Source organism: Cellulomonas sp. NPDC089187, from assembly GCF_040685135.1.
Classification (GTDB): Bacteria; Actinomycetota; Actinomycetes; order Actinomycetales; family Cellulomonadaceae; genus Cellulomonas.
Genome location: NZ_JBFBHI010000003.1, coordinates 470,737 through 528,407 on the forward strand (window position 1 = coordinate 470,737; position 57,671 = coordinate 528,407).

Genomic DNA, 57,671 nt, shown 5'->3' on the forward strand with positions numbered 1-57,671 from the left:
GGAACGCTCGGCCGCACCCGCGGCCGGACGGTCGGTGGAGGACTGCGGTTCGCCCACCGCGGGGGTGGTGTCACCGGCGTTGACCGGGGCAGCGCCACTGTCCGGGGTTCCGGTCGGGAACTCCGGGGCCGTCCACCCGTGCTCGCGGGCCAGCGCCAGGCCGCGCAGCGTGGGCGTACCGGCGCCGACACCCTCGTTCGCGTGCCCGTCCGGGAATCCGGCCAGCACCCGGGACACCTCCTTGAAGGTGCCCACCCGGTCCGGTCCGCGGGTCGGTGCCACCGGCTCACCGGCGATCAGCTTGCCGACGATCTCCGCGGCCGACTCGGTGGTCTGGTTGTCGAAGAACTCCCAGTTGATCATCATCACCGGTGCGTAGTCGCAGGCGGCGTTGCACTCGATCCGCTCCAGGGTGATCTTCCCGTCCGCGGTGGTCTCGTCATTGCCGATGCCGAGCCGGTCGGTCAGGTCCTCCCAGATCGCGTCGCCGCCCATGATCGCGCACAGGGTGTTGGTGCAGACCCCGACGGTGTACTCGCCGTTCGGGCGACGCTTGTACTGGGTGTAGAACGTCGCCACCGCGGAGACCTGGGCGGTGGTCAGCCCCAGGGTCTCGGCGCAGAACGCGATGCCGGAGGGGCTGACGTAGCCGTCCTCGGACTGCACCAGGTGCAGCAGCGGCAGCAGGGCGGAACGAGCGTCCGGGTAGCGGGCGACCACCTGGGCGGCGTCCGCGGCCAGCCGGGCGTGCGTCTGGTCGTCGTACCGACGGCCCGTGTTGACGACGGTCATCGGTCCACCCCTCCCAGCACCGGGTCGATGGAGGCGACGGCGCAGACCACATCCGCGATCTGCCCGCCCTCGCACAGCATCGAGACGGCTTGAAGATTGTTGAAGGACGGGTCGCGGAAGTGCGCCCGGTAGGGCTTGGTGCCGCCGTCGGAGACCAGGTGCACACCCAGCTCGCCGCGGGGGTGCTCGACGGTCTGCCAGACCTGTCCGGCCGGGACCCGGAAGCCCTCGGTCACCAGCTTGAAGTGGTGGATCAGGGCCTCCATCGAGGTGCCCATGATCTCCCGGATGTGGTCCAGGCTGTTGCCCATCCCATCCGAGCCGATCGCCAGCTGTGCGGGCCAGGCGATCTTCTTGTCCTCGACCATGACCGGCTGACCGGCGGAGGCCGCCAGGCGCTCCAGCACCTGGTCGACGATCTTCATCGACTGGTAGCACTCCTCGATCCGCAGGACCATCCGGTCCCAGCAGTCCGCGCCCTCCAGCACCGGCACATCAAAGTCGTAGGTCTCGTAGCCGCAGTACGGCGCGGCCTTGCGCACGTCGTAGGGCAGACCGGTGGAGCGCAGCATCGGGCCGGTGATGCCCAGCGCCATGCAGCTGGCCAGGTTGAGCACGCCGACGTTCTGCAACCGGCCCTTGAGGATCGGCTGGCCGAGCATCAGGTCCTCGAGCTGGCGCAGGTACTTCTTCACGCCGACCAGTGCCTCGCGGATCTGGTCCAGCGCACCCGGGGGGATGTCCTGGGCGACGCCGCCGGGCCGGATGTACGCGTGGTTCATCCGCAGGCCGGTGATCAGCTCGAACACCCGCAGGATCTCCTCGCGGGCGGTGAAGCCGATGGTCATGATCGTGGTGGCACCCAGCTCGTTGCCGCCGGTGGCCAGGGCGACCAGGTGGGAGCCGACCCGGTTCAGCTCCATCATCAGCACCCGGATCTGGCTGGCCCGCTCCGGGATGTCGTCGGTGATGCCCAGCAGCCGCTCGGTGCCCAGGCAGTAGGCGGCCTCCTGGAACAGCGGCGCCAGATAGTCCATCCGAGTGCAGAAGGTCACGCCCTGGGTCCAGGTGCGGAACTCCATGTTCTTCTCGATGCCGGTGTGCAGGTAGCCGATGCCCGCCCGGGCCTCGGTCACCGTCTCACCGTCGATCTCCAGCATGAGCCGGAGCACGCCGTGGGTGGACGGGTGCTGCGGGCCCATGTTGACCACGATCCGCTGCTCGGCGAGCCGGGCCGCCTCCTCCGCGATGTCGGACCAGTCGCCGCCCACCGCCTCAAAGGTGCGGATGCCGTCGGTCTCGGAGTCGACCAGGTGCGGGGTCGCGTGGGTCGCGTTCGTCTGGGTACTCACTTGTACTGCCTCCGCTGGTCGGCCGGGGGCACGGTGGCGCCCTTGTACTCCACCGGGATGCCACCGAGCGGGTAGTCCTTGCGCTGCGGGTGACCCGGCCAGTCGTCCGGCATCTCGATCCGGGCCAGGTCGTCGCGCCCGGTGAAGACGATGCCGAAGAAGTCCCAGGTCTCCCGCTCGTGCCAGTCGTTGGCCGGGTAGACGCCGACGGTGCTGGGGATGGTCGGGTCACCGTCCGGCACCGCCACCTCCAGCCGCAGTCGACGACCGTGGGTGATCGAGGTCAGGTGGTAGACCGCGTGCAGCTCCCGGCCGGTGTCCTGCGGGTAGTGCACCCCGGAGACGCCCAGCGACAGCTCGAACCGCAGGTCCTGGTCGTCGCGCAGATGCTGGCAGACCTCGACCAAGTGGTCGCGGACGATGTTGAGGGTCAGCTCGCCACGGTCGACGACCACCGACTCCACCGCGTTGTCGTAGCCGGTGCCAGAGGCGTCCAGCAGCTCGGCCAGCACGTCGACGACCTCGTCGAACCAGCCGCCGTAGGGCCGCTCGCTCGCACCGGGCATCGCCACGGTGCTGACCAGCCCGCCGAAGCCGGAGGTGTCGCCGGAGCCGTGCACACCGAACATGCCCTCGCGCACGGCGACAACGTCCAGCGGTGTGCGCTTGCCCTGGGACGCGGCCTCCAGCGCGGTCTCGGAGGTGGACTGCACGTCGGTGTTCACGGACTCCGCCGCGTCCTTCTTCTCCTCGCTCATCGCAGCAGTCCCGTCATGTGCGAGGTGGGCTCGGCGCGCAGTGCGGCCGCCTCCACCGCCTCGGCGATCTCCCGGCGGTCCTTCCCCAACGGCTCGTTCCGGATCTGCTCGTGCAGCTCGAGGATCGCGTTGATCAGCATCTCCGGACGTGGCGGGCAGCCCGGCAGGTAGATGTCCACCGGCACGATGTGGTCGACGCCCTGGACGATGGCGTAGTTGTTGAACATGCCGCCGGAGCTGGCGCACACGCCCATCGACAGCACCCACTTGGGCCCGGCCATCTGGTCGTAGACCTGGCGGACCACCGGGGCCATCTTCTGGCTCACCCGGCCGGCGACGATCATCAGGTCGGACTGGCGCGGCGAGGCGCGGAAGACCTCCATGCCGAACCGGGAGATGTCGAAGCGGGAACCACCGGTGGCCATCATCTCGATCGCGCAGCAGGCCAGACCGAAGGTGACCGGCCAGACCGATGCTTTACGGGCCAGCCCGGCGAACTTCTCCACCGAGGTCAGGACGAATCCCGAGGGTGCTTCTTCGATACCCATGTCAGTCCTCGTCCCATTCCAGGCCGCCGCGGCGCCACTCGTACATGAACGGCACCGTGATCAGCGCCAGGAACCCGAGCATGGCGATCAGGCCGAACAGGGCCAGCTCGGAGAAGCTGACCGCCCAGGGGTAGAGGAAGACCACCTCGATGTCGAAGACGATGAAGGTCATCGCCACCAGGTAGTACTTCACCGGGAACCGGCCGCCGCCGACCGCGTGCGGGGTCGGCTGGATGCCGCACTCGTAGGCCTCGAGCTTGGCGCGGTTGTAGCGCTTCGGGCCGATGATCGCGCTCGCGCCCAGCCCGCCGAGGGCGAGCAGCGCGGCCACGCCCATCATCACGAGCAGCGGAATGTACGGGTTGTTCATCGGGGCTCTCCCAGTGGGGGGTGGAGTGCTTCCGGGGGCGTCACGGGTGTCATCTCAGGCTCTTCCGGCTCCTGGTGGGGGGGAGGGGAACCGGCGCCGATGCGGTGTCTGGTGGTCTCATGCCGCGGGTGCCATCCGTGCGAGTCCGGCGATCACGCGGTCGGCCCAGTCGCCGCCGTGCGGTTCGTAGCAGTCGGCCAGCAGCTTGTGCACGAACTTCATGAGCAGCGGGCGAGGCAACCCATAACGCGTGCACAGGTGCATGACCTGCGGGTGTTCGATCAGCTTCACGAAGACCCGGCCGAGCGTGTAGTACCCGCCCAGGTCGTCCTTCATCCGCGTGCCGTAGGTGGCCAGCGCGCGTTCACGTCCGGCGGCGGTGCCGCGGGCGAGGGATTGGGTGATGGCGTCGGCGGCGACCCGCCCGGCCTGCAGGGCGTAGGCGATGCCCTCGCCGTTGAAGGGGCTGACCATGCCGGCCGCGTCGCCGACCAGCATCAGGCCCTTGCCGTAGAGCGGGCCGCGGTTGAAGCCCATCGGCAGGGCGGCACCGCGGACCGGGCCGACCTGGTGCTCGGGGGTGAACTCCCACTCGGCGGGGGCATTGGCCATCCACTTGGTGAAGAGGTCCTTGTAGTCGACCTTGGTGGCGGCGGCGGTGGAGCTGACCGAGCCGAGACCGACATTCGCGGTGCCGTCGCCGAGGGAGAAGATCCAGCCGTAGCCGGGCATCAGGTCCGACTCGCCGGGCTTGCCGTCCCAGAGCTCGAGGTGGCTCTCCATCATCGGGTCGTCGTGCCGCGGGGTGTGGAAGTAGGTGCGCACGGCCACGCCCATCGGACGGTCCTGGCGCTTCTCCAGACCCATCCCGGTGGCCAGACGGGCGGAGACGCCGTCGGCGGCGATCACCACCGGTGCGCGGTAGGTGACCGGACCGTCCTCACCGGCGACCTTCGCCTGGACCCCGATCACCCGGCCGGTCCGCTCGTCCAGCAGCGGGCCGGTGACGGTCGTCCGCTCCTGGAACTTCGCACCGGCGGAGCGCGCGTGGTCGACCAGCAGGTGGTCCAACGACATCCGGGCCCGGGCGAGGCCGAAGGAGGGATAGCTGGACAGTTCGGGCCAGGGCAGTTCGATCACGTGACCGCCGCCGAGCACCCGCAGTCCGGTGTTCCGGATCCAGCCGTCCTGCTCGCGGATCGGCACACCCATCCGGACCATCTCGGCCACCGCGCGTGGGGTCAGTCCGTCGCCGCAGATCTTGTCCCGGGGGAAGGAGGCCTTGTCGAGCAGCAGCACCTGAAGCCCCGCGGCGGCACAGTGATAGGCGGCACTGGAGCCACCGGGCCCCGCACCGACGACGATGACATCCGCGTCATCGCTCACTGCACTGGTCACAGAATCCTCACCTATGTGAATGCCGTCACACTCGCCTGCGCCGAGTCTAGCCCGGACCTAGGTCCCGCGTGCGAGATCGGGCCTGATCAGCCTCATGCTGACACCCTGTCTGCCATCGGGACCTACGTCCCGAACCAGGTCAGATCGCCTCGATCACGCCGGGGTGACGCCGGTCACTGTCCAGGGTTGGTCGCCCGGTGCAGCGCCACGATTCCGCCGGTGAGATTCCGATACGCCACCGACCCCCACCCGGCCTGCTTCATCAGACCGGCAAGCGCCAGCTGGTCCGGCCAGTCCTGGATCGACTCCGCCAGGTAGCTGTATGCCGCGGACTGCTTGGCGACCACCCGGGCCACCGCGGGCAACGCGGCCAAGTACCCGTCGTAGACCGCGCGGAACGGCCGCCACGACGGGGTGGAGAACTCGCAGATCACCAGACGCCCGCCGGGTCGGACCACCCGGCGCATCTCCTCCAGGGCGCGCACCGTGTCCACCACGTTCCGCAGACCGAAGGAGATCGTCACCGCGTCGAAGGAGTCGTCGGCGAAGGGCAGCGCAGTCGCATCCCCGGCGGTGAACGGCAGATCCGGACGGCGCTGCTTACCCACCGCCAGCATCCCGGTGGACAGGTCGCAGGGCACCACGCGCACCCCCGCGTCGGCCAGCGGCTCACTCGACGTGCCGGTGCCCGCGGCCAGATCCAGGACCTTCTCCCCCGGCACCGCCTGCAATGCGGTGAGGGTGGCCCGGCGCCAGGCGCGGTCCTGCCCCAGGGAGAGCACATCGTTGGTCAGGTCGTACCGCCGGGCGACGCCGTCGAACATCGCGGCGACGTCGTGCGGGTCCTTGTCGAGGGAGGCGCGAGACATGGGGCCCATCGTGTCAGGTCGTCGCGAGTGTTGCGTCACTCCCAGGCGATGACGGCGATCCTCGGACGTACCCTGGTCCGCGATGACCACGCCTCTCGGCGACCCCGCGTCGCCTGCCGCCGCGCCCCACGCCACTCCGCTGGTGGTGCGCACCGTTCCGCTCGACGCCCCTGATGATCTGCTGACGCTGCTACCCGCCGATGCCCCACTGGCGTGGGTGCGGCGCGGCGACGGGCTGGTCGGCTGGGGTGAGGCGGTCCGGATCGACGTCACCGGGGAGCAGCGGTTCGCGGATGCCGAGCGCGCCTGGCAGGGGCTGATCGCGCATGCGGTGGTCCGGGACGAGGTGCAGCTGCCTGGCACCGGGCCGGTCGCTTTCGGGTCCTTCGCCTTCGACGATCGCTCCGCCGCGGGTGGTGCGCTGGTGGTGCCGCGGGTGGTGGTCGGACGGCGTGATGGGCATGCGTGGTTGACCGTGATCGAGACCGCCGGGAACCTCGGGGCGGCCCCGGATGCGACCTTGCTCGCCACCCACCGCGCCGCGCTGACCCCCGTGCGCGCGCCCGGGAAGGTCGAATACGGCCCGGGCGCGGTGCGCGCCGACGACTGGACCGAGGTGGTCGCCCGTGGCGTCGCCGCGATCAAGGCCGGTGAGGTCGACAAGGTGGTGCTGGCCCGCGACGAGGTGGCCCGCACCGCCGAACCCTTCGACATCCGGCACGCCCTGAGTCGACTGTCCGAGCGTTACCCGACCTGCTGGACCTTCAGCGTCGACGGGCTGATCGGTGCCACCCCGGAACTGCTGGTCCGCGCGGAGAAGGGCCTGGTGACCTCCCGGGTGCTGGCCGGCACCATCCGCCGCACCGGGGACGACGACGCCGACCTGGCCCGGGCCGCGATCCTGGCGCACTCGTCCAAGGACTTGGAGGAGCACGAGTACGCGGTGTCCTCGGTCGCCGAGGCGCTGGCCCCGTTCTGCTCGTCCACCAACGTGCCGGATGTGCCCTTCGTGCTGCACCTGCCGAATGTGCTGCACCTGGCCTCGGATGTCACCGGCGTGCTGGCACCGGACTCGGGAAGCACCTCACTGAGTCTGGCCGCTGCCCTGCACCCGACCGCCGCGGTCTGCGGCACCCCCACCCGGGCCGCCCGCGATCTGATCCGCCGGATCGAGGGCATGGACCGGGCGCGCTACGCCGGGCCAGTGGGCTGGCTGGGCGCGGACGGCGACGGGGAGTGGGGCATCGGACTGCGCTCGGCGGAGTTGGACCCGACTGACCCGCACCGGCTGCGACTGTTCGCCGGGTGCGGAATCGTCGCAGCCTCCGACCCGGAGTCCGAGCTGGCCGAGTCCCGGGCGAAGCTGGTGCCGATGCGGGACGCGCTCGGCTCGGACTGAACCGGTCGCACCACCGACGCACGACGGCCCCCGCACCAACGAGAGGTGCGGGGGCCGTCGTCGGTCCGGGCGGGGCAGGGGGAACACCGCCCGGACCGCGCAGCCGGCAAGGAGCGGGACTCAGCCCTGCCCGCCACCCTGCTGCTGCTGGAACCACTCCCAGAGCTGCTCGGGAGTCATGTTCTCCAGTCCGTCGCCGGAGCCGTCAGAACCATCCGATCCGTCACCGGAACCACCCTGGCCCTGGCCGCCCTGACCCGATCCGCCCTGGCCGGAGCCACCGGAACCGGAACCGGCGGTGCCCTCCTCCTCGCGGACCGCCAGCGTCACGTCCACGCTCATCGATTGCCCGTTGCGGACCACCGTGAGCGTGACCTCGTCACCGGAGGAATGCGTGCGCACATAGCCGGTCAGCGACTCAGCACCCGCCACGACCTTGTCGTCGATGGCCACGATCACGTCGCCGTTCTGCAGCCCCGCCGCGGACGCCGGGGAACCACCGGAGACGGACTGCACCTGCGCACCGGCCCGCGTCACCCCATCAGCAGTCGCCGTGCCATTGGTGAGCCCGACGCCGAGGTATGCGTGCTCAGCCACGCCGTCCTGCACCAGCTGACCGGCGACCATCTGCGCCAGGCTGATCGGGATCGCGAAGCCCAGGCCGATCGACCCGGACGCACTGGAGGTGGTGGCGATGGAGGACGTGATCCCGATGACCTGACCCTGCGCGTTGAACAGTGGACCACCGGAGTTGCCCGGGTTCACCGCGGCGTCGATCTGGATCGCGTTGGTCACCACGGTCTCCGAGGAGCCGGTCTCGGTGGTGGACACCGGACGGTCCAACGCGGAGACGATGCCGGTGGTCACCGTGTTGGCCAGACCCAGCGGGTTACCGACCGCCATCACCGGGTCACCCACGGTGGGCGAGTCCTCGGCCATCGCCGCCGGTGACAGGTCCTCCGGCGGGTCCTGCAGACGAATCACTGCCAGGTCCGTGGTGGAGTCGGTGCCCACCACGTCGGCGGTGTAGATCCGTCCGTCGGACAGCGTGACCTGCACCTGGTCGTCCTGAGCGCCGCTGACCACGTGGTTGTTGGTGATGATGTTGCCGTCGGCGTCGGCGATCACACCGGAGCCCTCGGCCTCACCCGCGTTGGTCACGACCTGGATCGCCACCACGGAGTTCTTCACTGCCGAGGCCACGGCCTGCCAGTCGGGGTTCTCCACCGTCGATCCGGAGACCGGCACACCCGCGGCATTGGACTGCCCGAGGGTGGCGATGTTCGCGCTGCCCGAGCTGCCGCCGTCATCCAGCGCGGTCACCAGAACGGCCGTGCCACCGCTGGCCAGTACTGCGGCGGCCACCGCCACGGCCACCATCGGGAGCAGGGTGCGGCCGCGCTGCTTCTTCTCAACCGGGGGCTGCTGGTCCTCGGGCGCGGGGGCACCGAAGGCGGCGGGGTACTCCGGGCCGCCATTCGCCGGATCGGACTCCGTGGCGGTGCCGTACGGGCCGGCGTAGGGGCCGGGCTGCTCCGGGGTGGATGCGACCGGGGTCGGCTGCTGCGGCGGCGGGGTGGGGGCACCCCAGGACACAGTGGGCCGCGCGGAGGGCTGCGGGGCTGGGTGGCCGGGTGCAGCGGCCGAGCCGGGGATGGCCTGTCCGGGTACCGGGGAGCCAGGAACCGCGAACGGGTCCGTGGGCTGCGCGACGACGCGGCGGGGCTCGGGGGTCTGCCCCGCGGAGGAGGACGACGCTCTCTCCGGCGAGGCCGAGCCGGAGGCGGCAGTGCCCGGAGCGGCAGTCGGCCCGCCGGTGGTCGCAGAGGAAGCCGCGGGGGCGCTCTGGGCGGGCGCGTGACCGGCCCAGCGCGGATCACTCGGCCGAGCCCACGAGTCGTGGGCCGGGGAACCGGGAGCAGTTGCACCGGTCGGGGCGGGGCCGGTCGCAGCGGCTGCGCTCGGCGTGAAGCCGGTCGCAGCGGGGCCGGTCGGCGTGGGGCTGGTCGCTGCGGCACCGGCCGGGGCAGATCCAGTCGGAGCGGGGCCGGTCAGCGGGGCGTGCAGCGGCTGGGTCGGCGCGGCATCCGAGCGCGGGGCCTGCGGGAACGACTGGGTGGGCGCGGGCGGCGCGATCCGCTGGGTCGGGGACTCCTGCGGGTGCTGCTGCGCCAGCGGCTCAGTCGCGGGCTGCTGCGCGTGCTGCGGCAGCGCCTCGGTCGCCGACTGCTCGGGGTGCTGCACCGGCGGCTCGGTGGGGGTCGGCGACTGCGCGGCGACCGGCTCGGTGGCCGGGCTGCCCGGCACCTGCTGCCCAGACGCCTGGTCACGTGATGCAGCGGGGACCTGCTCGCCCTCGTGGGGGGTGCCGTCGGGGCGGTCCTCGGGTGTGGTGCTCATGGGGTCTACCTCCTCGTGGGGATCATTGGACCCCAGTGATCTGGAGCGTGCCTCGGGGAATCCTGGGAGTCTGCTGCGAATCCGTTGGCGCTCAGGAGGATTGTCCCCCGACAGCGACCTGCACAGCGCGGGAAAGCCGCTGCGTGAGTGCGCGACGGTCGGCACGGTCGACCACCACCTCGACAACGGTGGTGCCGCGGGGCGGATCGGTGAGTGCGGCGGCCAGCTCCTGGGTAGTGCGGACTCGGCGGTGGGGGACGCCGTAGCCTGCGCACAGTCCGGCCAGGTCGGCCCGATGGGCGGTGCCGAAGATCCGCTCGAAGACACCCGCCCGCTCCGGCGCGCCGTGTTCCAGTGTGGCGAAGATCGAGCCCCCGGCGTCGTTCATCACGATCACCTGCAGGTCCGGGCGGCGCTCGGCCTCCAGATGCAGCAGTCCGCCCACGTCGTGCAGGAAGGTCAGGTCACCCATCAGCGCGCGCACCTGCCGACCGGGCAGGCCGAGGGCGACTCCGGCGGCGGTCGAGATGGTGCCGTCGATCCCGGCCAGACCACGATTGGCGATCACGGTGACCGGCTCGGGCCAGCGGGCCATCAGATCGACATCGCGGATCGGATTGGAGGAGCCGAGGACCAGGACATCCTCCGGGCCGATGGCGGCGGACACGACGGCGGCGACGGTCGGGCCCGACAGAGCTCCGGGCAAGGCAGCGCCCCGGCCCCGGTCCCGGTCAACGACGTCACCGGCATCGACGGCATCGACGGCATCGACGGCATCGACGGCATCGACGGCATCGACGGCATCGACGGCACTGTCACCCAGCACGTCGGCGATCGCGGCGGCGGCCCGGGCGTCGGCGTCCTGCCACGCGCGCAGCCAGCCGGGGTCGGCATCCGACTCGGACCAACTCGACGGCACACCGGGCAGCACCCGGTCCGCTGCGCGTCCGGCATCGGGCCAGTCCGCTCCGAAGGGGGCGATCACGGTCAGGTCCACCTCGTCCCGGGCCAGCAGGGCCGACACCGGGCGGGAGAGCGTGGGACGACCGAGCAGCACCACCGAGCGAATCCGGCCACCGAGTTCAGGCTCGCCGAGGAGCAGGCGGTAGGCAGCGACGGCATGCGCCCCCGAGCGTGCGCCCGAGGACGGTTCGGCCAGCAGCGGCCACCCGGCAGCCTCGGCCAGATCGCGGGCCGCAGCCCCCGCACCGTCACCGGCCACCACGACGGTCGGTCCGGTCGGGCGCGGGGCCTCGGGAACCGCAGCCGCAGCGGGGCGCACCGTCGTCAGCCCGGCCATCACGGGCTCGGGCCAGACCGCGTCGTCGGGGGTCAGCGGCTCACGGTAGGCCAGGTCCAGCTGCACCGGTCCGGGGTCGGCGGTCCGCGTGCCGAGGGCGGCCGTGACCGCGCGGGTGGCCAGATGGCGCAGATCGCGGTCCTCGCCGGGGCGTCCGGTCGGCGCGGGCACGTCAAGGGACAGCCGCACCGCGGAACCGAACATCCCGATCTGCACGGTGGTCTGGTTGGCACCGGTTCCCCGCAGCTCATGCGGACGGTCGGCGGTCAGCAGCAGCAGGGGCAGACCGGCGTGATGAGCCTCCAGCACCGCGGGATGCAGGTTGGCCACGGCCGTCCCGGAGGTGGTGACCACGGCCACCGGTCGCAGATCGCCCTGCTCACGGGCGGCACGGGCCAGACCCAGCGCGAGGAACCCGGCGACCCGCTCGTCCACCCGCACATGCATTCGGAGTTCAGGGGCATGCGGTGGGCGCGGGTCGGCTGCCGCATCCGCGAGGGCATAGGCCAGCGGCGCGGAGCGCGAGCCGGGGGCCAGCACCACATCCCGCACACCGAGCGCGGCCAACGCCTGGAGCAGCACCCGGGCACTGTGCGGCGCGGGGGCGGTCATCGCGTCACCGCCAGCACCTGGTCCAGCCGCTCCTGCCAGCGTGCGGCGGTCGAGTCGTCGGCGGCGGTGACATCGAGCCGTTCCGCGGTGGGGCGCATCGCGGCAGCAGCGGCCACGTCCAACGCGCCCGCCACCGGCAGCAGCGGGTGATCGGTGACGTCGTCGGTGAGGAGCTGGGCGGTGGCCAGACCACAGGCGTAGGGCAGGTCGGGCAGGGCAGCGGCCAGGGCGACACCGGCGGCGAGCCCGACCGACGTCTCGATGGCGGAGGACACCACCACCGGCAGTCCGATCCGCTCCGCGAGCTCCAGGCAGGCTCGCACTCCACCGATCGGCTGGACCTTCAGCACCACGATGTCGGCGGCGTCGGCCCGCACGACCGCGTCGGGGTCCGCGGCGCGCCGAATCGACTCGTCGGCGGCGATGGGCACAGTCACCGCGCGGCGCACCTGCGCCAGCTCAGGGACGGTCGCCACCGGCTGCTCGACGTACTCCAGCCCGCCCGCAGCCCGGTTGAGCCGGTGGATGCGCTCCACCGCGGTATCCACATCCCAGCCACCGTTGGCGTCGATCCGGATCGCGCCGTCCGCACCCAGGGCATCGCGCACCGCTGCGAGCCGGTCGGCCTCCTGCTCGACGGTCTGCCCGGGTTCGGCGACCTTGACCTTGGCGGTGCGACAACCGCCGGAGTCGCGGACGATCCGAGTGGCGACCTCGGGGTCCACGGCGGGGACGGTGACGTTCACGGGCACGCGCTCGCGGACCGGCGCAGGGAAGCCCCGTTCGGTCGCTTCGCGCGTGGCACGCCACCAGGCGGCGGATTCGGTGGGGTCGTAGTCCCAGAACGGACTGAACTCGCCCCACCCGGCCGGACCCTCGACCAGCACGCCCTCACGGACGGTGATCCGCCGGAACCGGGTCCGCAGGCCGATCGCGTAGACATGCACCCGGCCAGGGTAGAGGGTGCGCCTGCGCCGGGCCGCGCGGTCAGGTCAGGGCGCTGATCAGGATCGTCAACAGCAGCCGGGCGTGGGGGCGGATGGCACGCGCCTCACTCGCTGCGGACACCACCGCACCGTCGACCACCGCCAGCACCAGGGCCGGGTCGACCGGCCGCGCGCTCAGGCCGTCGAACACCGCAGCGGTCAGCGCGACCAACACCTCGTCCAGGCGTTGCCGGGCCTCCCCCACTGCGGCGGCCAGTGCGGGGTGCCGGGCGAGGGCGAGCAGGTGCTCGTGGTGGGCACGGATCGCGGCGTCGTCACCCGGCGGGAGCAGGGCGTCCGCGAGCACCGCGGCCGGATCGTCCATCCCGACCGGGCCACCCACCCCGACCTGGGCGTCCATCGAGACCGGGCCGTCCATCGAGCCGGGGTCGCCCATCGAGCCGGGGTCGCCCGTCGAACCGGGGTCGCCCATCGAGCCGGGGTCGCCCATCGCGGTCGGCGCCCGGTCGCCGTGGCGAGGCTCCGTCCGCCCAGCGTCAGCAGACCTCGCGGACCCGACAGTGCGGCCCTCGGCAGCCTGAGCGGTGGCGAATCCCGCGCCCCGTCCCGCCCCGGGCCCACCCCCGTCGCGCAACCGATCCAAGGCCTGCTGCGCATGCGCCGCCCAGCCGTCCACCAGCGCAGCTCCGGCGACAGCCGCCAGCTCGTCCAGATCGCGGAAGTAGTACGTGGTGGCCGCCAGCGGCACCCCGGCCCGGGCAGCGACCGCGCGGTGGCTCAGCGCCGCGGGACCGTCGGACAGCACCAGTGCGGCGGCGGCAGCGGCGATGGCGGTCCGTCGCCGGGCCCCCTTCGCGGTGCCGCCGCCGACGGTCATCGTCAGTGCCCGCCGCCGGAGCTGAGGTTCAGGCCGACCACGCCGGCGACGATCAGCACCAGGGAGACGATCTTGCCGACCGACACCCCCTCGCCCAGCCAGACGATCGCGAGGATCGCCGTGGTCGCCGCACCGATACCGACCCACACCGCGTAGGCCAGGCCCACCGGCAGGGTCCGCAGCGCCCAGCTCAGCCCGAACATCGACAGGGCCAGCAGCGCCACGAAGGACACGCTCGGCCACAGTTTGGTGAAGCCTTCGGAGGCCTTGAGGCTCAGCGCCCAGCCGGCCTCCAACAGTCCAGACAGGATCAAGACGACCCAGGCCATGTCATGTCTCCCCGACGGGACGCCCCGCCCTTCGAGGTGCCGGGTGGGTTCTCCGCCGTCGCACCTCGCGTAAGTGGCACAACCGTACCACTTTTGCCGCTGGCCTACCCTGGCCGATGTGACCTCGACGCTCCCCGCCTCTGTCTCCGACACCTTCGATCCGAGCCGCTGGCGGCTGGTGTCCGGATTCGAGGACCTGACCGACCTGACCTATCACCGGGGGGTCGACCGCACCGGCCCGGAGCCCCGCGACCTCCCCGTCGTCCGTGTCGCCTTCGACCGGCCCGAGGTCCGCAATGCCTTCCGGCCACACACCGTGGACGAGCTCTACCGGGTGCTCGACCACGCGCGGATGAGCTCGGATGTCGGCACCGTGATCCTCACCGGCAACGGCCCCTCCCCCAAGGACGGCGGCTACGCGTTCTGCTCCGGCGGCGACCAGCGCATCCGCGGCCGGGACGGGTACAAGTACACCGAGTCGACCGAGGGCCAGACCGCTGATCAGATCGACCCGGCCCGCGCCGGACGGCTGCACATCCTGGAGGTGCAGCGCCTGATCCGGACCATGCCGAAGGTCGTGGTCGCCGTGGTGAACGGCTGGGCTGCCGGCGGCGGGCACTCGCTGCACGTGGTGGCGGATCTGACCATCGCGTCCCGACAGCACGCCCGGTTCATGCAGACCGACGCGAATGTCGGCTCCTTCGACGGCGGTTACGGCTCGGCGTTGCTGGCCCGCCAGGTCGGACAGAAGCGGGCGCGGGAGATCTTCTTCCTAGCGCGCGAGTACTCCGCGCAGGACGCCTACGACTGGGGCGCGATCAACGACGTGGTCGACCACGAGCAGATCGAAGATGCGGCGCTGGAATACGCCCGGATCATCGCCACCAAGTCCCCGCAGGCGATCCGGATGCTGAAGTTCGCGTTCAACCTCGCGGACGACGGACTGGCTGGGCAGCAGGTCTTCGCCGGGGAGGCCACCCGGTTGGCGTACATGACCGACGAGGCAGTCGAGGGTCGGGACGCGTTCCTGGAACGGCGCGACCCGGACTGGGGCAAGTTCGGCTACATGTACTGAGCCAGCCCCTGCGCCCACCCGTCACCTCGTGCACGCTCGCGATGCGCCGATGGGTCAATTTCTGAGGTGATACGGGCGATATGCCCCTCAGAAAGTGGCGCATCGGCGGCCCGGGGCGCGCAGGGGAACGAGCGATGAACCCGGGGTCGCATGGCGGGCGATCGGTGGACCCGGGTCGCTCGTGGGTGAAGTGGCCGCGGATCAGGAGATCGTCATCGTCCCGGTCTCGGCGGGCACCAGCTCCACCCAGGTGTTCCCCGGGGCCAGCTGCGCCTCGGTGCCGTCGGGCAGCAGCAGGCGCAGCGGTGCGGTCTCGGAGTCCTTCTGCCAGGTGACGTCGACGGTCTTCCCGCCGGTGGCCAGCGTCCCGGTGCCGGTACCGACCAGCGTGTAGGTCGGCACCGGGGCGCCACCCTGCGCGGCGAATCCGGTGTTCGGATGCGCGGCGACGATCGCCACCACGTTGTCCGCGTGCACCTGGGTGTTGTCCGCGGCATCCATCGCCTCGGAGCTGCCCTCCCAGCGCTGCCAGACCTCACCGTTCCACACCCAGGACGGCTTCGACTGCCCGGACAGGTCAAAGTCCATCCGGGTGGCCGGCGCACCGATCTGCGTCGCGGTGGCAGCCTCGGCGGTCCGGGCGACGGCGAACTGACGCTCCGGACTGCTCTGGTGCTCTGGGTCTGCCTGAGACCACAGCGCGGTCGGGGTGGCGTAGACGTTGTGCGGGGCGGAGCGGCCCTTCTTGCGGTACATCCCGTCGATGCCCGCGTCGTGGCTGAGCGCCTGCACCGGGGAGGCCTCGACCATCTGCAGGATGCCGGCCTGCCCGCCGGAGAACGCCAGCAGCCCGTTCAGCGGCGAGGTGATCGCGGTGTCCATCGGTCGCACGGAGCGGATCGGGCCGATCTCCTCCGGAACCTGCGAGTGGTAGACCGCCACCAGTCGGGAGACCTCGAACTCGACGATGGTCTCCCAGACCACATCCGCCTGGTTCAGCCCGCTCTGCGGCCGGGCGACGGCGGTGTTCTCGATCTTCACCGCGAGCGCCGCACGGTCCTCGATGGTCCCCTGCTCACCGGTCAGCGGCCAGACCGCCGGAAGGTCGGGGTCGGGCACCGCACCCTTATTCGGCTCGATGGTCGCCGGGGCGGTGCTGACCGCGGGGTCGGGGCTGCCGGTGGCGCAGGCCGCGAGCAGCAGAGCCACACAGGTGCCCAGGACGACTCCGGCGCTGCGACGGGGACGCATGGTTTTCGACATCGGAAGCCTTCAGGTTGGTCCGCGAGGGCGCTGACTGCGCACGCCCTCACCGGTGGGAGCGCCGACCACTGTACGGGCGGATCTACCCTGATCCGGTGAGCCGCCCCGTCCGAGTCGTCCCCTCTGCCCCGGTATCGGCGCTCAGTCACGCGCTGCGGGCGGCACTGGACGGTGACGGGCCAGCGGTGCTGCCGGTGGCTGTCGACGGAGACCGGCCCGGGGCGACTGATCAGATCGAGCCCGGCTCGGATGTCCCGGACGAGGTCGCGCTGCTGGTCCGCACCTCTGGCTCCACCGGTGCACCCCGGGACGTGCTGCTATCCGCGGATGCCCTGCGCGCCTCGGCGGCGGCCACCCATCGCCGCCTCTCTGGGGCCGGGCACTGGCTGCTGGCCCTGCCCACCGCGCACATCGCCGGACTGCAAGTCGTCCTCCGCTCGGTGGCCGCCGGCACCGAGCCGGTGCAGCTGTCCGGGCCGTTCCGCGCCGAGAGCTTCCGGGCCGCCGCTGCCCGGGTGCCGGATGACGGTCCGCGCTATGTGTCCCTGGTGCCGACCCAACTGCTCCGCGTGCTGGCCGACGCTGCCGCCACCGAGTCCCTGGCCGGATTCGACGCCGTGTTGCTCGGTGGTGCCGCGGCGCCGGGGTCGCTGGTCGAGGACGCTCGGGCGCGGGGCATCCGGATCGTCACCACCTACGGCATGTCCGAGACCTGCGGCGGCTGCGTCTACGACGGGGTGCCCCTGGACGGTGTCCGGATCGAGCTGGTCGACGACGGGAGGATCGCTCTGTCCGGGCCCATGCTGGCCACCGGCTACCGCGACCGCCCGGAGCTGACCGCCGACACCTTCCGCACCCGTACCGATGGCACGCGCTGGTTGCACACCAGTGACCTGGGCTCCTGGGTGGACGATCGGTTGGTCGTGCTTGGCCGGGCCGATGACGTGCTCATCACCGGCGGGGAGAAGGTGCCGCCCGCCGCGGTGGAGCGGGTGATCGCTGCCCTGCCGGGGATCGCTGAGGTCTGCGTGGTCGGGGTGCCCGATCCGCAGTGGGGGCAGGCGGTCACTGCGGCACTGGTGCTGCATCCGGGCGCGATGGAACCCGACCTCGCCGCGGTCCGTTCCACCGTCGCTGCCGCGCTCGGCCCGGCAGCCGCCCCCCGACACCAACTCGTGCTGGATGCGCTTCCGTTGCGCGGACCGGGCAAGATCGACCGCCGGGGGGTGGCCGCACTGGCCGCCGACCGCCTCACCGCCTGAATCAGGAGTCTCATGGCCACGCTGTCCGAGTGGATCGCCGGTGCACGTCCGCGCACCCTGCCCGCCGCCGCTGCACCCGTGCTGGTCGGCACCGGGGCCGCGGCCCAGGTCGACGCCGCGCACCCGGGACGGGCCCTGCTGGCCGCGGGGGTCGCCCTGGCGTTGCAGGTCGGGGTGAACTACGCGAACGACTACTCCGACGGCATTCGGGGCACCGATACCGAGCGGGTCGGCCCGATGCGACTGACCGCGTCGGCCGCCGCCAGCCCGCGCGCGGTCAAGGGTGCCGCGTTCGCGAGCTTCGGGGTGGCCGGACTGTTCGGGCTCGGGTTGGTCGCGCTGAGCGGGCAGTGGTGGCTGCTGGCGATCGGCGTGCTGTGCGTGCTGGCGGCGTGGTTCTACACCGGCGGTAAGAAGCCCTACGGCTACCTCGGACTGGGCGAGGTCGGGGTGTTCGTGTTCTTCGGGCTGGTCGCCGTGCTCGGCACCACGTACACCCAGGCGGACCGGGTCACCTGGCCCGCCGTTGTCGGTGCGGTCGCGGTGGGGCTGATCGCCTGCGCCCTGCTGATGGTGAACAACCTGCGCGATGTGCCCACTGACTCGCTGGTGGGCAAACGAACGCTGGCGGTCCGGCTCGGTGAGCGTCGGGCCCGTCGGGCCTATGTGCTGATGGTGACCGTGCCGGTGCTGCTGGGTCTGGTCTGCGCCGTCGCGAACCCGTGGGCGTTGATCGTCATGCTGCTGGCACTGCCCGCGGTGTTGCTGTCCTCCACCGTGCTGCTCGGCGCGAAGGGCCGGGCGCTGATCCCGGTGTTGGCCGGGACCGGGATGTTCGAGCTGGGTTACGGCGTGCTGTTGGGGCTCGGGCTCGCGCTCTGATCCAGCCCGTCGGCGGCGGCGTCCTCGACGTCCGCGTCCTCCTGCGCCCGACGGGAGAGCTTCGGTCGGTCGCCGCGCTTCTGTGAGCGTGCCTGCATCCACAGTGCGGCGGAGTCCCGTGGACCCTTGAGAAGCAGGTAGGACAGCAGCCCCGCCAGGATCGCGCCCAGGATCACCGCGAACAGCCAGCCCATCCCGGCGAAGGCCAGGGCGACGGTGCAGACCGCGAACAGGGCCAACCGGAGCAGGGAGTAGATCACCACAGGCACTCACCCAGCGTAACCGCGCCCGACGTCTACGCTGGGGCGTATGGCCCGCGTCCTGTTGTTCCTGCTGATCATCGCGCTCGCCGTCTACGCGGCGGTGGACGTGACCAACAGCGAGGAGCACGACCGTCGCGGGCTGCCCGCCGGGCTGTGGCTGGTGATCGTGGTGGTCTTCCCGGTCATCGGGCCGATCCTGTGGTTCATGGTCAGCCGCTCGCAGCGCGCGGCCCGGGCTGGTGGCCCGTCATCCGGTGGCGGTGCGGGCCGACCGTCAGCCGGTCCGACCCGACCGCAGCGCGGCCCGGTGGCCCCGGATGACGACCCGGACTTCCTGTGGCGGTTGGAGCAGGAGCAACGCCGCCGCAAGCGGGAGCAGGAGGGCGGCTCAGCTCCGAGCGGGGATCAGAGCCCCGAGTAAGAGTGCTTCCCGGTGACGAACAGGTTCACCACGGTGAAGTTGGCCAGCACCACCGCGTAGCCGACAAAGACGAAGTACGCCGCCCGGCGACCGGCCCAGCCGCGGGTGGTGCGTGCGTGCAGGTATGCGGCGTAGACCACCCAGGCGATGAAGGTGCCGACCTCCTTGGGGTCCCAGCCCCAGTACCGGCCCCAAGCCTGCTCGGCCCAGATCGCGCCGCCGATCAGGGTCAGGGTCCACAGCACGAAGCCGATGGCGTTCAGCCGGAAGGACAGCGCCTCCAACTGCCGGGCGGAGGGCACGGTGCGCAACCACGCCCAGGCCGGCCCGGTGACCCGCCAGCGCGCCAGACCCTTGTTGCCGGCCACATGCGAGCGGTCGTTCTCCCGACCGTCCTGGAGGAGCTGGAGCACCGACGTGGCGAAGGCGACGGTGAAGACGCCGGTCGCCGCGATGGCGACGCCGACGTGGATCACCAGCCAGTAGTTCTGCAGGGCGGGCTGCACCTCATCGGCCTGGACGTAGAAGGCGTTCAGGCCGAGCACCAGCGCGAGCACCGCGATGCCCATCACCAGCACCCCGACAAAGGGGATGGTCCGACGGCGCTGCACCAGCACCAGGACGACGGCGGCCACAAAGGTGCCGACCAGCGTGAACTCGTACATGTTGGCGGTGGGCCAGCGTCCGGCGGCGATCCCGCGCAACACGATGCCGACGCCGAGCAGCAGCAGACCCAGCCAGGAGGTACTGCGGGCGATGCCGTTGGCGGCGCGCGAGGGCCCGATGACGTCGACCGGATCGGGGCCGGGGTCCTCGGTGGGATCGTCCTCGACCGGCAGTATCAGTCCCCCGCTGGCGCCGACGGCGGCCTTCTCCGCCTTGGCCTCCGTGATCTTGCGGGCCCGCTCCCGGCGGTGTTCGGCGGTCGCCGCATCGGCCACCCGGGCCAGTGCCACGGAGTACGCGATCAGCGCGATGGTGAACGCGGTCGCCGCACCCCAAACCAGCAGGGTGCTGATATCGCCGATTGCCATGTTCTGCCGTCCTCGTCCGGGCTCAGCCCGCGCGTCGTTCGCTGGGGTCGCGACCGAGGAGTCGGTCCATCGCCCGGTCCAGCTCCGCCTGCAACCCCACGTCGTCGCCGCGCGCCAGAGCCGCGGCGGTGACCACTGTACGGCCAACCACAGGACCTTCGTCCTGGGAATCGGTGGGGTCTGCGTCACGGAAGCGGAGCCAGATCCGCCGTCGAGGGACGAACAACGAGGCGGCCAGTCCAGCGAAGGCCAGCAGCGCGAAAGTCAGCACCCAGCCCAGCGACGGGTCGTGCCGCAGATCCAGTGCCACGAACCGGGGCAGCGACTCGAAGCTGATCGTGCCGAGCCCCTCCGGCAGGTCCACAGTCTCACCCGGACGCAGGTACAGAGTGAGGGGGGTGCCGTCGTCCTCGGTGATCTGGGTCAGCCCGGTCTCGTCCAGTTGGTAGACGTTCTGCGGGATGCCGTCGTCCAACCCCAGGTCACCGGTCCAGACCGCGAGCGCCAGCAGCGGATCGTTCGGCTGCGGGTCGATGGAACGGTAGAGGTCCGCGCCGATGTTCTCCGCGGTGGGTAGCAGCACACCCTGGAGGCCGATCTGCGGCCCGGAGGTGACGTCAGGGACCTTGATCACGCCCTGCGAGGTGTACACCGTGTCCTGCGGGAGGAAGGGCACCGCGCCGGAGAAGGTCACCTCCCCGTCGGCGTTCCGGACGGTGACTTGGGGGGCGTAGCCATTGCCCTGGAGGTAGATCTTGGCGCCGCCGGTCTCCAGCGGGTGATTCACCTTGATCGTCTCCGCGGTGGGCTGCCCGTCGGGTTCGGTGAGGGTCACATCGGCGGTGAAGTCGCGGGATTGCAGGGTGTCCGGATCGAATCGGCTCTCGAAGGAGTCCAGACGCAGGCTGAACGGTGACAGCGAGGACGCCCGGAACGCGGTGCCGGACTCGAAGGTGTCGTAGTCGCTCTGGGTGTTCGCGAACGCCCGGCCCTCGACGATGATCGCCTGCCCGCGGTAGTGCAGCATCTGCCCGGCGGCGATGGACACCAGCAGGCCGACCAGCGCCAGGTGGAACACCAGGTTGCCGGTCTCGCGCAGATACCCGCGCTCGGCGGCGACACTCCACACGCCCGTGCCCTCGTCCCGGATGTCGACCCGGAACCGTCGTCCGGCGCTCAGCACCCCGGCGGCCCGGCGCGCGGCCTGCTCGGGGCTGGCGTCCAGCGTGCCGTCGGCCTTGGCGGGGAACCGGTCGAAGCGTCGCGGTGCCCTCGGCGGACGGCCGCGCATCGCACGCCAATGCTGCCTGGAGCGCGGCAGGATGCAGCCCACCAGGGAGATGAACAGCAGCAGGTAGATCGCGGAGAACCAGACCGACGAGTACACGTCGAAGAACTGCAACCGGTCCAGGAGCGGCCCGAGTGTGGGGTGGTCGGCCAGATAGGTGGCGACCTTGTCGGCGTCCTGGGCGCGCTGTGGCCACACCGTGCCGGGCACCGCCGCCACTGCCAGCAGCATGAGGAGCAGCAGCGCCACCCGCATGCTGGTCAGCTGCCGCCACATCCAGCGCAGCCAACCGACGACGCCCAGGCTGGGCAGCACCGGCGCTGTCGGCCCCGTGGGGGTCGACCCGGAGTCGGCGAAGGCGTCCTCCAGGCCCTCCGGGCGGTAGCTCTGCTGGGTCATGTCACACCGCCGGGATGAAGGGCTGGGAGTCGGTCAGGATGCCCTGCAACCAGGACGCGAGGTGGCCCCACAGGCCGGTGACCATCGCCAGGCCGAGTGCGATCAGCAGTCCGCCGCCAACCCGCATCACCGCGAGCCGGTGCCGCCCGAGCCAGTCGAGCACCCGTCGACTGCGCTGCACCCCGAAGGACACCAGCACGAAGGGCACCCCGAGCCCCACGCAGAACGCCAGGGCGAGCAGCGCGCCACGACCGGCGGAGCCGCCGTCCAGGGACATCGCGAGGATCGCAGCCAGGGTGGGTCCGATGCAGGGGGTCCAGCCGATGCCGAAGGTCACGCCGAGCACCGGGGCACCCCAGAGCCCGGCGCGGGGGGCGATCAGTCGTCGCCGGTCCTGCTGCCAGAACGGGAGCAGGCCGCAGAACGCCAGGCCCATCACGAGGGTGATCACGCCCAGCACCCGGGTCACCGGGTCCTGCCATTGCAGGAGCAATCGGCCGAGCGAGCCCGCCAGCGACCCGTAGGCCAGAAACACCGCGGTGAATCCGGCGACGAACAGCAGCACACCGAGCACCAGTCGTCCGCGGGCCGGGGCAGGGGCGGCCGTCTGGGTGCCGAGCCGTCCGGGTTGAGCGGGCAAGGCTCCGGTCGGGGCGACCGCCGCCGACATCCCGCCCAGGTAACCCAGGTACCCGGGCACCAGCGGCAGCACACAGGGTGAGGCGAAGGAGACCAGTCCAGCGAGCACCGCCACCGGCACGGCGACCAGCAGCGACCCGGTGGCGGCGGTCTGCGCGAAGCTGTCGCCGACGGAGGCCGGGATCACGCCGGGTCCTCGGCCAGGGCCTCCTCGACCAGTGCGCGCAGGGTGGAGCCCTCGGCCATCCCCACGATCCGGGCGAAGACCTTGCCCTCGCGATCGAGGACGACGGTGGTGGGGGTGGCCTGGATCGGCACGACGCCCTGCAAGGAGGCCACCGCAGCCTTGTCCCGGTCGTCGATGCTCGGGTAGGGCACGTCGAAGGTGCGCTGGAAGGACTCGGCGGCACCCGCGTCGTCCACCCCGTTGATTCCGAGCACATGCAGGCCTTGGTCGGCGTACTCGTTCGCGATGTCCACCAGGTCCGGGGCTTCCTCCCGGCAGGGCGGGCAGGCGGCGTACCAGGTGTTGAGGATCACCACGTCGCCGAGCCAGTCCGCGGTGTCCTGGGTGGTGCCGGCATAGTCGGTGCCCGCGACCTCGACCGGTCCCTGGCGCTCGTCCACCGACCAGGAGGTGAAGGAGCCGTCCTGGGACTGGTAGCCCGCGTCGGTGGTCGACTCCCCGGAGGTGGTGCCACCGGAGCAGGCGGTGAGGGCGAGGAGTCCGGCGGCGAGTGCGCTGGCGACAGCCCGGCGGCTGATCCGGGGGGTCATGCGCCGGCCACCGCCGAGGCACCGGGCAGCAGGTCGGCGGCGGGCTCGGAGTACCCGATGCCGACCAGCCGGTCGTCCTCGTAGGTGATGCTGGTCAGGGAGGCGAGCGAGCACTGGCGACGACGCGGGTCGTGCCACAGCCGCCGGTTCTCCAACGCCAGGCGGGTGATCCACACCGGCAGCTGGTGGCTGACCAGGACGGCCTCGTGCCCGCGCGCCTCGTCCCGGGCCTGCTCGACGACGGCGACCATCCGGGCGACCTGTTCGGTGTAGGGCTCACCCCAGGAGGGCCGGAACGGGTTGATCAGCTTCGGCCAGTGCCGGGGATGACGCAGCGAGCCGTCGCCGACCCCAAAGGTCATGCCCTCAAAGTGGTTCGCTGCCTCGATCAGGCGCTCGTCGGTGCGGATCTCCAACCCGAGGGCGCTGGCGATCGGCGCGGCGGTCTCCTGCGCGCGTTGCAGCGGTGAGGCGTAGAGCACCGTGATCCCGCCCTTGGCGGCCAGGTGGTCGGCCACCATCTGCGCCATCGCCACACCGCGCTCGGAGAGGTGGTAGCCGGGCAGGCGGCCGTAGAGCAGACCCTCCGGGTTGTGCACTTCTCCGTGCCGCATCAGATGGACGGTGGTGGTGACCATGGCGTCAGTCTCGCAAACCGTTCTGGGTGCTCGCGCCTACTCGTCCGCCGCGGACTCGTTCAGCGCGGCTCCGACGGCGGCCATCGCCTCGCCCAGCGCGCGCATCTGCTCGGTCGTCAGCGCGTCGACCAGGTAGGTGCGCACGGAGGTCACATGCGAGGGTGCGGCCGCCACCAGGCGCTGGTGACCGGCGGGGGTCATCGTGCAGTTCACCCCGCGGGCGTCCTGTGCGCAGGGGGTGCGTTCGACCAGTCCGGCGTTCTCCATCCGGCGGATCGTGTGGGTCAGGCGGCTGCGCGAGTGAGCCAGCTCACCGGCCAGCTCGGACATCCGCAGCGTGCGCTCGGGCGCCTCGGACAGCCGCACCAGCACCTCGTACTCGCCCAGCGACAGGCCGGTGTCCCGCTCCAGCTCGTGCCCGAGGACGTCCAGCAGACGCGCGGTGCCGTCGCGATAAGCGCGCCACCAGCCCTGCTCGTCGTCACTGAGCCACTTCACGTCGGTCACCGGACCATCCTCTCGCACGTCCTCTTGCATCCTCGCGTCCACTGTAGTAGAAATCTCAACTATCAGCGATTGACGCTTCAACTAACGAGGATGGACATCATGACCGCTCTGCCCACCGGCCTGGTCGCCGGCACCTGGAACATCGACCCGTCGCACACCGAGGCCTCCTTCACCGTGCGCCACGCCGGCATCTCCAAGGTGCGGGGCACCGTCGCCGTGACCGGTGGCGCGATCACCGTCGGCGAGGACCTCGAGGTCTCCGCCGTCACCGCCACCCTGGACCCGTCCACCATCACCACCGGTGACGCGGGCCGCGACGGCCACCTCAAGAGCGGCGACTTCTTCGATGTGGAGAAGTTCGGCGAGTGGACCTTCACCTCCACCGCGGTCAAGGCGGACGGCGAGGACTACATCGTCACCGGCGACCTGACCATCCACGGCGTGACCAAGTCCGTCGACCTGGCCGTCGAGTTCGGCGGTGCCGCCACCGACCCGTTCGGCAACCAGCGCGCCGGCTTCTCCGCCACCCTGCCGATCTCCCGCAAGGACTTCGACCTGACCTGGAACGCGGCCCTCGAGACCGGCGGCGTGCTGGTCTCCGACAAGGTGAACATCGCGCTCGAGGTCTCCGCCATCAAGGGCTGACCCTTCCCGGGAGTGGGTGCTGGCGAGCCCAGCCGCCGCCGGCACCCACCCCGCACGGACCCGCGAGGGCCCGGCCACGCACATCCCCTGCCGTGGCCGGGCCCTCGCGCTGTCCCAGGCGTCAGCTCTCGGCGCTGAGCCGCCGCGCGTGGAAGGCCACGATCTGCAACTCCGAGCCCAGATCCACCTCGCGCACCTCGACGTCATCGGGCACCCGGACCGTGCGCGGGGCGAAGTTCAAAATGCCGGACACACCGGCAGCGACCAGGCGGTCCGCGGTCTGCTGCGCGGCCGACGCGGGCGTGGCCAGGATCGCGATGGTGGCCTGCCCGTCGGCGACGACCTTCTCCAGCTCCGTCGCATGCCGCACCACGTGACCGGCGACGGTGGTGCCCACCACAGCCGGGTCGGTGTCGACCAACCCGACCAGCTCGAAGCTACGGTCGGCGAACCCGGAGTAGGTGGCCAGCGCGTGCCCGAGGTTACCGATGCCGACGATGACCAGTCGGCGCTCCTCGGTCATCCCGAGCACCTGGGCGATCTGACGGCGCAGACTGTCGACCTCGTACCCCACGCCTCGACGCCCACCGGCACCCAGGTAGGACAGGTCCTTGCGCAGTTGGGCCGGGGACGCTCCCACCAGGTCGGCGAGCTGGTCGGAGGACACCGTGTGTGCCCCCTCCGACGCGAGACCGCCGAGCGAGCGCAGGTATCCCGGCAGTCGGGCGACAGTGGTCGACGGCAGCGGGCGCACGGTCCCAGGTTAGGGCTTCGACGACCGTTGCAGGGCTGCGACGAGCAGATCTGTGTCGATCTGCCAGTACCCGGCCCGCCGACCGTCCACCTCCAGCACCGGCAGCAGCTCCCCGTAGGCCGATCCCGCCGGTCGACCGTCACCGGTCAGGGCATCGGGCAGGTCGACGTCGACCTCGTGCCAGTCGTCACCGCAGACCTCCCGGAGCACGGCACGGGCGGACTCGCACAGGTGGCACCCCTGACGGGTGAAGAGCGTGACGCGACTGTCGGCGGTGGGCACAGGACGAGCCTAGGCCGCATGGCTACAGTGGCCGGGTGCCCGAGCCCACCGAGCCCCGACCCGTCGATGCCACGACGGCCAAGGGGCGAGCATCCGGGCAGGTCGCGGCAGATCTGGCTGCACAGCACGGACCAGACGCCCGGGTCGCGGCGTTCTTTGACGTCGACAACACGATCATCCGGGGCGCGAGCGCGTTCCACCTGGGGGTCGGTCTCTACCGGCGCGGGTTCTTCAAGACCAGCGACATCGTGCGGTTCGCGCTGCACCAGATGCGCTACCTCGCCTTCGGTGAGAACAAGGCGCAGATCGCTGAGGTGCGCGACCGGGCGCTGAGCATCATGCGCGGACGTTCGGTGGCCGAGGTACTCACCATCGCCGAGGACATCTACGACGAGGTGCTCGCCCTGCGGATCTTCCCGGGCACCCAGCGATTGTTGGACCAGCACCTGAGCGCCGGACACCAGGTCTGGCTGGTCACCGCCACCCCGGTCGAGATCGGCGACCTGATCGCCCGTCGGCTGGGGGCCACCGGCGCGCTGGGGACCGTCGCCGAGCACACCGACGGGTTCTACACCGGACGGCTGGTCGGCGACATGATGCACGGCCAGGCCAAGGCTGAGGGCGTCCGGACGCTCGCCGAGCGCGAGGGACTGGATCTGAGCCAGTCCTTCGCCTACGGCGACTCGGCGAATGACGTGCCCGTGCTGTCCGAGGTCGGATTCCCCTGCGCGATCAACCCGGACGCCCGGCTGCGACGGCACGCGGCAGAGGTCGGCTGGCCGATGCGCGAGTTCCGCAACCGTCGGGCCCGGACCCGACGCGGGGTGGACGCGGCGACCGCAGCGGGCTCGATCTGGGCACTGGCGCTGATCGCGCGGACCCTGCGCCGGACCATCCGCAGCCGGTGGGGACGATGACGGACAGGGGTGGTCCAGTGCCGGTCCAGGCCGACTCCCCGGCGACCGGGTCCACGCAGACGATCCGACCGGGCCAGCTGGTCATCCGGCCAGCGCTGACCGCTGAGGCGCACGCGGTGGCAGAGCTCGCGGCCGCCACCTTCCCGCTGGCGTGCCCGCCGGACATGCCGAACGCCGACCAGCAGACCTTCATCGCCGGACATCTCACCGCGGCGCACTTCGCCGAGCATCTGCGCACCCCGGGGCATCTGGTCCTGGTCGCGGAGCACGAGGGGGCGCTGATCGGCTACACACTGACCCTGATCGGCGAGCCGCTGGATCAGGATCTGGGTGCGGTGCCGGGCACCGCCTACCTGTCCAAGTGCTACCTGATACCCGCCGCTCAGGGCACCGGGGTCGCCGGCCGACTGATGACCGCCACCCTGGACGCCGCCCGCGCGAGCGGTGCGCCCGCGGTCGTGCTCGGGGTGAACGGCCAAAATGCGCGCGCCCAGGCGTTCTACCGGCGGCACGGGTTCGAGGTCGCCGGTGAGCGCACCTTCACCGTCGGTGCCCGCACCGAGCGCGACCTGGTCCTGACCCGGACACTCTGACCCCGCGCCCGGTCCGCCTCGCACCGCGCCGAGTTCGGTGGTGCGGTCGCGAGGTCGTCTGCGCCGCAACCGAACTCGGCTCGGATCCACCGAACTCGGCGGTCCGGTGCGGTCCGGCGGTGCGGCTGGGGGCGGGTGGGTCAGGGTGGGTCGGGGTGGGTCAGGCACTAGTGGACTGGCGCGGAACCAGGGCGAAGTCCGTCACCACCTGGCGTGGACCGTCGGGGGCGCTGCCCTCGATCCGTTCCAGCAGGTACCGCACCGCGGTCCGGGCGATCTGCTCCAGACCTGGTGCGACCGAGGTGAGCGTCGGCGCGGAGTAGGACGCCTCCTCGATGTCGTCGAACCCGATCACCAGCACGTCCTCCGGCACCGAGCGGCCACGCAGGCGCAGGGCGTGCATCGCACCGAGGGCCACCGCGTCGTTCAGACCGAAGACGGCATCGAACTCCACCCCGTCGTCCAACAGCCGAGTCATCGCCGCGTCCCCGGTGGAGCGGTGCCAGGCCCCGGCCTCCGCGACCAGACGCTCGTCCACGGGCAGCCCAGCGGCGGTCAGCGCCTCGCGGTAGCCCTGCATGCGCAGCGCCGCAGTGCCGACCTTCTCCCCCGGGTGCGCGCCGATCACCGCAATCCGACGTCGGCCGAGGGACAGCAGGTGCTCGGTGGCGGCGCGGGCGGCAGCGACGTTGTCCATGGTGACGTGGTCGGTGGGCCCGCCGAACACCCGCTCACCGAGCAGCACCATCGGGAAGTCCACATCGAACAGGTCGACGTCCTCCTGCCCGAGCGCCAGCGGGGAGAAGATCAGCCCGTCGGTCAGGTGCCGCACCCGCGAGCCCAGCGCCTCGATCTCCCGCCCGCGATTCGCGTTGGTCTGCTCGATCAGCACCAGGGTGCCGGACTCCTCCGCCACCCGGATGATCGCCTCCGCCAACTCCGCGAAGTACGGCAGCCCCAGCTCGGGCAGGGCCAGACCGATCATGCCGGTCCGACCCTGCCGCAGGCTCCGGGCGGTGATGTTCACCCGGTAGCCGAGCTGGTCGATGGCCTGTTCCACCCGCTGTTTGGTGGCCGGGCGGATGTGCGGGTAGCCGTTGATCACATTGGAGACCGTCTTCACGGACACCTGGGCCAGCTGCGCGACGTCGTGCATCGTCGCACCGCTCGACCGTCGGGCTGCGCTCACTGTGGCCTCCTCGCTCTGCCCCCCGTGGTTCTAGCACATGGTCATCGTCCGCCGAGTCCGGTCGTCGCCACGGCCTTGACGATCTGCCGCTGGAACAGCATGAACAGGATGATCAGCGGAGCGGCGGCAATCATCGCGGAAGCCATCGTCTGGGCGTAGATCGTGCCGTAGGCGTTCTTCACCGTGGACAGTCCGACCGGCAGGGTCATCAGGTCCGGGTTGTTGGTGACGATGAACGGCCACAGGAAGTTGTTCCACGCCCCGATGAACACGAAGATCCCCACCGCGGAGACGATCGGTCGGGAGATCGGCAGCACGATGGACCAGAACGTCCGCCAGTGCCCGGCACCGTCCACCCGGGCGGCGTCCTCCAGCTCCTGCGGGATCTCGGAGAAGAATTTGGCGAAGATGTAGACCATGACCGGTGCCACCAGCTGGGGCAGGATCACGCCTTGGTAGGTGTCGACGGCGCCGATGGCCTGCATCTGGCGGAACAGCGGCACGATCAGGATCTGTCCGGGGATGGCGATCAGCGCGATGGTCCCGGCGAACAGCAGCCGTCGACCGCGGAACCGGGTGCGGGAGAAGCCGTACCCGGCCAACGCGCACAGCACCACGGTCAGGATGGTCACCGCCCCGGCGATCAGCAGGGTGTTGCCCATCCAGCGCATCACCTCGCCGCGGGAGAACACGGCGGTGTAGTTCTCCAGCGTGAACCCGCCGTCCGGGATCCACTGCAGCGGCACCGACTGGGCCTGCGCCTCGGTCTTGAAGCTGGTGCTGATCGCCCAGAGCATCGGTAGCAGCCAGCTGACCGCGAGCACGACCAGGATCACCACGGCCAGCACAGTCGCGACCGTGGACCGGCCGAGCACCAGCGCCCGGGTCCGACGGTTGTCATCGCGGCGTTCGGTCCACGCACTGCGCAGCCGGCTCACGTTCACGGTCTCAACGGCCACGGTTGGCCTCCCGACGACGGGTGGTGAACAGCTGGAACACCACGGTGACGACGATGATCAGCGCGAAGAAGATGTACGACATCGCCGAGGCGTAGCCCATCCGGTAGCCGGTGAAGCCGGTGTCGTAGATGTATTGCAGGATCGGCCGGGTCACGCCGCCCGGGCCGGAGCCGCCGTTGAAGGCGATGAACATCTGGTCGAAGACCTTGAGGGACGCGAGCACCTGGAGCACCGTGATCAGGACCGTGGTGCCCTTGAGCTGCGGCAGGGTGATCGAGAACAGTCGTCGCCAGGACCCGGCCCCGTCCAGTGCGGCGGCCTCGTACATCTGGTCGGGGATCGCCTGCAATGCGGACAGGTACAGCAGGAAGTTGAAGCCCACTGTCCACCACAGGGTCAGCAGCACCATCGACCACATCGCGACATTGGTGTCGGTCAGCCAGCCGACCTTGTCCAGCCCGAACCGGTCCAGCCAGTAGTTGAGGAACCCGATCTCCGGCTGGAACAGCCAGACCCAGATCTGCACGACGACGGCGACGGGCAGCATGTACGGGGCGAAGAACGCCAGCCGCCACAACCACTGACCCGGCAGCCCGGTGTAGACGAGCAATGCCATCGCCAACGCGACCGCCACCAGCGGGATCGTGCTCAACACGGTGAAAGCGACGGTGTGACCGAGGGTCGACCACATGGTGGCGTCGCCCAGCGCCTCGGCGTAGTTGTCCAGGCCGACCCAGCCGCCGTTACCCATCAGCGACTGCTCGGTGAAGCTCATGCCCAGCCCGTAGAGCGTGGGCACGATCAGGAACAGCGTGGCGACGATCAGGAACGGCAGCACGAAGGGCCAGCCACGCCCCTCGCGTCCGCGACGGTTCTTGGCCGGTCGCGACTCAGTGAGGGCGACGGTCGCCGCACCGGTCCGGGTGGGATTGATCTGCGTGGTCATCACGGTCTCCTCACGCCGGCGGCTTGGTCTGGAGGGCGGAGTTCAGCCGGTCGATCAGGCCGTCCACCGCGGACTCGGGCGATCCCTTGTCCAGCCACGCGGTCTGGAGCACCTCGCCGACCCGGGCCTGGAAGTCCGATCCGGAGCCGGTGAACCAGGCCTGCGGGTCGAAGATGGCGTTCTCGCTGGCGGAGGCGTAGTGCGCCTGCGGTAGCTCCGCGCGGTACTCGGCGGACTCGGTCACCGTGCGGTTGGCCGGGATATGCCCGCCCTGGCTCCACAGCAGCGACTTCTTCAGCATCGCGGCCACGGTGCGGTAGGCCGCCTCGCGGCGTTCGGGGTCGACGTTCACCTGGTGCGGCAGCACGAAGCAGTGCGAGTCGCCGTAGGTGCCCGGGGTGCCGAAGAGGGTCGGCATCGGCATCGCGTCGATGTCCGCCCCGGCATTCACGAAGGTGGGCAGCTCCCAGTTGCCGTTGAAGCACATCCCCACCCGGCCGGTGCTGAACGACGCCACGGCGGCGTTGTAGTCGCTGTTGGCGATGGCGACGGTGTCGTCCAGCATCGACTGCACGTAGGCGGTGACCTCGATCAGCGCGTCCCGGTCGACCTGCGCACGTTCACCCGGCACCAGGGCGATCTCCGCGCCGGTCTGGCCGTACAGCCCCCAGAGCATGCGGGACATCTGGGCACCGTCGCCGGTGTAGCCGTAGCCGATCCCGGCGTATCCGGTGACCTCGGCCATGGCTCGACCGGCGTCCAGGAACCCCTGCGGGGAGTCGACGCCGACCAGTCCGTCCGGCCCGAGGATGCCCGCCTGGTCCGCGAGCGTCCGGTCGTAGAACAGCAGGAAGGCGTGGAAGTCCAGCGGCACCGCCCACAGCTGCCCGTCGATCACCGCGCGGTCCCAGAGCGCCGGCGGGAAGTTCTCCTGGCTGACGCCGTGCCTGGCCAGCTCGTCCAAGTCCCACGGGTCGAGCACGCCGCCCGGCACCCAGCCGGCCACCCGGGTCAGGTGCATCACCGCCAGATCCGGCGACCGTCCACCCACCGAGGCCATGATCAGCTTCGTGTAATACGGGGCACCCCAGGTGAGCACCACCGGGTCGATGGCCAGCGCGGGGTCCTCGTTCTGCACCTCGGAGAGCATCTGTTGGAAGATGCCGCCGTCACCGCCGGTGAACAGGTGCCACATCTGGATCCGGGTCGCCCCCGCGGCCGCGGCGGTGCCGCCACATCCGCTGAGTGCCCACGAGCCGGCCAGAGCACCGGCTCCGAGCATCGCGCCGCGGATCAGTGCCCGCCTGCTGATGCCCTGACTGTTCGGTGAGATCACCGTTGACCTCCTCACACCCGGGCTGGCGCCACGAAGCGCCTGGCTCTTCAACGTTGAAGAGCCGCCGGGTGCGAGTGAAGCAGTGGGGCGATTTGCCGTCAAGAGGGACGAAAGGTTCGACTACATCGTTGTAGAACGGTGACCGTCGTCACACACGCGAAGGCGCCCGCGCCGACCGGGGTCGACGGGGCGCCTCTCGCTACCGAAGCCGTCCGAGGACGGCCGCGATCACTTCTTGTTGCGACGCTGGTGACGCGTCTTGCGCAGCAGCTTGCGGTGCTTCTTCTTCGCCATGCGCTTGCGGCGCTTCTTGATGACGGAGCCCATGGGTCCTCACTCGCTTCCGGTGGCGAGCGCGTCAGGCGTCCGCCGGTTGTGGTCGTTCGTCGCGCAGCGTGTCCCCTCCGACCAGCACACGGGGGCTCTCACCCCCGGTCACCGGGCCGGGCAGGACACCCACGCACGGGAAAGTCCGCCCCTACCTTAGTCGATCCGCCGCGATGACCGCGCCAGGATCGGCGTGAACGGTCTCAGGAGGACATCCGGCGCGGACCCGCCGCACCGCTGCCACCCTCGTCCTCGGCCAGATCCACGTCAAAGTGCGCCGTCGCCAGGTACTGGTCCAGCGCATCCTGCGGAACCCGGAACGAGCGCCCCACCCGCACCGCCGGCATCTCACCGGAGTGCAGCAGGCGGTAGACGGTCATCTTCGACACCCGCATCGCCTCGGCGACCTCGGCCACAGTGAGGAACCGGACGCGCCGGGACTGCTCGCTCATGCTGGCCGCTCTTTCGTCGTCGCACGTCGGGTGCGGTGGATGGTCCGGCGCAACTGTAGTGGGTGGTGAGGTCCCTGTGAAAGGTGAGACGCGTGTGATGCGCAATCAATCCAGAAGCGGGTCGATCCCCACCGCGGGAAACGCCGCCCGACGGGTCGCCATAATCGCCCGATCCACTCCGTCATCCGGGTCGAATCCCGCTGCCCAGGGCCGCCAGCGCAGATCCGCGCCATCCGTCATCGACCCCGGCGCCTCCCGGCCGTAGAGCGCCACCACCTGATCCAGCCACCCCCGCGGCACCCGGGCGCTCGGCTCCACCGGACGGTGCGTCGCCTCGGCCAACAGATGGGTCCACGCCCGCGGCACGACGTCCACCACGGCGTAGCCCCCGCCACCCAGCGCCAGCCACCGGCCCCCCGCGACCTCATGGGCCAGCTCGTGCAGCCAGTGCGAGACCAGCCGCTCCGCGTCGATGCTGACGTCCAGATTCGCGATCGGATCCTCGACATGGGCGTCGCAGCCATGCTGGGTGACCAGGAACTCCGGCTGGAAGGCCCGCAGCACCTCCGGCACCACGGCGTCCACCGCCCGCAACCAGCCCGCATCGCCGGTGTGCGCGGGCAGTGCCAGATTCACCGCACCGCCCACCGCCTCCGGCCCCCCGATGTCCACCGGATCACCGGTGCCCGGGAACAGTGTGTGACCGCTCTCGTGCACCGAGACGGTCAACACCCGCGGGTCGTCCCAGAACGCCGCCTGCACCCCGTCCCCGTGATGGGCGTCGATGTCCACATAGGCCACCCGCCGCGCCCCGGCGTCGAGCAGTCCACGGATCGCCACCGCCGCGTCGTTGTACACGCAGAAGCCGCTGGCCGCGCCGTACATCGCGTGATGCATCCCGCCGGTGAGGTTCACCGCGTGCGCGACCTCCCCACGCCAGACCGCCAGCGCCGCATCCCGACTACCGGCCACCACCCGAGCAGCGGCCTCGTGCATGCCGGGGAACACCGGGTCGTCCTCGGTGCCGATCCCCCACGCCGGGTCGACCGCTCCCCCGTCGGAGGCCCGCCGCACCGCCGCCACATAGTCCGGATCGTGTGCGGTCAATAGCACCTCATCCGGGGCGGGCTGCGCGCCGACCACCTCCACATCGGGATGGTCGAGCAGGCCGAGCGACCGGGCCAGCCGGATCGTGAGGTCCAACCGGAGCGGTGACATGGGGTGCCCGGGGCCGAAGTCGTAATCCAGCAGCTCGGGGGTCCACACCACGCGCACCCGCTGCGACATGCCCACACCGTAGCCGTGCCCTGGCCCACCCCGCGCGCACCCACGTGGGAGAGTGGGCTCCGCTCGGCGGCAACCGCCCCGGGCTGACGACGGGCAGCGAGCGGAGGGCTGATGGCACGGGGTCTGCCCGGTGTGCTGTGGACCGGTCGCGAACTGGTCGACCGCCTGGCCCGTCAGTCACCGGCCCGGCTGGCCATCGGCGTGTTCGCCGCGGTGATCGCGCTGATCACCGGACTGCTGTCCATGCCCTGGGCCACCGCGTCCGGCCAGCGAGCACCCTTTGTCGACGCGCTGTTCACCGCCACGTCCTCGGTCTGCGTCACCGGGCTGGTCACAGTCGACACCGGCACCTACTGGTCCACCGCCGGGCATGCGGTGATCCTGATCGGGATCAAGATCGGCGGTCTGGGGGTGATGACCCTGGCCTCGATCCTCGGGTTGGCGGTCTCCCGACGGATCGGCCTGACCCAGCGGCTGCTCGTGACCTCCGAGACCAAGACCACCCGGCTGGGCGAGGTCGGCTCCCTGCTGCGGACCGTCATCGTGACCTCCACTCTGCTGGAGGTGATGATCGCGCTGATCCTGGTGCCCCGGCTGCGGATTGTCGGCGATTCCTGGGGCGAGGCGGTCTGGCATGGGTTCTTCTACGCCGTCTCCGCGTTCAACAACGCCGGGTTCGTGCCCACCGCCGAGGGGCTGCTGCCATTCTCCGGCGACTGGTGGATGCTGCTGCCGATCATCATCGGGGTGTTCATCGGCTCGCTCGGCTTCCCGGTGATCCTCAATGTCGCCAAGCACCTGCGCCGTCCGCGCCGGTGGAGCCTGCACGCCAAGCTCACCATCACCACCAGCATCGGCCTGGTGCTGTTCGGCACCGTCATGGTCGCCGCCTTCGAGTGGACCAACCCCGGCACCCTGCGCGGGATGGACTGGAACGAGACCCTGCTCGCCTCACTGTTCGCCGGGGTGATGCCGCGCTCGGGCGGGTTCGCCACCGTCGACATCACGCAGATGCATGAGAGCACCTGGTTGCTGAACGACGCGCTGATGTTCGTCGGCGGCGGGTCGGCATCCACCGCGGGTGGGATCAAGGTGACGACGCTGGCGGTGATGCTGCTGGCGATCCGCGCCGAGGCCCGCGGTGACAAGGACGTCGAGGCCCACGGTCGGCGCATCCCGCGCGAGGCGTTGCAGGTGGCCATCGCGGTGTCCCTGGTGTCCGCGACCATCGTGTTGACCGCCTCGCTGCTGCTGCTCGCGATCGTCCCGAACGAGACGCTGGATGTGGTGCTGTTCGAGGTGATCTCGGCCTTCGCCACCTGCGGACTGTCCACCGGGCTGACCCCGACCCTGCCTGACGCGGGCAAATACGTGCTCACCGTTCTGATGTTCATCGGCCGGACCGGCACGATGACGCTGGCCGCCGCGCTCGCGCTGCGCAGTCGTCGTCGGGTCATCCGGCTGCCGGAGGAAAGGCCGATCATTGGATGACACCACGCGGGGCGGGATGCCCCCGATCGCGGACCCGCGCCAGCCCCGGTCGGGCGACGGGGGCGGTCCTGGCCGTGAGCCACGCGACGCCCGCGGACCGTTCGGGGGCCGCGGGCCCTTCGGTGAGCGCTCCGAGTCGCCTCACACCGAGTCCGGCCCGCTCGGCGGTCATGGCCCCGCGGAGGAGGAGGCCGCGCACCAGCGCACCTTCGGCCGTCCGCTGGACCGGCAGGAGCGCAAGCGCAAGGAGTCTCGGCGTGACTCCGGTGTGCTGGTGATCGGCCTGGGCCGGTTCGGCAGCGCCATCGCCGCGACCCTCGACCGCCTCGGACAGGATGTGCTGGCGGTCGAGCGCGACCCCGAGCTCGTGGCGCAGTGGTCCGGACGCATTCCGCTGGTCGAGGCGGATGCCGCCAACCCGGAGGCGCTGGAACAGCTCGGCGCACGGGACTTCTCAGTGGCGGTGGTCGGGGTCGGGTCGTACCTGGAGGCGTCGGTGCTGATCACCGGGAACCTGGTCGACATCGGCACCCCGCAGATCTGGTCCAAGGCGATCAGCGCCGAACACGCCCGCATCCTGCAACGGATCGGCGCCCACCACGTGGTGCTGCCCGAGGCCGACGCGGGCTCGCGGGTCGCGCACCTGGTGTCCGGGAAGATGCTCGACTACATCGAGGTCGAGGACGGGTTCACCGTGGTCAAGATGCGCCCGCCGCGCGAGACGCAGGGCTTCACCATCGCCCAGTCCCGGATCCGTGAGCGCTACGGCGTCACCGTGATCGGCGTGAAGAGCCCCGGGATCGACTTCGTGTACGCCACCCCGGAGACGCGGATCTCTGCGAATGACCTGCTGGTGGTCTCCGGGCACGCGGACCTGCTGGAGAGGTTCGCGGCCCGGCCGTGAGCGCACCTGCCCCGCGCAGTCGGGTGTCCGTGCTGACCGCCCTCCGGCACGCCGGTGAGCTGACCCAGGTGGAGATCGCCGCGACCACCGGGCTGACCGCGGGCACCGTGTCCACCGTGGTCGCCGGACTGCTCGACGACGGGCTGGTCCGGGTGCGGGATGTGGTGCGCACCGGTCGACGGGCCCGCGCGGTGACCCTGATCGGGCCCGGCGGGCCACTGGTCGGCATCCACTGCTACCTGGACGAGGCTCGGGTGCTGCTGGACCCCGGGGATGGCCGCGCGGTGATCGAGGCGCAGGCACCCCTGCCGGACGGTCGCCATGCTGAGCGCGCCGTCACCGCCGCCCGGGACCTGCTCGCCGGGCTGCTCGACGCCGCGGGCGTGACACCGGAGGATCTGCTCACCGTCGCCGTCGGGGTGCCAGCACCGGTGGAGGTCCGCACTGGCCGGGTCGGTGGGGCCGGTGTGCGCGACGGCTGGGGTGAGGTGGTTGCGCAGCCCGATCTGATTGCACCCGGGACGGTGATCTTCGACAACGAGGGCAACCTGTCGGCGCTGGCGGAGGCGCGCCTCGGTGCCGGGCGCGGACGGGGCACCGTCGTGCAGGTGTCGCTGTCCCAGGGAGTCTCCGGCGGCATCGTCCACGACGGGGAACTGGTGCACGGCCGCACCGGCACAGCCGGGGAACTCGGGCATCTGACCATCGACCCGCTCGGACCGGTGTGCTCCTGCGGCAACCGCGGCTGCCTCCAGGTCTACGCCGGATCGGATGCGGTCACCGGACTGCTCACCGCCAGCCACGGTCCGCTGAGTATCGATGAGGTGCTGGACCGGGCGGTGCTCGGCGACCCGGGCTGCCGCCGGGTGCTCTCCGATGTGGGACGGCACCTCGGCACCGCGATGGCCTCGGTTTGCGCGGTGCTCGACCCGGATGTGCTGGTGGTCGGCGGCACCCTGTCCCGGGCAGGCGACCTGCTGCTCGATCCCCTGCGCGAAGTGTTGGCCGAGCGCACCGCCGTCACCTCCGGCGCGGTCGTGGACGTGGTCGCGGGCGAGCTGGGACCTGCCGCCCCCGCGCGCGGTGCCCTGCTGCTCGCCCGGGACTGGGCACTGGCAGACCTGCTCGCCCGCTGAGCCCGCTGCGGCGGTCGCGCAACCCTGCGGCTCTCGCCCCCCAGCTGTCCGGCCCGTATCCGAGCGAACCCAGCCCGCGCCTGCACGCCGATGGGTCACCTTCTGAGGCGATTCAGGCAATATCGGGCTCAGAAAGTGACCCATCGGCGCAGACCGGACGGCCCGGGCCCAGCGGGTGCGAGTGCATGTGCGGACGTGGACGTGGAGGCGCGGGCGAGCACAGGCTCGGGGCGCGGACGGCGCGGACGCTTCGAGTGCGGGCAGAAGCGCAATTCGCGGGCCGGGAAGAGCGCGGCACCCCGGCACTCGGTGCGGGCACAGACGCGCGCAGGCCCGGACCCTGTGCGGGAGGGCCCGGGCCTGCGTGGCGGGAGGCGTCAGCGGGTGCCTGCGCGGCGCTTGTTGTAGATGTCGAAGGCCACGGCCAGCAGCAGCACCAGACCCTTGACAATCTGCTGCGTCGACTGCGGGACACCCATCAGCTGCATGCCGTTGGACATCACGGCCATGATCAGACCACCGACCATCGCACCGGTGACCCGGCCGACACCGCCGGTGGTCGACGCGCCACCGATGAAGCAGGCGGCGATGGCGTCGAGCTCGAACATGTTGCCCGCACCGGGCTGGGCACCGTTGGACCGCGAGGAGTAGATGACACCCGCGACCGAGGCGAGGAAGCCCATGTTGACGAAGATCCAGAAGTTGACCTGCTTGACCTTCACACCGGACAGCTGCGCGGCGTTGAGGTTGCCGCCGATGGCGTACACGTGCCGACCGAAGACCGTCCGGTTGGTGACCAGGTTGTAGGCCAGGATCAGCACCGCGAGGATGATCAGCACGATCGGCAGGCCGCGCGAGTGCGCCAGCTGCCAGGCGAAGAGCATCACGACGACGGCCACCGCGACGATCTTGGCGATGAACAGTGGCATTGCCTCGACGGACTGCTGGTAGCGCACCCGGCCCATCCGCGAGCGGTAGGACGCCACCGCGTAGCCCACCACCGCGACGGCGGCGATCACCAGCGTGAAAACGTCATACCCGTCGCCGCCGAACAGCCCGTTCAGGAATCCACCGGCCACCTTCTGGTACGTGCCGGGGAACGGCGACAGCGAGATGTTGTCCAACACCTCATAGGTGAGGCCGCGGAACAGCAGCATGCCGGCCAGGGTGACGATGAACGCCGGGATCCCGACGTAGGCCACCCAGAACCCCTGCCAGGCGCCGACCAGCAGACCGACCGCCAGTGCGGCGAGGATGCCGACCCACCACGGGTTGCCGTTCTTGATCACCAGCACCGCGGAGACCGCGCCGGTCAGTGCGACCACCGATCCCACGGACAGGTCGATGTGCCCGCCGATGATCACGATGACCATGCCGATGGCGAGGATCAGGATGTAGGAGTACTGCAGGACGATGTTGGTGATGTTGCCCGGCTGCAACAGGGTGCCGCCGGTCAGGATCGCGAACAGGACGATGATCGCGACGAACGCGATGTAGATGCCGCTCTGGCGCAGGTTCTTGGTGAAGATGTCCCGCAGCCCGGTCACTGCCGTCACTGGACAGCCCCCTTCGAGTGGTCGCGTTCGAGCGTCATGAGCTCCATCAGCCCTTCCTGTGTCGCCTCGTGCCGGTCCTTCATTCCGGTGATCCGGCCGAATGCGAGGGTGTAGATGCGGTCGCAGATGCCGAGCAGTTCAGGCAGCTCGGATGAAATGACCACGACGGCCTTTCCGGCATCCGCGAGCTTGTTGATGATCGTGTAGATCTCGTACTTGGCACCGACGTCGATGCCGCGGGTCGGCTCGTCCAGGATCAGCACCTCGGGATCGGTGTAGATCCACTTGGACAGCACGACCTTCTGCTGGTTGCCGCCGGAGAGTTTGCCGGTCAGCGCCATGACGGTCGGGGCCTTGATGTTCATCGACCGCCGGTAGTCCTCGGCAACCTTGATCTCCTCGTTGCCGTTCACCCAGCCACCGCGCGACATCTTCTTCAGTGCGGCGGCGGAGATGTTGCGGCGAATGTCCTCGATGAGGTTGAGGCCGTAGGTCTTGCGGTCCTCCGTGGCGTAGGCGATGCCGTGGGAGATGGCCTCGGTGACGGTCCGGGTGTTGATCTCCTTGCCGTGCAGGAAGACCTTGCCGGAGACGTTGCGACCGTAGGAGCGCCCGAAGACGCTCATCGCCAGCTCGGTGCGCCCGGCACCCATCAGCCCGGCGATGCCGACGATCTCCCCGGCTCGGACCGCGAAGTTCGCCCCGTCGACCACGACCCGGCCCGGCTGAGTGGGGTGTTCGACGTGCCAGTCCTCGACCCGGAACACCTCCTCGCCGATGGTGGGCGTGTGGTCCGGGAACCGGCTGTCCAGGTCACGTCCGACCATCCCGCGGATGATCCGCTCCTGGGTGACCTGGTCGGCCTGCATGTCCAGGGTCTCGATGGTGCGACCGTCGCGGATGATCGTGGTGGAGTCCGCGATGTCGGCGATCTCGTTCAGCTTGTGCGAGATCATGATCGAGGTGATGCCCTGCCCGCGCAGGTGCCGCAGCAGGTCGAGCAGATGCTCGGAGTCGGAGTCGTTCAACGCCGAGGTCGGCTCGTCCAGGATCAGCAGCTTGACCTTCTTGGACAGCGCCTTGGCGATCTCCACCAGTTGCTGCTTACCAACGCCAAGCTGGCCGATGGGAGTCGTCGGGTTCTCGTCCAGACCGACCCGGGCCAGCAGCTGGGCGGCCTCCGAGTTGGCCTTGTTCCAGTCGATGATCCCGCCGGCCTGGCGCTCATTGCCCAGGAAGATGTTCTCGGCCACCGACAGGTAGGGCACCAGGGCGAGCTCCTGGTGGATGATCACGATGCCCTTGTCCTCGGAGTCGTTGATCGAGCCGAACTCGACCTTCTCTCCGTCGAAGACGATGTCGCCGTCGTAGGTGCCGTGCGGGTACACCCCGGAGAGCACCTTCATCAGGGTCGACTTCCCGGCACCGTTCTCACCGCAGATCGCGTGGATCTCGCCGCGGCGGACGTTCAGGTTCACGTCCTGCAGGGCCTTGACGCCCGGGAAGGTCTTGGTGATGGACTGCATCTGAAGGATGTGGTCGCTCATGCAGCCGTCCTCGTTCCTCATGCGTGGGGGACGCCCCCGGGGCCGGTTCGCACCGACCCCGGGAGCAGGGTGTTCAGATGGATCAGGCCTGGCCGCTGGCGACCTGGTCCTCGGTCCAGTACCCCGAGTCGATGAGCAGCGACTGGATGTTGTCCTGGTAGACGATGTCCGACTCGAGCAGGTACGACGGGACGACCTTCACGCCGTTGTCGTAGGTCTCGGTGTCGTTCGCCTCGGGCTCCTCACCGGCCAGGTACGCCTTGGCGGTGGTGACGGCCTGCTCGGCGAGCTTGCGGGTGTCCTTGAAGATGGTGGAGAACTGCACGCCATCGTTGATCAGCTTCACCGAGGCGATCTCGGCGTCCTGACCGGTGACGATGGGCAGACCGGCCTCAATGGAGTCGCCGTAACCGGCGTTCTGCAGCGCGGTGATGATGCCGCGGGAGATGCCGTCGTAGGGCGACAGCACGCCGTCGACCTTGGTGCCGTCGGAGTAGGTGGAGGTCAGCAGGTCCTCCATGCGCTTCTGAGCGGTCTCCTGCAACCAGCGCAGGGTGGCGACCTGCTCGATGTCCGTCTGACCGGACTTGATCACGATGGTCCCGTCGTCGATGAACGGCTGGAGGGTGTCCATCGCGCCCTGGAAGAAGAAGTGCGCGTTGTTGTCGTCCAGCGACCCGGCAAACAGCTCGACGTTGAACGGACCGGTGGCGGTGCCCTCGGAGCCGTCCGCGTTGAGCAGGCCCAGGCCGACCAGCAGCGAGGTGGCCTGCTGCACGCCGACGTTGTAGTTGTCGAAGGTGACGTAGAAGTCGACGTTCTCGGTGCCGTTGATCAGGCGGTCGTAGGCAATCACCGGGATGTTGGCGTCGGCGGCGGCCTGCAACTGGTTGGCCAGTGCGGTGCCGTCGATGGACGCGACGATCAGCAGGTCGACGCCCTTGGTGATCATCTGGTCGATCTGCTGGGACTGGGTCGGGATGTCATCCGCCGCGTACTGCAGGTCGACGTTGTAGCCCGCGTCCTCGAGCTGGCTCTTCACGGCATTGCCGTCGGCGATCCACCGCTCGGAGGTCTCGGTGGGCATCGCCACACCGATGGTCTGCTCGCTCGGGTCGGCGCTCTCGCCACCGCCGGAGCCGCTGTCACTGCCGGCGCCGCCGCCGGAGCATGCGGCCAGGCCGAGGGCGAGAACCCCCGCCACAGCCGCGAACCTGATGCTCTTCATGTCCTTCTCCTCCTTGAGAGGGGTGCTGACCTCGTCGTCATCGCTCATTCCCCCTGAGCCGGGGCGGACCGTCGTCGGGCCGTCTCCGGTGCACCTCCAGGCGTCGGTGCCGGGCACGCAGAAACTCTCGGGGCTTGACTTCAAGAAGTCAAGCCAAAGCCGAGGGGGCAGAGGTTGCAGATGGGTAACAAGCCACTTAATCGTGCGGAAGGGTGCATCACTGCAGATCAGAGCAGGTGTCTCGGTTCACGGACCCGTGGCCGGATCGGGCGACTTGTGCACTCCGGTCGGGTGATTGTGTTTGGCTTCGAAACTCAAACCCCGGGGTGTGCGCACAACAAGAACGGGCCGGGACTCCGTAGGGAGTCCCGGCCCGTTCGTCGGGTCAGCGGTCAGACCGCCATGTCACTCAGTCGCGCGCGGTCCCCCGCCGACGCAGCGCGACCAGCACCGCACCCACCAGACCGGCGGCCAGCGCCAGCAGCACCGTGATACCGGCAGGCGAGCCGGTCACAGCCAGCACACGGCTGCCCGCACCGTTGCCGGTGTCGCCGGGTGCCGCCGCCGGGTCACCCACGGTCATCGTGATGGTCACGACCGTGCGGGTGCCGTCCGCGTTGATCACGGTGACGGTGAAGGTGTCCGTCCCGGAGAAGCCCGGGTTCGGGGTGTAGACGACCTTGCCGTCCACAATGGTCACAGTCCCGTTCTGACCCTGCGTCACCGACGAGATCGACTCCGCACCGGTCTCACCGAGAATGTCGATGGTCTTCGACGTCTCGAACGGGGTCTCCGACGCCAGGTCCACCCGGGCCGGGTCACCCACGGTCACCGTCACGACGACCTCGCGCTCGGTGCCGAACTCGTCGACCACGGTCACCGTAAAGGAGTCCTCACCGGAGAACCCGGGGTTCGGGGTGTACGTCACGGTGCCATCGGGGTTGAGGGTGACCGTGCCGTTGTTGCCATTGGTGACATCGGTGGCGCCGTCCGGCACCTCGATCACCTTCGGGGTCTCGTACCCGGTGGAGTCGGCGATCTCGATGGCCGGCGGACCATCCACCGTGACGGTGACGGTGACGTCGTGCTCGTTGCCGAACTCGTCGGTGACCGTCACGGTGAACTCGTCATCGCCCACGAACCCGGGGTTCGGGGTGTAGGTCACGGTGCCGTCGGGGTTGACCGTGACGGTGCCGTTGTCACCATCGGTCGCACCGGTCACGGTGTCGCCGTCGTTCTCGGTGACGTCGACCTCGACCGGGGTGTTGTAGTCCGTGCCCGCGTCCACCGTGGTGTCCTCGGGCCCGCCGACGGTGACATCCACGACCACGGCAGTGGAGTCGCCGTTCTCATCGGTCACGATCACCGTGAACTGGTCCTCGCCGACAAAGCCCGGGTTGGGGGTGTAGGTCACGGTGCCGTCATCGTTGATCGTGACGGTGCCGTTGTCACCATCAGTCACCTCGGAGACGGTGCCACCATCGGTCTCAGCGACCGGGTCCACGATCACCGGGGTGTTGTAGTCGGTCTCGGTGGCGAGCTTGACGACGTCGCCCACGGTCACCTCAATGGTGACCTGCACGTCGTTGCCGTACTCGTCGGTCACCGTCACGGTGACCTCATCGACGCCGACAAACCCGGGGTTCGGGGTGTAGACGACCTCACCGTCCACGATCTCGGCCGTGCCGTTCTCCGGCTGGCCGACCGAGGTGATGGACTCCGCGCCGGTCTCACCCAGCACATCCACACTCACCGGGGTCTCGAACGGGGTCGAGGTGGCCACGTCAACCGGCTCCGGGCCGGCGACCGTCACGGTCACGATGACCGTCGCAGGGTTGCCGTCCTCGTCGATGACGCTCACCGGGTAGGAGTCCTCACCGACGAAGCCGGGGTTCGGGGTGTAGGTCACCGTGCCGTCCGGGTTCACCGTCACTGTGCCGTTGTCGGCCTGGCCGGCACCGGTGATCTCCGTGCCACCGGACTCGCCGAGCACATCGACGTCGACCGGGGTGTTGTAGTCGGTGTCGGTGGCGACCTCGAACGGAGCACCCACCGTGACCGAGACCACGACCTCAACCGGGGTGCCGAACTCGTCCAGCCCGGTCACCGTGAACTCGTCCTCGCCGAAGAAGCCCGGGTTCGGGGTATAGACGACCTCGCCGTCGACGATCGCGACGGTACCGTTCGCGCCCTGACCCACCGAGTTCACGGACTCTACGCCGGCGTCCGTGACGACATCGACCGCGACCGGGGTCTCGAACGGGGTGGCAGCGGCCAGCTCGATCGAGTCCGGAGCACCCACCGTGATCGTGACGATCACGGGGACGATGGCCCCATCGGCGTCCAGGCCCATCACGGTGACGGTGTCCTCACCGACGAAGCCGGGGTTCGGGGTGTAGACGACCTTGCCGTCCACGATCTCAGCCGTGCCGTTCACAGTCGCGGCAATGCTGGACAACGACTCCAGACCCGTGCTGGCGAGGACATCGACCGTCTTGGCGGTGTTGTACGCGGTCTGGTCGGAGGTGAGCATCGGCTCCTTGACGGTGACGGTGACGACGACGTCGAGGGGCTGGGTGTAGTCGGAGAACTCACCATCGGTCAGCAGCCGAACCGTGAAGGTGTCCACACCCACGAATCCAGGCTCCGGGGTGTAGACAGCCTCGCCCGACGGGCCTTCCTCCAGCACGACGCTGCCGTGGCTGGGCGCTGCCTGAAGGCTGTCGATCCACCCCTCGGTATCGAGCTCGTCGAGCACCGGAACACGAACCGGAGTGCCGAACGTGGTGACGGCAGTAGCAGTCGCCCGCGGGGGGACGACGTGCAGGGTCACCGTGCCGACCGACGTCTCCCCAGTCGACACGACCTGGTACTGGAGCGTGACCGTCCCGTACCAACCCGGGGCACCGGCGAAGACCAGGGACTTGCCTTCAAGATTGGAGTCGGCGGTCACAGCGACGACGCCGAAGTCCCCAACGAGGCTGGATGTCGGGGAGCCCTGATCGTTCTGCCACCAGAGGACCGGAGAGTCCGCGAGCAGGCCCTCCGCCGCCAGTTCCGACCACTCGGGAGTCTCGATGAGCGCCTGCGTCCAGGTATACATCCCGTCGGGGGGAGTGCCATTCCACGGAGTCATCTCGACAGTGGCCTCGAGGTCAGGCGCCGGGGCTGGGGGTCGGTTCAGCACCCGGAGACGTCCAGTGGCAGTCTGCCCGCCGCTGTCCTGCACGGTGTAGATGAACTCGTCGACGCCGACGAATCCCTCCACTCCCACGTAGCTGATCCACGAGCCCTGGATCGACACGCTGCCCTTCTCGGCTCCCGTCGCTCCGACCACACTGACGAGGCTCAGCGATGCACCGGTGTCATTGTCCAGCACCCTGATGATTTGCGAACCCGTGCTGGACGCCTTCCGGATCACCGTGTCGTCAACGGTCGTGATGCCGCCAACCGTTTCCCCTGCGGGGACCACCGGAGACTGAGCCATCACTGCCGAGCGACCCGCGCCGGCGACGGCTGAGGCGGCACCACCGCCCAGCACGGTCAGGGCCAGCGTCGCGGCGACGGCTGTGGACCGCCCCACGAGCCGACCGGCTCGACGATTCATGAACGACATGACGTACTCCTCAACGGTGGATCCCCCAGATGGGCTGCCGCGGCAGGGCGCGCGGACTGCGTGGCCCGGCGCGGACGCATGCCCCGAGCCCCGTCGGTGGTGTGATCACGCGCGACGGGCGGTTCAATCGTTGAGCGCACACCGAGAAGTTGCGGGCGAACAGCGTGCGGCTTGAGTGCAAATGAGTGGATGTTGAGTGCAAACGATCCATCATCGGGGGCGCGTCCAGGCCCATCACCTTCTCTATGCGTAGAGACGACACCGGGCCGGGACCCCACCGCAGTGGGGTCCCGGCCCGGTTGAGGAGTCGAGAATCAGTCCTGGACCGACCCCCGACGGCGACGGGTCGCCATCGTCAACGCGACACCCAACGCCGCGACACCCGCGCCGATCAGCCCGAGCAAGCCCGCGTCGGAACCGGTGATCGCCAGCACGCCGGTCCGGACGCCCTGACCACCGTTACCGGTGTCGCCGGGGGCCACGGCCGGGTCACCGACAGTCATCGTGATGGTCACGACCGTCCGGGTGCCGTCCGCGTTGATCACCGTGACCGTGAACGTGTCCGTCCCCGAGAAGCCCGGGTTCGGGGTGTAGACGACCTTGCCGTCCACGATGGTCACAGTCCCGTTCTGACCCTGCGTCACCGACGAAATCGACTCCGCACCGGTCTCACCGAGGACGTCGATCGACTTCGAGGTCTCGAACGGGGTCTCCGACGCCAGGTCCACCCGGGCCGGGTCACTCACGGTCACCGTGACGATGACCTTGCGCTCGGTGCCGAACTCGTCGACCACGGTCACGGTGAAGGAGTCCTCACCGGAGAAGCCGAGGTTCGGGGTGTAGGTCACCGTGCCATCGGGGTTGATCGTGACCGACCCGTTCTCGCCCTGACCTGTGCCCGAGATGGTGTCACCGGAGTCACCGATCACGTCGATGTCCTTCGGCGTCTCGTACCCGGTGGAGTCAGTGACCTCCGTGGCGGGCGGACCGTCCACCGTCACGGTGACGGTGACGTCGTGCTCGTTGCCGAACTCGTCGGTGATGGTCACGGTGAACTCGTCCTCACCGACGAACCCGGGGTTCGGGGTGTAGGTGACAGTGCCGTCGGGGTTGGTCGTGACGGTGCCGTTGTCACCATCGGTCGCACCGGTCACGGTGTCGCCGTCGTTCTCGGTGACGTCGACCTCGACCGGGGTGTTGTAGTCGGTGCCCGCCTCAGCGGTCCCATCCTCGGGGCCGGCGACGGTGACATCCACGATCACCGCGGTCGAGTTGCCCTCGTCATCGGTCACGATCACCGTGTAGTGGTCCTCGCCCACAAAACCGGGGTTCGGGGTGTAGGTAACGGTGCCGTCGTCGTTGACCGTGACGGTGCCGTTGTCACCATCGGTCACTTCGGAGACGGTGCCGCCATCGGTCTCGGCGACCGGATCGCTGATCACCGGGGTGTTGTAGTCAGTGTCCTCCGCCAGGTGCACCACATCGCCCACCGTGACATCCACGGTGACCTCGATGTCGTTGCCGTACTCGTCGGTCACCGTCACGGTGAAGGAGTCCTCACCGATGAAGCCCGGGTTCGGCGTGTAGACGACCTCGCCGTCCACAATCTCCACCGTGCCGTTCTCACCCTGACCCACCGAGGCGATGGTCTCCGCGCCGGTCTCGTCCAGGACGTCAACGGTCTTCGGGGTCTCGAACGGAGTCGTCGTGGAAATCTCCACCGGGTCCGGACCGGCGACCGTGACGGTGACAATCACCGTGTCGGGCTCGCCGTCCTCACCGATCACCGTCACCGGGAAGGTGTCTTCACCGATGAACCCCGGGTTCGGGGTGTAGATGACATTCCCGCCCTCATCGATGGTGACGGTGCCGTTCGCGCCGTCCTCCACACCGGTGACACTCTCACCCGGCACGTCGATGGTCTTGGGGGTGTTGTAGTCCACCGTGTCCTCAGCGGTCAGCGGCTCGTCGACGGTCACCGTGACGATGACCTCGACCGGGGTGCCGTGCTCATCCAGCACGGTCGCAGTGAAGGAGTCCTCACCGGAGAAACCCGGGGTCGGCGTGTAGACGACCACGCCGTCCACGATCTCCACCGTGCCGTTACCCGCCGTGCCCACCGAATCGATGGACTCCGCGCCGGACTCACCCAGCACGTCCACCGTCTTCGGGGTCTGGTACGGGGTACTGGTGTTCAGCTCGACGGCCTCCGGACCGGCGACCGTGATGGTCACCGGGACCTCGACGGTCTCACCGTTCTCGTCCACAACGGTCACCATCACGGTGTCCTCGCCGACAAAGCCAGGGTTCGGGGTGTACACCAACTGACCGTCAACGATCTCAGCGGTGCCGTTTTCGCCCTGGCCGGTGCCGGTCAGCTCGGTGGCGCTGGTCTGGTCCAGCACATCGACGGTCACCGGGGTCTCGTACGGAGTCTGCGCCGAGGCCGCGATCTCCTCACCGACCGTCACGTCGACCACGACGGTGTGCGGGGTGCCGTACTCGTCCAGCACCGCGACGGTGAAGGAGTCCGCACCGGAGAAGCCAGGGTTCGGGGTGTAGACGACCTCTCCGTCCACGATGGTCACAGTCCCGTTGCTGCCCTGGCCGACCGACCCGACCGAGGTGCCACCGGTCTCACCGACGACATCGATGGTCTTCGGGGTCTCGAACGGGGTGCTGGTCGACAGTTGCTGGTCCGCCGGCGGGGCGACGGTGAGCTCGACGGTGACCGAGGTGAGCTGTCCATCCGCGTCCAGCCCGGAGACGGCGAAGGAGTCCTCGCCGACATACCCGGGGGTGGGCGTGTAGACCAGCTCACCGTTCACCATCTCGACCGTGCCGTGCTCGGCCTGGCCGAAGCTGGTGATGTCGGTGGTGCCAGTGGAGGCCAGGTCAATGGACTTGGGGGTGTTGTAGTCCACCAGATCGGTGATGACCTGGGGCTCCAGGACCGTGACCTTCACGACGACGTCGAGGACGCTGATGTAGTCCACACCGTCGAACTGGACCTTGATGCGAGCGGTGTAGGTGTCGACACCGTAGAAGCCCGGCTGCGGGGTATAGACCGTCTCGCCGTCGATGATCTCGACTGCGCCATTCTCGGGGTCCGACACGATGCTGTCGATCCAGCCCAGACCGGTCTCGTCCTTCTCCAATACCGGCACTTTGATCGGCGTGCCAAAAGTGGTCACGGCAATCATCTCAAGGCTCGGCGGAAGCAAATGCACAGTGATCGTGCCGACATTGCTCACAACGTTGGAGAAAAGCGTATCTGTGATCTGGTAGGTAAACGTGTAATCCCCGTAGACGCCCTGGCCCGCCAGGAACACCCAGCCATCTGGGTAATATCCCGTGAAACTGCCCACAGCCATATCCAGATCCAGCGCCTGGTACAAATAGCTGCGCGGGGCGGGGATACTCGCTTGCCCGGCTTCAGCTAGGGCGACATAGCGCGGATTCTCGGCGAGGTACTCGACCCAGGTCGCCTCCTCGGAGTTGCTCTGGTCCCACAGTCGCATCGGAAGCGTGATCTCGTGATCCAGCGCCACGGGCATATCGCGGACCGAGAAATGGACCACACCAGTGGCAGTGGTGCCACTGGAATCTTGCACCGTGTAGATGAAGTCCTCGTGGTGAGCCGCAGTGGAGTCGGCGGGGGTCCACGAGATGGATGCTCCACCCACAACGGTCGCGGTCCCCGACTCCTGCCCGGTGGCCCCGACGACGCTGAGCACCGTCAGGCCATCGCCCGTGTCATTGGAGAGCACAGAGACCCGGGGGTAGAAGCCCGCTCCCTTGCCGACGTACGTGTACCCATAGTCGTCCACCGTGGTGATCCCACCCACGGTCTCCGCGGCGGCCACCGGCGGGACCGCCGATGGTGTGTTCGCTCCGGCGAGCGCGGATGCCGCGCCTGCGCCGAGTACGGCGAGGGTCAGCGCCGCGGTGACGGCGGTGACCCGTCCCGCGAGCCGACCGGCTCGACGATTCCTGTAAGACATGGCTTCTCCTCTAGATGCCACCCCAGGAGTCGTCGGCGCAGGGCGCAACGACGGCACGACGGGCCGCCCATGGAGCGGTCCGTCGTCCGGGGGTGAGCTGCACTCAGACGCGTCGTGCGTCACCCGTTGTCCCCTCCGTGGCTGACAAACACGGATGGAACCGACCCAGTGTTGGCCTAGTAACCAGAGGGCGAGGGCAGGCACCCACATGGTTGAGTGGAACTCAGAGGGGCTTGAGTGCAGTGGGGGTACACGGAGGGGTACGACACGGCTGGATATGTCGCGATCCTGTGGTTTGTCCCCTAGACGTGTGATGCCCGCCCCCCAACAGAGGGAGCGGGCATCACTACGTCACGCGGTGGATCAGCGCTGCATGGCTGCCCGGCGACGGCGGGTGATCATCGTGAGCACCCCACCCAGCGCGGCCGCACCAGCGGCGACCAGGGCCAGCAGCCCGGCGTCGGACCCGGTGGTGGCCAGGATCCCGGACTTGACCTCAGCACTGCCGGGTGCCGCGGCCGGGTCACCCACGGTCATCGTGATGGTCACGACCGTGCGGGTGCCATCGGCGTTGATCACCGTGACCGTGAAGGTGTCCGTCCCGGAGAAGCCCGGGTTCGGGGTGTAGACGACCTTGCCGTCCACAATGGTCACAGTCCCGTTCTGACCCTGCGTCACCGACGAGATCGACTCCGCACCGGTCTCACCGAGCACGTCGATGGTCTTGGCCGTCTCGAACGGGGTCTCGGTCGCCAGATCCGCGGTGGCCGGAGCGCCCACCGTGACGGTGACGATGACCTGCTGCTCGGTGCCGAACTCATCGACCACGGTCACCGTGAAGGAGTCCTCACCGGAGAAACCGGGGTTCGGGGTGTAGGTCACCGTGCCATCAGGGTTCAGCGTGACAGAACCGTTCTTCCCGTCAGTCACACCCGTGGCACCATCCGGCACCTCGATCACCTTCGGGGTCTCATACCCAGTGGAGTCGGCAACCTCAATCGCCGGCGGACCATCCACCGTCACGGTGACGGTGATCTCCTGGTCGTTGCCGTACTCATCGGTGACGATCACGGTGAACTCGTCCTCACCGACGAACCCGGGGTTCGGGGTGTAGGTGACGGTGCCGTCGGGGTTGATCGTGACGGTGCCGTTGTCACCATCGGTCGCCTCGGTGACACCGTCCGGGACGTCGACCACCTTCGGGGTGTTGTAGTCGGTGCGGTCCTCGACCTCGGCCGGGGCCGGCCCGGGCACCGTCACGGTGACGTCCACCGTGGTGGGGTTGCCCTCCTCATCGGTGACGATCACGGTGAAGTGGTCCTCGCCGACAAACCCGGGGTTCGGGGTGTAGACGACGTTCCCGTCCTCGTCGATGGTGACGGTGCCGTGCTCGCCGTCCGTGGTCTGGCCGACCTCGCCGGGGACATCCACAACCTTGGGAGTGTTGTACGGGGCCTCCTCCGACAGCTCCAGCAAGTCGCCCACGGTCACGGTCACGACGACCTCGACCGGGGTGCCGTACTCGTCAGTGACGGTGACGGTGAACTCGTCCTCGCCGGTGAAGCCCGGGTTCGGGGTGTAGGTGACGGTGCCGTCAGGGTTGATGACGACCGTGCCGTTCTCCCCCTGGCCCGCACCGGTGATCCCGGTGCCGCCGGACTCACCCAGCACATCCACGACCACCGGGGTCTCCCACGGGGTGACGGCGCTGGTCAGCACATCCTCCGGCTCACCCACCGTGACGGTCACGACCACGGCGGTGGAGTCACCGTTCTCATCGGTGACGATCACCGTGTACTGGTCCTCGCCGGTGAAACCCGGGTTCGGGGTGTAGGTGACGGTGCCGTCCTCGTTGACCGTGACGGTGCCGTTGTCGCCGTCCCGGGTGTCAGTGATGGTGCCACCGTCGGTCTCCGCGACCGGGTCGCTGGTCACCGGGGTGTTGTAGTCGGTCTCGGTCGCAGCCTCGACCACATTGCCCACCGTGACCTCAACAGTGACCTCAACCGGGTTGCCCCACTCGTCGGTCACCGTGACCACGAACTCGTCAATACCGATGAAGCCGGGGTTCGGGGTGTAGACGACCTGGCCGTCCACGATCTCCGCGGTGCCGTTCTCACCCTGACCAACCGAGGCGATGGTGTCCGCACCGGACTCACCCAGCACGTCCACGGTCTTCGGGGTCTCGAACGGGGTGGTCGTCGCGATCTCCACCGGGTCCGGACCCGCGACGGTCACGGTCACGATCACCGTGGCCGGCTCGCCGTCCTCACCGATCACGGTCACCGGGAAGGTGTCCTCACCGATGAATCCCGGGTTCGGGGTGTAGACAACCTCGCCGTCGACGATCTCCACCGTGCCGTTCGCGCCATCCTGCGCGCCGGTCACCGACTCCGCACCGGTCTGACCCAGCACGTCGACGGTCTGCGGGGTGTTGTACGCCACCTCGTCCGACGCGGCCAGGGGGTCGCCCACGGTCACGTCCACGGTCACGGTGATCGGGGTGCCGTACTCGTCCACCACGGTGACAGTGAAGGAGTCATCACCGGAGAAGCCCGGATTCGGGGTGTAGACGACCTGGCCGTCCACGATCTCCACGGTGCCGTTGCTGCCCTGGCCCACCGAGGTCACCGACGACGCGCCGGTCTCGGCGACGACGTCGATGGTCTTCGGGGTCTCGTAGGGGGTAGAAGCGTCGAGCTGCTGGTCGGCCGGGGGCGCGACGGTGATCTCGACGGTGACCGAGGTGAGCTGGCCGTTCTCGTCCAACCCGGCGACGACGAAGGAGTCCTCACCGACGTAGCCCGGGGTCGGGGTGTAGATGACCTGGCCGTCGACAATCTCGACGGTGCCGTGCTCCGGCTGGTCGACCGAGGTCGTCTCGATCGTGCCGGTCTCACTCAGGTCGACGGTCTTGGGGGTGTTGTACGGGGTCTGGTCGTTGATGACCTGCGGCTCGAGCACCGTCACGCTCACCACGATGTCCAGCGGCTGGTTAGGCCAACCCGGGTTGTCACCGAAGGTGCGGACGGTGAAGGTGTCGACGCCGTAGAAGCCGGGGTTCGGGGTGTAGACCGGCACACCGTCGACGATCTGGACTGTGCCGTTGGCGGCTTCGATCACCAGAGTGTCGTCGACGCGGACGTTCTCACCCTCGGTGAACTGGAGAACCGGGACCTCGACCGGCGCGTTGAAGGTGGTCACGGCGGTGGTGGCCATCTGTGGCGGGACCACCTCGACCGTGACCGTGCCGACCTGGGACGACTGGAGGACGTAATCGCGGACGTAGTACTCGAGCACCGCCGTTCCGTAGAACCCCGGAGCCGGGATGAACGTGAACTTGCTGAGGTTGTTGAAGTTGAGCGCCCCCACGTCGGAGGAGAGGTTAGACGTCTCCCCGTAGGGCAGAATCGAGAACATCCAGTCGTCGTCCTCGAGGAGGATGCCCTGGTCCTTCAACGCCTGGAACTCCGGGGAGCCCCAGAGATCGAACGTCGCTCGGTTCCTGCTCGACTGGTCCCACGGAGTCATCGGGATAGTCGCCTCGAAGTCGGGGGCGACCATCGGGCCCCAGAGCCGGAAGTCGACGGAGGCTGTCGCAGTATCACCGTGCGAGTCCTGCACCGTGTAGATGAACGTCTCGACACCCTGCGGCTGGGTCGTCGGGTCCCAGCTGTAGCCGATGTTGCTCGCGGAGAAGCTGACTGTTCCAGTCTCGTTCCCGGTCGCACCGACAACGCTGACGATCTTCAGACCGTCACCGGTGTCGTTGCCCAACACGGACGCGGAGATCTGGGACATCACAAGTCCCTCGCCGTAACTGTCGTCCACCGTGGTGATCCCCCCCACGGTCTGACCTGCGGCGACCATGGGCGGGGTGGACTCGGCCTGCTGGGAGAGCGCCAATGCGGACGCCGACCCACCCCCCAGCACGGCCAGGGTCAGCGCTGCGGTGGTGGCTGTGATCCGCCCCGCGAGCTGACCGGCTCGACGATTCCTGAACGACATGGCTACTCCTCGATTCGCCACCCCAGGAGTCGACGGCGCGGATGCCCGAACGACAGCACGACCGTCGCAGCCCTTGTGGGGAGGCGGTCGTCCGGGGGTGATCTGCACTAGACGCGTCGTGCGTCACCCAACGCCCCTCCGTGGCTGACAGGTCGCGGAGAGGACCAATCCAGCGTCGGGTCACGGCACCGGTCAGAGTGGTAAAAACCTGACCTCTTGAGCGTTCTTTGAGGGGTGTTGAGTGCAGATGCCACGTCACTCGTGCAGCGATCGCATGCCGAAATGTCGCAATAACGCGGTCTGACAGCACACGACGCCCGCCCCTCACCGCGGAGGGACGGGCGTCGTGGATCGGGTGTCAGAGGCCCTGGGCCATCCGGTAGTAGACCTGGTTCCAGCGCACCTGGTCACGGAATCCACGCCGGGTGGTGTGCTCGTCGATCACCAACAACTCGGTGCCGGCGATGTCGGCGAAGATCTCGAAGGCCTCGATCCCGGCGGCGGTGGACATCACGGTGTGGTGGGCGCCGCCCGCGGTCAGCCAGGCCTCGGCGGAGGTGGCGAAGTCCGGGCGGGGCTCCCACACCGCGCGGGCGACCGGGAGATTCGGCAGCGGCTGCGACGGCGGCACGATGTCCACGACATTCGCGGTCAGACGGAACCGGTCGCGCATGTCGGCCATCGAGACGACGACGCCCTCACCCGGGTCGGCGTCGAAGACCATCCGCACCGGGTCCTCCTTGCCGCCGATGCCGAGCGGGTGGATCTCGACCTTGGGGGTGCTGGTGGTCAGGGACGGGCAGACCTCGAGCATGTGCGCGCCGAGGATCTTCTCCTGCCCCGGGGTCAGGTCGTAGGTGTAGTCCTCCATCAGCGAGGCACCACCGGGCAGGCCTTCACCCATCACCTTGGCGGCGCGGACCAGGACGGCGGTCTTCCAGTCACCCTCGGCACCGAAGCCGTAGCCCTTGGACATCAGGCGCTGCACCGCGATGCCGGGCAGCTGACGCAGCCCGCCCAGATCCTCGAAGTTGGTGGTGAAGGCCTTGGCACCCAGTGAGGTCAGCAGGGTCTCCAGTGCGACCTCCTGGCGGGCGGCATAGCGCAGGGAGTCGTGCCGGTCACCACCGCGGCTCAGCTCGGGCACCACGTCATAGAGGTCCTCGTACTCGGCGACGGTGCGGTCCACATCCGCGTCGGCGACGGCGTCCACCGCAGCGACCAGGTCGTTGACGCCCCAGGTGTTGACCGAGACACCGAATCGCAGCTCGGCCTCGGTCTTGTCGCCCTCGGTGACGGCGACATTGCGCATGTTGTCCCCGAACCGGGCCAGCTTCAGCTCGTGGGTGGCGGCCCAGCCCGCGGCCGCACGCGCCCAGGTGCCGACCCGCTGCGCGACGGCGGGGTTGCTGGCGTGGCCGACGACGGTGGTGCGCGGGGTGCCGAGCCGAGTGGCGATGTACGCGTACTCACGGTCACCGTGCGCGGCCTGGTTCAGGTTCATGAAGTCCATGTCGATGCTGTCCCAGGGCAGCTCGACACCGGCCTGGGTGTGCAGGTGCAGCAGCGGCTTGCGCAGCGCATCCAGACCGGCGATCCACATCTTGGCCGGGCTGAAGGTGTGCATCCAGGTGATGACGCCCAGCACCCGGTCGTCAGAGTTCGCGTCCAACATCGCGCGGCGGATGCTGGCGGAGTCCTTGAGCACCGGCTTCCAGACAATGCGCGCGGGGACGGCATCGGAGTCGTCGAGGGTGCGGGCGACGGTCTGGGACTGCTCGGCGACCTGGCGCAGAGTGTCCTCACCGTAGAGGTCCTGCGAGCCGGTGAAGAACCAGATCTCGCGCTCGGAGTAGGGCTTGCTCATGGGTGTCGCTCCTTAGCGGCCGTAGACGTTCTGGTAGCGGTCGAACAGCGAGTCGACCTTGTCCTGGGGAATGGGCAGCGGGTTGCCGAGCTGGCGGGAGATGTGCACGGTGCGGGCGACCTCCTCGACCATGACGGCGGCCTTCACCGCGGCCTTGGCGTCCTTGCCGATGGTGAACGGGCCGTGGTTCTGCATCAGCACCGCCGGGCTGCGGGACTCGCGCAGGGTGTCGACGATGCCCCGGCCGATGGAGTCGTCGCCGATCAGCGCGAAGGGGCCGATGGGGATGGGGCCACCGAACTCGTCGGCCATCATCGTCAGCACGCAGGGCACTGGCTCGGCGCGGGCGGCCCAGGCGGTGGCGTAGGTGGAGTGGGTGTGCACGACGCCGCCGACCTCGGGCATGTGCCGGTAGACGTAGGCGTGCGCGGCGGTGTCGCTGGACGGGCTGCGGTCACCGTCGATCAGGGTGCCGTCCAGGTCGCAGACCACCATCGACTCGGGGGTCAGCTCGTCGTAGGTGACGCCGGAGGGCTTGATCACCAGCAGGTCGCCCTCAGACGGGCCGGACGGGTCGACCTGCACCCGCTGGGAGACGTTGCCCGCGGTCCAGACGATCAGACCCCAGCGGGGCAGCTCGGCGTGCAGGCGGGCGACGACCTCACGGGTGGCGGCGACGGCCTCGCGGACGTGCTCGGGATAGTCGGTCAGCGGCATGGGTCCTCCGGTGGTGGGGCTTTGGGGTGTCGAATTCGGGGGTTCGGCCCTGAGGTCGGGAGCGCGGCTGCCGGCTTCGGGGCGGAGCGTCCGAAGTCGGGCGGGGGGTCAGAGCGCGTCGGGGCGGGCGCTGGTCAGAGTGCGTCGACGGCGGCGCGTTCGGCGGCGAGCCCCGCGCGGTAGCGGTCGAGGTAGGTGGCGTAGCCCGCGACATCGGCGGGATCGGGGTCGGCGATGTCGAGTCGCGCGTCGCCGAACACCTGGTGGGTGAGGTAGTCGTCGAGGGAGGTGCCCCGACCCTGGCCCTGGTAGGCGGCCAGGACGGCGATCCCCCAGGCACCGCCCTCTCCAGCGGTCTCCCCGACGGCGACCGGGGCGTCGATGGCGGCGGCGAGCAACCGTTGCGCCACCCCGGCGGTGCGGAACAGGCCACCGTGGGCGAACATCGTGTCGATGGCGACGCCCTCCCCGGCGAGCACCTGCATGCCGAGGCTGAGCGTGCCGAAGACCCCGGCGATCTGGGTCCGGGCGAAGTTCGCCAGGTTCAGGGTGCTGTCCGGGGTGCGGACGATCATCGGTCGACCCTCGGACAGGTCGGCGATCGGCTCCCCGGACAGGTGGTTGTAGGCGATCAGGCCACCGCCGTCCGGCTCACCGTCAAGGGCGGCGCGGAACAGCGCGGCGTAGACCTCATCCGGTTCCAACCGGTGACCGGTGGCGGCGGCGAACTGCCCGAAGACCTGCGCCCAGGCACCGAGCTCGGAGGCACCGTTGTTGCAGTGCACCATCGCCACCAGGTCACCGGCGGGCGTCGTCACCAGGTCCAGCTCGTGATGCACCTCGGTCAACGGCTGCTCCAGCACGACCATGGCGAAGATGCTGGTCCCGGCACTGACATTGCCGGTGCGCGGGGCGACGGAGTTGGTCGCGACCATGCCGGTTCCCGCGTCACCCTCCGGCGGGGCCAGCGGGGTGCCGGGGGTCAGCGTGCCGGTGGGGTCGAGCAGCGCCGCTCCCTCGGCGGTGAGGGTGCCGGCGTCCTGTCCGGCGACCAGCACCTGCGGGAACAGGGCGGTGACATCCGCGCCGGGGTAAGCCGCGACCATGCGGGCGTCGTAGTCATGGGTCGACGGGTCGATGGGGAACATCCCGGAGGCGTCGCCGACCCCGAGCACCTTGCGACCGGTGAGCTGCCAGTGCACGTAGCCCGCGAGGGTGGTGACGAAGTCGATCTGCGGAACATGCGGTTCGTCGTCCAGAACAGCCTGATGCAGGTGGGCGATGGACCAGCGCAGCGGGATGTTGGTGCCGAAGAGCCCGGTCAGCTCCGTGGCCGCGCGGCCAGTGTTGGTGTTGCGCCAGGTGCGGAAGGGCACGAGCAGCTGACCTTCGGCGTCGAAGGCAAGGTAGCCGTGCATCATCGCGGAGACTCCGAGGCCGGAGATGCCGGTGACCGGCACGTTCTTGTCCGCGGCGTCGGAGAGCAGGTCGGCGACGGCGGCGCGCAGTCC

At 69.6% G+C, this 57,671-nt stretch carries 49 protein-coding genes (2 of these 49 only partly in view); 11 read left to right on the forward strand and 38 right to left on the reverse strand.

Annotated elements, in window-relative coordinates:
- From nuoE to AB0N78_RS10515, 7 genes are all read right to left on the reverse strand, one after another.
- A protein-coding gene (nuoE, locus tag AB0N78_RS10485) for an NADH-quinone oxidoreductase subunit NuoE (protein ID WP_363389454.1) crosses the window boundary here: on the reverse strand, nucleotides 1-792 show its 5' portion. It extends 51 nt beyond the left edge of the window; 792 of the gene's 843 nt are visible here — the first part of the coding sequence; it begins with the start codon at nucleotides 790-792; its stop codon lies beyond the left edge, outside the window.
- On the reverse strand, nucleotides 789-2,144 hold the full coding sequence (locus AB0N78_RS10490; RefSeq protein ID WP_363389456.1) for an NADH-quinone oxidoreductase subunit D: 1,356 nt from the start codon (nucleotides 2,142-2,144) through the stop codon (nucleotides 789-791). Before AB0N78_RS10490 ends, nuoE begins: the two co-directional genes overlap by 4 nt.
- Entirely contained in the window at nucleotides 2,141-2,902 is a 762-nt protein-coding gene (locus AB0N78_RS10495) for an NADH-quinone oxidoreductase subunit C (protein WP_363389458.1), read from the reverse strand. Before AB0N78_RS10495 ends, AB0N78_RS10490 begins: the two co-directional genes overlap by 4 nt.
- Nucleotides 2,899-3,450, reverse strand: coding sequence for an NADH-quinone oxidoreductase subunit B family protein (locus AB0N78_RS10500; RefSeq protein ID WP_363389461.1), 552 nt, complete (start codon nucleotides 3,448-3,450; stop codon nucleotides 2,899-2,901). Before AB0N78_RS10500 ends, AB0N78_RS10495 begins: the two co-directional genes overlap by 4 nt.
- Before the next feature lies 1 nt (nucleotide 3,451).
- Complete coding sequence (locus AB0N78_RS10505) at nucleotides 3,452-3,820, reverse strand: NADH-quinone oxidoreductase subunit A (protein WP_363389463.1); 369 nt, start codon at nucleotides 3,818-3,820, stop codon at nucleotides 3,452-3,454.
- 117 nt (nucleotides 3,821-3,937) lie between these two features.
- A complete protein-coding gene (locus AB0N78_RS10510) occupies nucleotides 3,938-5,218 on the reverse strand; it encodes a geranylgeranyl reductase family protein (RefSeq protein ID WP_363389466.1) in 1,281 nt (426 codons plus the stop codon).
- Between the two features lie 173 nt (nucleotides 5,219-5,391).
- On the reverse strand, nucleotides 5,392-6,087 hold the full coding sequence (locus AB0N78_RS10515) for a demethylmenaquinone methyltransferase (protein ID WP_363389469.1): 696 nt from the start codon (nucleotides 6,085-6,087) through the stop codon (nucleotides 5,392-5,394).
- 82 nt (nucleotides 6,088-6,169) lie between these two features.
- Between AB0N78_RS10515 and AB0N78_RS10520 the strand changes: the two genes are divergently transcribed.
- Complete coding sequence (locus tag AB0N78_RS10520) at nucleotides 6,170-7,486, forward strand: isochorismate synthase (RefSeq protein ID WP_363389471.1); 1,317 nt, start codon at nucleotides 6,170-6,172, stop codon at nucleotides 7,484-7,486.
- Between the two features lie 120 nt (nucleotides 7,487-7,606).
- On the opposite strand, the gene AB0N78_RS10525 is transcribed toward AB0N78_RS10520, so the two are convergent.
- The 5 genes from AB0N78_RS10525 to AB0N78_RS10545 form a co-directional block, all read right to left on the reverse strand.
- Nucleotides 7,607-9,886, reverse strand: coding sequence for a trypsin-like peptidase domain-containing protein (locus tag AB0N78_RS10525; protein WP_363389474.1), 2,280 nt, complete (start codon nucleotides 9,884-9,886; stop codon nucleotides 7,607-7,609).
- 91 nt (nucleotides 9,887-9,977) lie between these two features.
- Nucleotides 9,978-11,798: a 2-succinyl-5-enolpyruvyl-6-hydroxy-3-cyclohexene-1-carboxylic-acid synthase gene (menD, locus tag AB0N78_RS10530; RefSeq protein WP_363389477.1), complete on the reverse strand. Its 1,821-nt coding sequence runs from the start codon at nucleotides 11,796-11,798 to the stop codon at nucleotides 9,978-9,980.
- Nucleotides 11,795-12,745, reverse strand: coding sequence for an o-succinylbenzoate synthase (locus tag AB0N78_RS10535; RefSeq protein WP_363389480.1), 951 nt, complete (start codon nucleotides 12,743-12,745; stop codon nucleotides 11,795-11,797). Before AB0N78_RS10535 ends, menD begins: the two co-directional genes overlap by 4 nt.
- 40 nt (nucleotides 12,746-12,785) lie before the next feature.
- Nucleotides 12,786-13,622, reverse strand: a complete 837-nt coding sequence (locus AB0N78_RS10540; protein WP_363389483.1) for a hypothetical protein — start codon at nucleotides 13,620-13,622, stop codon at nucleotides 12,786-12,788.
- Nucleotides 13,623-13,624: 2 nt separating this feature from the next.
- Nucleotides 13,625-13,951 (reverse strand): multidrug efflux SMR transporter, encoded by a 327-nt coding sequence (locus tag AB0N78_RS10545; protein WP_363389486.1) that lies wholly within the window; start codon nucleotides 13,949-13,951, stop codon nucleotides 13,625-13,627.
- Nucleotides 13,952-14,069: 118 nt separating this feature from the next.
- Between AB0N78_RS10545 and AB0N78_RS10550 the strand changes: the two genes are divergently transcribed.
- Nucleotides 14,070-15,026: a 1,4-dihydroxy-2-naphthoyl-CoA synthase gene (locus AB0N78_RS10550; RefSeq protein WP_363389489.1), complete on the forward strand. Its 957-nt coding sequence runs from the start codon at nucleotides 14,070-14,072 to the stop codon at nucleotides 15,024-15,026.
- A gap of 201 nt (nucleotides 15,027-15,227) precedes the next feature.
- On the opposite strand, the gene AB0N78_RS10555 is transcribed toward AB0N78_RS10550, so the two are convergent.
- Nucleotides 15,228-16,277, reverse strand: a complete 1,050-nt coding sequence (locus AB0N78_RS10555) for a DUF3048 domain-containing protein (RefSeq protein WP_363389492.1) — start codon at nucleotides 16,275-16,277, stop codon at nucleotides 15,228-15,230.
- Between the two features lie 107 nt (nucleotides 16,278-16,384).
- Here AB0N78_RS10555 and menE point away from each other — a divergent pair, with 107 nt between their 5' ends.
- Entirely contained in the window at nucleotides 16,385-17,551 is a 1,167-nt protein-coding gene (gene menE, locus AB0N78_RS10560) for an o-succinylbenzoate--CoA ligase (protein WP_363389495.1), read from the forward strand.
- 12 nt (nucleotides 17,552-17,563) lie between these two features.
- Nucleotides 17,564-18,433, forward strand: coding sequence for a 1,4-dihydroxy-2-naphthoate polyprenyltransferase (locus AB0N78_RS10565; protein ID WP_363389497.1), 870 nt, complete (start codon nucleotides 17,564-17,566; stop codon nucleotides 18,431-18,433).
- Here AB0N78_RS10565 and AB0N78_RS10570 read toward each other — a convergent pair.
- On the reverse strand, nucleotides 18,397-18,702 hold the full coding sequence (locus tag AB0N78_RS10570) for a DUF4229 domain-containing protein (protein WP_363389500.1): 306 nt from the start codon (nucleotides 18,700-18,702) through the stop codon (nucleotides 18,397-18,399). The genes AB0N78_RS10565 and AB0N78_RS10570 overlap by 37 nt on opposite strands.
- A gap of 40 nt (nucleotides 18,703-18,742) precedes the next feature.
- Here AB0N78_RS10570 and AB0N78_RS10575 point away from each other — a divergent pair, with 40 nt between their 5' ends.
- A complete protein-coding gene (locus AB0N78_RS10575; protein ID WP_363389503.1) occupies nucleotides 18,743-19,117 on the forward strand; it encodes a PLD nuclease N-terminal domain-containing protein in 375 nt (124 codons plus the stop codon).
- Here the strand turns inward: AB0N78_RS10575 and ccsB are convergent.
- The 6 genes from ccsB to AB0N78_RS10605 are packed head-to-tail and all read right to left on the reverse strand — an operon-like array spanning nucleotide 19,102 to nucleotide 24,399.
- Nucleotides 19,102-20,151, reverse strand: a complete 1,050-nt coding sequence (gene ccsB / locus AB0N78_RS10580; protein WP_363389506.1) for a c-type cytochrome biogenesis protein CcsB — start codon at nucleotides 20,149-20,151, stop codon at nucleotides 19,102-19,104. The genes AB0N78_RS10575 and ccsB overlap by 16 nt on opposite strands.
- A 22-nt stretch (nucleotides 20,152-20,173) precedes the next feature.
- The gene (locus AB0N78_RS10585) at nucleotides 20,174-21,838 is read right to left on the reverse strand and encodes a cytochrome c biogenesis protein ResB (RefSeq protein WP_363389509.1); all 1,665 of its coding nucleotides are present in this window, start codon (nucleotides 21,836-21,838) and stop codon (nucleotides 20,174-20,176) included.
- Nucleotide 21,839: 1 nt separating this feature from the next.
- Complete coding sequence (locus AB0N78_RS10590) at nucleotides 21,840-22,664, reverse strand: cytochrome c biogenesis protein CcdA (protein ID WP_363389511.1); 825 nt, start codon at nucleotides 22,662-22,664, stop codon at nucleotides 21,840-21,842.
- The gene (locus tag AB0N78_RS10595) at nucleotides 22,661-23,254 is read right to left on the reverse strand and encodes a TlpA disulfide reductase family protein (protein ID WP_363389514.1); all 594 of its coding nucleotides are present in this window, start codon (nucleotides 23,252-23,254) and stop codon (nucleotides 22,661-22,663) included. Before AB0N78_RS10595 ends, AB0N78_RS10590 begins: the two co-directional genes overlap by 4 nt.
- The gene (locus AB0N78_RS10600) at nucleotides 23,251-23,892 is read right to left on the reverse strand and encodes a histidine phosphatase family protein (RefSeq protein WP_363389517.1); all 642 of its coding nucleotides are present in this window, start codon (nucleotides 23,890-23,892) and stop codon (nucleotides 23,251-23,253) included. The genes AB0N78_RS10595 and AB0N78_RS10600 overlap by 4 nt, the downstream gene beginning before the upstream one ends.
- Nucleotides 23,893-23,928: 36 nt before the next feature.
- Nucleotides 23,929-24,399 (reverse strand): MarR family transcriptional regulator, encoded by a 471-nt coding sequence (locus AB0N78_RS10605; RefSeq protein WP_363389520.1) that lies wholly within the window; start codon nucleotides 24,397-24,399, stop codon nucleotides 23,929-23,931.
- A gap of 99 nt (nucleotides 24,400-24,498) precedes the next feature.
- On the opposite strand from AB0N78_RS10605, the gene AB0N78_RS10610 reads away from it, so the two are divergent.
- Nucleotides 24,499-25,044, forward strand: a complete 546-nt coding sequence (locus AB0N78_RS10610; RefSeq protein WP_363389523.1) for a YceI family protein — start codon at nucleotides 24,499-24,501, stop codon at nucleotides 25,042-25,044.
- A 121-nt stretch (nucleotides 25,045-25,165) separates the two neighbouring features.
- Here the strand turns inward: AB0N78_RS10610 and AB0N78_RS10615 are convergent, their stop codons facing one another.
- Together AB0N78_RS10615 and AB0N78_RS10620 are read right to left on the reverse strand one after the other, a co-directional pair.
- Nucleotides 25,166-25,798, reverse strand: a complete 633-nt coding sequence (locus AB0N78_RS10615; RefSeq protein ID WP_363389525.1) for a redox-sensing transcriptional repressor Rex — start codon at nucleotides 25,796-25,798, stop codon at nucleotides 25,166-25,168.
- A 9-nt stretch (nucleotides 25,799-25,807) separates the two neighbouring features.
- Nucleotides 25,808-26,080 carry a glutaredoxin family protein gene (locus tag AB0N78_RS10620; RefSeq protein WP_363389528.1) on the reverse strand — a complete coding sequence of 91 codons (273 nt, stop codon included), beginning with the start codon at nucleotides 26,078-26,080 and terminating at the stop codon, nucleotides 25,808-25,810.
- A gap of 35 nt (nucleotides 26,081-26,115) precedes the next feature.
- Between AB0N78_RS10620 and AB0N78_RS10625 the strand changes: the two genes are divergently transcribed.
- Nucleotides 26,116-26,997, forward strand: coding sequence for an HAD-IB family hydrolase (locus AB0N78_RS10625; RefSeq protein WP_363389530.1), 882 nt, complete (start codon nucleotides 26,116-26,118; stop codon nucleotides 26,995-26,997).
- 17 nt (nucleotides 26,998-27,014) lie between these two features.
- Nucleotides 27,015-27,590 carry a GNAT family N-acetyltransferase gene (locus AB0N78_RS10630; RefSeq protein WP_363389533.1) on the forward strand — a complete coding sequence of 192 codons (576 nt, stop codon included), beginning with the start codon at nucleotides 27,015-27,017 and terminating at the stop codon, nucleotides 27,588-27,590.
- Nucleotides 27,591-27,750: 160 nt separating this feature from the next.
- Here AB0N78_RS10630 and AB0N78_RS10635 read toward each other — a convergent pair whose 3' ends face one another.
- The 7 genes from AB0N78_RS10635 to AB0N78_RS10665 all read right to left on the reverse strand — a co-directional run bounded on the left by AB0N78_RS10635 (nucleotide 27,751) and on the right by AB0N78_RS10665 (nucleotide 34,086).
- Entirely contained in the window at nucleotides 27,751-28,779 is a 1,029-nt protein-coding gene (locus AB0N78_RS10635) for a LacI family DNA-binding transcriptional regulator (protein ID WP_363389536.1), read from the reverse strand.
- Between the two features lie 41 nt (nucleotides 28,780-28,820).
- Nucleotides 28,821-29,738, reverse strand: a complete 918-nt coding sequence (locus AB0N78_RS10640) for a carbohydrate ABC transporter permease (protein WP_363389539.1) — start codon at nucleotides 29,736-29,738, stop codon at nucleotides 28,821-28,823.
- Nucleotides 29,728-30,684 (reverse strand): sugar ABC transporter permease, encoded by a 957-nt coding sequence (locus tag AB0N78_RS10645; RefSeq protein ID WP_363389542.1) that lies wholly within the window; start codon nucleotides 30,682-30,684, stop codon nucleotides 29,728-29,730. The genes AB0N78_RS10640 and AB0N78_RS10645 overlap by 11 nt, the downstream gene beginning before the upstream one ends.
- A gap of 10 nt (nucleotides 30,685-30,694) precedes the next feature.
- Entirely contained in the window at nucleotides 30,695-32,020 is a 1,326-nt protein-coding gene (locus AB0N78_RS10650; RefSeq protein ID WP_363389545.1) for an extracellular solute-binding protein, read from the reverse strand.
- Nucleotides 32,021-32,248: 228 nt separating this feature from the next.
- Nucleotides 32,249-32,347, reverse strand: a complete 99-nt coding sequence (locus AB0N78_RS10655; RefSeq protein WP_003792170.1) for an AURKAIP1/COX24 domain-containing protein — start codon at nucleotides 32,345-32,347, stop codon at nucleotides 32,249-32,251.
- Nucleotides 32,348-32,550: 203 nt separating this feature from the next.
- Nucleotides 32,551-32,799, reverse strand: a complete 249-nt coding sequence (locus tag AB0N78_RS10660) for a helix-turn-helix domain-containing protein (protein ID WP_363389548.1) — start codon at nucleotides 32,797-32,799, stop codon at nucleotides 32,551-32,553.
- A gap of 105 nt (nucleotides 32,800-32,904) precedes the next feature.
- Nucleotides 32,905-34,086 carry an acetoin utilization protein AcuC gene (locus AB0N78_RS10665; protein ID WP_363389551.1) on the reverse strand — a complete coding sequence of 394 codons (1,182 nt, stop codon included), beginning with the start codon at nucleotides 34,084-34,086 and terminating at the stop codon, nucleotides 32,905-32,907.
- Nucleotides 34,087-34,197: 111 nt separating this feature from the next.
- On the opposite strand from AB0N78_RS10665, the gene AB0N78_RS10670 reads away from it, so the two are divergent.
- The 3 genes from AB0N78_RS10670 to AB0N78_RS10680 all read left to right on the forward strand — a co-directional run bounded on the left by AB0N78_RS10670 (nucleotide 34,198) and on the right by AB0N78_RS10680 (nucleotide 37,617).
- On the forward strand, nucleotides 34,198-35,577 hold the full coding sequence (locus AB0N78_RS10670) for a potassium transporter TrkG (protein ID WP_363389553.1): 1,380 nt from the start codon (nucleotides 34,198-34,200) through the stop codon (nucleotides 35,575-35,577).
- Nucleotides 35,578-35,797: 220 nt separating this feature from the next.
- Nucleotides 35,798-36,481 (forward strand): TrkA family potassium uptake protein, encoded by a 684-nt coding sequence (locus AB0N78_RS10675; protein WP_363389904.1) that lies wholly within the window; start codon nucleotides 35,798-35,800, stop codon nucleotides 36,479-36,481.
- Complete coding sequence (locus AB0N78_RS10680) at nucleotides 36,478-37,617, forward strand: ROK family transcriptional regulator (protein ID WP_363389556.1); 1,140 nt, start codon at nucleotides 36,478-36,480, stop codon at nucleotides 37,615-37,617. Before AB0N78_RS10675 ends, AB0N78_RS10680 begins: the two co-directional genes overlap by 4 nt.
- 377 nt (nucleotides 37,618-37,994) lie before the next feature.
- Here AB0N78_RS10680 and mmsB read toward each other — a convergent pair whose 3' ends face one another.
- The 9 genes from mmsB to AB0N78_RS10725 all read right to left on the reverse strand — a co-directional run.
- On the reverse strand, nucleotides 37,995-39,173 hold the full coding sequence (gene mmsB, locus AB0N78_RS10685) for a multiple monosaccharide ABC transporter permease (protein ID WP_363389559.1): 1,179 nt from the start codon (nucleotides 39,171-39,173) through the stop codon (nucleotides 37,995-37,997).
- Nucleotides 39,170-40,720 (reverse strand): multiple monosaccharide ABC transporter ATP-binding protein, encoded by a 1,551-nt coding sequence (gene mmsA / locus AB0N78_RS10690; protein WP_363389562.1) that lies wholly within the window; start codon nucleotides 40,718-40,720, stop codon nucleotides 39,170-39,172. Before mmsA ends, mmsB begins: the two co-directional genes overlap by 4 nt.
- A gap of 82 nt (nucleotides 40,721-40,802) precedes the next feature.
- On the reverse strand, nucleotides 40,803-41,948 hold the full coding sequence (gene chvE / locus AB0N78_RS10695) for a multiple monosaccharide ABC transporter substrate-binding protein (RefSeq protein ID WP_363389565.1): 1,146 nt from the start codon (nucleotides 41,946-41,948) through the stop codon (nucleotides 40,803-40,805).
- 409 nt (nucleotides 41,949-42,357) lie between these two features.
- The gene (locus tag AB0N78_RS10700; protein ID WP_363389568.1) at nucleotides 42,358-45,564 is read right to left on the reverse strand and encodes an Ig-like domain-containing protein; all 3,207 of its coding nucleotides are present in this window, start codon (nucleotides 45,562-45,564) and stop codon (nucleotides 42,358-42,360) included.
- A 314-nt stretch (nucleotides 45,565-45,878) separates the two neighbouring features.
- Nucleotides 45,879-49,568 (reverse strand): Ig-like domain-containing protein, encoded by a 3,690-nt coding sequence (locus AB0N78_RS10705; RefSeq protein ID WP_363389571.1) that lies wholly within the window; start codon nucleotides 49,566-49,568, stop codon nucleotides 45,879-45,881.
- 363 nt (nucleotides 49,569-49,931) lie between these two features.
- On the reverse strand, nucleotides 49,932-53,576 hold the full coding sequence (locus AB0N78_RS10710) for an Ig-like domain-containing protein (RefSeq protein ID WP_363389574.1): 3,645 nt from the start codon (nucleotides 53,574-53,576) through the stop codon (nucleotides 49,932-49,934).
- 358 nt (nucleotides 53,577-53,934) lie between these two features.
- Entirely contained in the window at nucleotides 53,935-55,443 is a 1,509-nt protein-coding gene (gene araA, locus AB0N78_RS10715; RefSeq protein WP_363389576.1) for an L-arabinose isomerase, read from the reverse strand.
- Between the two features lie 12 nt (nucleotides 55,444-55,455).
- On the reverse strand, nucleotides 55,456-56,160 hold the full coding sequence (locus tag AB0N78_RS10720) for an L-ribulose-5-phosphate 4-epimerase (RefSeq protein ID WP_363389579.1): 705 nt from the start codon (nucleotides 56,158-56,160) through the stop codon (nucleotides 55,456-55,458).
- Nucleotides 56,161-56,294: 134 nt separating this feature from the next.
- Nucleotides 56,295-57,671, reverse strand: partial view of an FGGY-family carbohydrate kinase gene (locus tag AB0N78_RS10725; RefSeq protein ID WP_363389581.1) — the 3' portion only. The gene runs 162 nt beyond the window's last position; only the last 1,377 of its 1,539 coding nucleotides appear in the window; its start codon lies beyond the right edge, outside the window; it ends in the stop codon at nucleotides 56,295-56,297.

What these genes read in the sequence shown, in the direction of transcription:
- AB0N78_RS10495 (WP_363389458.1), bottom strand. Translation starts at nt 2,902, where the DNA reads ATGAGCGAGGAGAAGAAGGACGCGGCGGAGTCCGTGAACACCGACGTG.
- AB0N78_RS10500 (WP_363389461.1), bottom strand. Translation starts at nt 3,450, where the DNA reads ATGGGTATCGAAGAAGCACCCTCGGGATTCGTCCTGACCTCGGTGGAG.
- AB0N78_RS10505 (WP_363389463.1), bottom strand. Translation starts at nt 3,820, where the DNA reads ATGAACAACCCGTACATTCCGCTGCTCGTGATGATGGGCGTGGCCGCG.
- AB0N78_RS10515 (WP_363389469.1), bottom strand. Translation starts at nt 6,087, where the DNA reads ATGTCTCGCGCCTCCCTCGACAAGGACCCGCACGACGTCGCCGCGATG.
- AB0N78_RS10520 (WP_363389471.1), top strand. Translation starts at nt 6,170, where the DNA reads ATGACCACGCCTCTCGGCGACCCCGCGTCGCCTGCCGCCGCGCCCCAC.
- AB0N78_RS10525 (WP_363389474.1), bottom strand. Translation starts at nt 9,886, where the DNA reads ATGAGCACCACACCCGAGGACCGCCCCGACGGCACCCCCCACGAGGGC.
- menD (WP_363389477.1), bottom strand. Translation starts at nt 11,798, where the DNA reads ATGACCGCCCCCGCGCCGCACAGTGCCCGGGTGCTGCTCCAGGCGTTG.
- AB0N78_RS10540 (WP_363389483.1), bottom strand. Translation starts at nt 13,622, where the DNA reads ATGACCGTCGGCGGCGGCACCGCGAAGGGGGCCCGGCGACGGACCGCC.
- AB0N78_RS10545 (WP_363389486.1), bottom strand. Translation starts at nt 13,951, where the DNA reads ATGGCCTGGGTCGTCTTGATCCTGTCTGGACTGTTGGAGGCCGGCTGG.
- AB0N78_RS10555 (WP_363389492.1), bottom strand. Translation starts at nt 16,277, where the DNA reads ATGCGTCCCCGTCGCAGCGCCGGAGTCGTCCTGGGCACCTGTGTGGCT.
- AB0N78_RS10565 (WP_363389497.1), top strand. Translation starts at nt 17,564, where the DNA reads ATGGCCACGCTGTCCGAGTGGATCGCCGGTGCACGTCCGCGCACCCTG.
- AB0N78_RS10575 (WP_363389503.1), top strand. Translation starts at nt 18,743, where the DNA reads ATGGCCCGCGTCCTGTTGTTCCTGCTGATCATCGCGCTCGCCGTCTAC.
- ccsB (WP_363389506.1), bottom strand. Translation starts at nt 20,151, where the DNA reads ATGGCAATCGGCGATATCAGCACCCTGCTGGTTTGGGGTGCGGCGACC.
- AB0N78_RS10585 (WP_363389509.1), bottom strand. Translation starts at nt 21,838, where the DNA reads ATGACCCAGCAGAGCTACCGCCCGGAGGGCCTGGAGGACGCCTTCGCC.
- AB0N78_RS10595 (WP_363389514.1), bottom strand. Translation starts at nt 23,254, where the DNA reads ATGACCCCCCGGATCAGCCGCCGGGCTGTCGCCAGCGCACTCGCCGCC.
- AB0N78_RS10600 (WP_363389517.1), bottom strand. Translation starts at nt 23,892, where the DNA reads ATGGTCACCACCACCGTCCATCTGATGCGGCACGGAGAAGTGCACAAC.
- AB0N78_RS10610 (WP_363389523.1), top strand. Translation starts at nt 24,499, where the DNA reads ATGACCGCTCTGCCCACCGGCCTGGTCGCCGGCACCTGGAACATCGAC.
- AB0N78_RS10645 (WP_363389542.1), bottom strand. Translation starts at nt 30,684, where the DNA reads ATGACCACGCAGATCAATCCCACCCGGACCGGTGCGGCGACCGTCGCC.
- AB0N78_RS10655 (WP_003792170.1), bottom strand. Translation starts at nt 32,347, where the DNA reads ATGGGCTCCGTCATCAAGAAGCGCCGCAAGCGCATGGCGAAGAAGAAG.
- AB0N78_RS10660 (WP_363389548.1), bottom strand. Translation starts at nt 32,799, where the DNA reads ATGAGCGAGCAGTCCCGGCGCGTCCGGTTCCTCACTGTGGCCGAGGTC.
- AB0N78_RS10665 (WP_363389551.1), bottom strand. Translation starts at nt 34,086, where the DNA reads ATGTCGCAGCGGGTGCGCGTGGTGTGGACCCCCGAGCTGCTGGATTAC.
- AB0N78_RS10670 (WP_363389553.1), top strand. Translation starts at nt 34,198, where the DNA reads ATGGCACGGGGTCTGCCCGGTGTGCTGTGGACCGGTCGCGAACTGGTC.
- mmsA (WP_363389562.1), bottom strand. Translation starts at nt 40,720, where the DNA reads ATGAGCGACCACATCCTTCAGATGCAGTCCATCACCAAGACCTTCCCG.
- chvE (WP_363389565.1), bottom strand. Translation starts at nt 41,948, where the DNA reads ATGAAGAGCATCAGGTTCGCGGCTGTGGCGGGGGTTCTCGCCCTCGGC.
- AB0N78_RS10700 (WP_363389568.1), bottom strand. Translation starts at nt 45,564, where the DNA reads ATGTCGTTCATGAATCGTCGAGCCGGTCGGCTCGTGGGGCGGTCCACA.
- AB0N78_RS10705 (WP_363389571.1), bottom strand. Translation starts at nt 49,568, where the DNA reads ATGTCTTACAGGAATCGTCGAGCCGGTCGGCTCGCGGGACGGGTCACC.
- AB0N78_RS10710 (WP_363389574.1), bottom strand. Translation starts at nt 53,576, where the DNA reads ATGTCGTTCAGGAATCGTCGAGCCGGTCAGCTCGCGGGGCGGATCACA.
- araA (WP_363389576.1), bottom strand. Translation starts at nt 55,443, where the DNA reads ATGAGCAAGCCCTACTCCGAGCGCGAGATCTGGTTCTTCACCGGCTCG.
- AB0N78_RS10720 (WP_363389579.1), bottom strand. Translation starts at nt 56,160, where the DNA reads ATGCCGCTGACCGACTATCCCGAGCACGTCCGCGAGGCCGTCGCCGCC.